The sequence below is a fragment of the Bacteroides sp. MSK.20.82 genome, assembly GCF_019052485.1.
GTDB classification, from domain to species: Bacteria; Bacteroidota; Bacteroidia; order Bacteroidales; family Bacteroidaceae; genus Bacteroides; species Bacteroides thetaiotaomicron.
In genome coordinates this window covers 287,572-345,242 of sequence record NZ_JAHQUN010000003.1, presented here as the reverse complement: position 1 = coordinate 345,242, position 57,671 = coordinate 287,572, and the positions used below count along the sequence as shown (strand labels likewise).

The 57,671-nt window shown below is 45.0% G+C and carries 37 protein-coding genes, 1 tRNA gene and 1 pseudogene (2 of these 39 only partly in view); 23 read left to right on the top strand and 16 right to left on the bottom strand.

All coding sequences use genetic code 11. The features are described 5' to 3' along the window. From KTR07_RS05445 to KTR07_RS05400, 10 genes are all read left to right on the top strand, one after another. On the top strand, positions 1-203 hold the 3' end of the coding sequence (locus KTR07_RS05445; RefSeq protein WP_055229229.1) for a tetratricopeptide repeat protein. The gene continues 2,809 nt to the left of window position 1, outside the view; 203 of the gene's 3,012 nt are visible here — the last part of the coding sequence; the start codon falls outside the window, past its left edge; it ends in the stop codon at positions 201-203. Between the two features lie 12 nt (positions 204-215). Next, a complete protein-coding gene (locus KTR07_RS05440; RefSeq protein WP_055229228.1) occupies positions 216-1,937 on the top strand; it encodes a hypothetical protein in 1,722 nt (573 codons plus the stop codon). A 387-nt stretch (positions 1,938-2,324) separates the two neighbouring features. Continuing rightward, the gene (locus KTR07_RS05435; RefSeq protein ID WP_048692643.1) at positions 2,325-5,498 is read left to right on the top strand and encodes a TonB-dependent receptor; all 3,174 of its coding nucleotides are present in this window, start codon (positions 2,325-2,327) and stop codon (positions 5,496-5,498) included. Between the two features lie 11 nt (positions 5,499-5,509). Next, complete coding sequence (locus KTR07_RS05430; protein WP_117981326.1) at positions 5,510-7,267, top strand: RagB/SusD family nutrient uptake outer membrane protein; 1,758 nt, start codon at positions 5,510-5,512, stop codon at positions 7,265-7,267. 29 nt (positions 7,268-7,296) lie between these two features. Further along, positions 7,297-10,077, top strand: coding sequence for a SusC/RagA family TonB-linked outer membrane protein (locus KTR07_RS05425; RefSeq protein ID WP_011108499.1), 2,781 nt, complete (start codon positions 7,297-7,299; stop codon positions 10,075-10,077). 22 nt (positions 10,078-10,099) lie between these two features. Further along, positions 10,100-11,821: a RagB/SusD family nutrient uptake outer membrane protein gene (locus tag KTR07_RS05420; RefSeq protein WP_008761942.1), complete on the top strand. Its 1,722-nt coding sequence runs from the start codon at positions 10,100-10,102 to the stop codon at positions 11,819-11,821. Between the two features lie 31 nt (positions 11,822-11,852). Further along, positions 11,853-13,331 (top strand): BACON domain-containing protein, encoded by a 1,479-nt coding sequence (locus KTR07_RS05415; RefSeq protein WP_011108500.1) that lies wholly within the window; start codon positions 11,853-11,855, stop codon positions 13,329-13,331. Positions 13,332-13,358: 27 nt separating this feature from the next. Beyond that, a complete protein-coding gene (locus tag KTR07_RS05410) occupies positions 13,359-14,834 on the top strand; it encodes a BACON domain-containing protein (RefSeq protein ID WP_008765315.1) in 1,476 nt (491 codons plus the stop codon). A 93-nt stretch (positions 14,835-14,927) separates the two neighbouring features. After that, the gene (locus tag KTR07_RS05405; RefSeq protein ID WP_225011825.1) at positions 14,928-16,049 is read left to right on the top strand and encodes a DUF4971 domain-containing protein; all 1,122 of its coding nucleotides are present in this window, start codon (positions 14,928-14,930) and stop codon (positions 16,047-16,049) included. A 125-nt stretch (positions 16,050-16,174) separates the two neighbouring features. Beyond that, positions 16,175-17,218, top strand: coding sequence for a glycosyl hydrolase family 18 protein (locus tag KTR07_RS05400; RefSeq protein WP_011108502.1), 1,044 nt, complete (start codon positions 16,175-16,177; stop codon positions 17,216-17,218). Between the two features lie 539 nt (positions 17,219-17,757). On the opposite strand, the gene KTR07_RS05395 is transcribed toward KTR07_RS05400, so the two are convergent. Further along, the gene (locus KTR07_RS05395) at positions 17,758-21,675 is read right to left on the bottom strand and encodes a two-component regulator propeller domain-containing protein (protein ID WP_117978025.1); all 3,918 of its coding nucleotides are present in this window, start codon (positions 21,673-21,675) and stop codon (positions 17,758-17,760) included. A 258-nt stretch (positions 21,676-21,933) separates the two neighbouring features. Here KTR07_RS05395 and topA point away from each other — a divergent pair, with 258 nt between their 5' ends. Together topA and KTR07_RS05385 are read left to right on the top strand one after the other, a co-directional pair. After that, positions 21,934-24,282, top strand: coding sequence for a type I DNA topoisomerase (gene topA, locus KTR07_RS05390; protein WP_008765309.1), 2,349 nt, complete (start codon positions 21,934-21,936; stop codon positions 24,280-24,282). A 175-nt stretch (positions 24,283-24,457) separates the two neighbouring features. After that, the gene (locus tag KTR07_RS05385) at positions 24,458-26,500 is read left to right on the top strand and encodes an LruC domain-containing protein (RefSeq protein ID WP_224200501.1); all 2,043 of its coding nucleotides are present in this window, start codon (positions 24,458-24,460) and stop codon (positions 26,498-26,500) included. A gap of 160 nt (positions 26,501-26,660) precedes the next feature. Here the strand turns inward: KTR07_RS05385 and argS are convergent, their stop codons facing one another. Next, on the bottom strand, positions 26,661-28,454 hold the full coding sequence (gene argS / locus KTR07_RS05380) for an arginine--tRNA ligase (RefSeq protein WP_008765307.1): 1,794 nt from the start codon (positions 28,452-28,454) through the stop codon (positions 26,661-26,663). Positions 28,455-28,536: 82 nt separating this feature from the next. Next, entirely contained in the window at positions 28,537-28,809 is a 273-nt protein-coding gene (locus tag KTR07_RS05375) for an HU family DNA-binding protein (protein WP_008761933.1), read from the bottom strand. 215 nt (positions 28,810-29,024) lie between these two features. On the opposite strand from KTR07_RS05375, the gene KTR07_RS05370 reads away from it, so the two are divergent. From KTR07_RS05370 to secDF, 5 genes are all read left to right on the top strand, one after another. Next, complete coding sequence (locus KTR07_RS05370; protein WP_008765306.1) at positions 29,025-29,699, top strand: rhomboid family intramembrane serine protease; 675 nt, start codon at positions 29,025-29,027, stop codon at positions 29,697-29,699. Next, the gene (locus tag KTR07_RS05365) at positions 29,680-30,582 is read left to right on the top strand and encodes a rhomboid family intramembrane serine protease (RefSeq protein WP_008761931.1); all 903 of its coding nucleotides are present in this window, start codon (positions 29,680-29,682) and stop codon (positions 30,580-30,582) included. The genes KTR07_RS05370 and KTR07_RS05365 overlap by 20 nt, the downstream gene beginning before the upstream one ends. A gap of 3 nt (positions 30,583-30,585) precedes the next feature. Further along, entirely contained in the window at positions 30,586-31,671 is a 1,086-nt protein-coding gene (locus KTR07_RS05360; RefSeq protein WP_008765305.1) for an endonuclease/exonuclease/phosphatase family protein, read from the top strand. Between the two features lie 24 nt (positions 31,672-31,695). Further along, the gene (locus KTR07_RS05355) at positions 31,696-33,783 is read left to right on the top strand and encodes a M3 family metallopeptidase (protein WP_032840809.1); all 2,088 of its coding nucleotides are present in this window, start codon (positions 31,696-31,698) and stop codon (positions 33,781-33,783) included. 165 nt (positions 33,784-33,948) lie between these two features. After that, positions 33,949-36,981, top strand: a complete 3,033-nt coding sequence (secDF, locus tag KTR07_RS05350) for a protein translocase subunit SecDF (protein ID WP_008765303.1) — start codon at positions 33,949-33,951, stop codon at positions 36,979-36,981. 173 nt (positions 36,982-37,154) lie between these two features. Here secDF and KTR07_RS05345 read toward each other — a convergent pair. Continuing rightward, positions 37,155-37,226: transfer RNA gene (locus KTR07_RS05345), tRNA-Arg, on the bottom strand. Between the two features lie 203 nt (positions 37,227-37,429). On the opposite strand from KTR07_RS05345, the gene KTR07_RS05340 reads away from it, so the two are divergent. Then, positions 37,430-39,280 carry a 2-oxoacid:acceptor oxidoreductase subunit alpha gene (locus tag KTR07_RS05340; RefSeq protein ID WP_032840807.1) on the top strand — a complete coding sequence of 617 codons (1,851 nt, stop codon included), beginning with the start codon at positions 37,430-37,432 and terminating at the stop codon, positions 39,278-39,280. A 3-nt stretch (positions 39,281-39,283) separates the two neighbouring features. Continuing rightward, positions 39,284-40,294 carry a 2-oxoacid:ferredoxin oxidoreductase subunit beta gene (locus KTR07_RS05335; RefSeq protein ID WP_011108506.1) on the top strand — a complete coding sequence of 337 codons (1,011 nt, stop codon included), beginning with the start codon at positions 39,284-39,286 and terminating at the stop codon, positions 40,292-40,294. 181 nt (positions 40,295-40,475) lie between these two features. On the opposite strand, the gene KTR07_RS05330 is transcribed toward KTR07_RS05335, so the two are convergent. The 5 genes from KTR07_RS05330 to aroQ are packed head-to-tail and all read right to left on the bottom strand — an operon-like array spanning position 40,476 to position 44,623. Then, the gene (locus tag KTR07_RS05330) at positions 40,476-41,702 is read right to left on the bottom strand and encodes an FtsX-like permease family protein (RefSeq protein ID WP_008765300.1); all 1,227 of its coding nucleotides are present in this window, start codon (positions 41,700-41,702) and stop codon (positions 40,476-40,478) included. Next, complete coding sequence (rbfA, locus tag KTR07_RS05325) at positions 41,699-42,031, bottom strand: 30S ribosome-binding factor RbfA (protein WP_008761924.1); 333 nt, start codon at positions 42,029-42,031, stop codon at positions 41,699-41,701. Before rbfA ends, KTR07_RS05330 begins: the two co-directional genes overlap by 4 nt. A 16-nt stretch (positions 42,032-42,047) precedes the next feature. Beyond that, on the bottom strand, positions 42,048-42,686 hold the full coding sequence (locus KTR07_RS05320; RefSeq protein ID WP_008765299.1) for an O-methyltransferase: 639 nt from the start codon (positions 42,684-42,686) through the stop codon (positions 42,048-42,050). Between the two features lie 25 nt (positions 42,687-42,711). Then, positions 42,712-44,169 (bottom strand): pyruvate kinase, encoded by a 1,458-nt coding sequence (pyk, locus tag KTR07_RS05315; protein ID WP_008761922.1) that lies wholly within the window; start codon positions 44,167-44,169, stop codon positions 42,712-42,714. 31 nt (positions 44,170-44,200) lie between these two features. Further along, the gene (gene aroQ / locus KTR07_RS05310; protein WP_008761921.1) at positions 44,201-44,623 is read right to left on the bottom strand and encodes a type II 3-dehydroquinate dehydratase; all 423 of its coding nucleotides are present in this window, start codon (positions 44,621-44,623) and stop codon (positions 44,201-44,203) included. A 74-nt stretch (positions 44,624-44,697) separates the two neighbouring features. On the opposite strand from aroQ, the gene xerD reads away from it, so the two are divergent. The 4 genes and pseudogenes from xerD to KTR07_RS05290 all read left to right on the top strand — a co-directional run. Continuing rightward, positions 44,698-45,657 carry a site-specific tyrosine recombinase XerD gene (gene xerD / locus KTR07_RS05305; RefSeq protein WP_008761920.1) on the top strand — a complete coding sequence of 320 codons (960 nt, stop codon included), beginning with the start codon at positions 44,698-44,700 and terminating at the stop codon, positions 45,655-45,657. A gap of 138 nt (positions 45,658-45,795) precedes the next feature. Then, positions 45,796-47,487, top strand: a complete 1,692-nt coding sequence (locus KTR07_RS05300; RefSeq protein WP_008761919.1) for a tetratricopeptide repeat protein — start codon at positions 45,796-45,798, stop codon at positions 47,485-47,487. A gap of 112 nt (positions 47,488-47,599) precedes the next feature. Next, a complete protein-coding gene (locus KTR07_RS05295; RefSeq protein WP_008765298.1) occupies positions 47,600-48,715 on the top strand; it encodes a TlpA disulfide reductase family protein in 1,116 nt (371 codons plus the stop codon). A gap of 13 nt (positions 48,716-48,728) precedes the next feature. Beyond that, positions 48,729-49,652, top strand: a pseudogene (locus KTR07_RS05290) (YifB family Mg chelatase-like AAA ATPase); the annotation flags it as partial. A gap of 399 nt (positions 49,653-50,051) precedes the next feature. On the opposite strand, the gene KTR07_RS28385 reads toward KTR07_RS05290, so the two are convergent. The 7 genes from KTR07_RS28385 to KTR07_RS05255 all read right to left on the bottom strand — a co-directional run. Further along, positions 50,052-50,360 (bottom strand): hypothetical protein, encoded by a 309-nt coding sequence (locus tag KTR07_RS28385; RefSeq protein WP_254306544.1) that lies wholly within the window; start codon positions 50,358-50,360, stop codon positions 50,052-50,054. A gap of 456 nt (positions 50,361-50,816) precedes the next feature. Then, positions 50,817-51,671, bottom strand: a complete 855-nt coding sequence (locus tag KTR07_RS05280) for a DNA adenine methylase (protein WP_005943904.1) — start codon at positions 51,669-51,671, stop codon at positions 50,817-50,819. 95 nt (positions 51,672-51,766) lie between these two features. Then, positions 51,767-52,411: a thymidylate synthase gene (locus KTR07_RS05275; protein ID WP_084824279.1), complete on the bottom strand. Its 645-nt coding sequence runs from the start codon at positions 52,409-52,411 to the stop codon at positions 51,767-51,769. Between the two features lie 72 nt (positions 52,412-52,483). Further along, complete coding sequence (locus KTR07_RS05270) at positions 52,484-52,726, bottom strand: hypothetical protein (RefSeq protein ID WP_004326021.1); 243 nt, start codon at positions 52,724-52,726, stop codon at positions 52,484-52,486. Between the two features lie 179 nt (positions 52,727-52,905). Further along, complete coding sequence (locus KTR07_RS05265) at positions 52,906-53,391, bottom strand: hypothetical protein (protein WP_005943907.1); 486 nt, start codon at positions 53,389-53,391, stop codon at positions 52,906-52,908. Then, the gene (locus KTR07_RS05260; RefSeq protein WP_005943911.1) at positions 53,388-54,692 is read right to left on the bottom strand and encodes a reverse transcriptase domain-containing protein; all 1,305 of its coding nucleotides are present in this window, start codon (positions 54,690-54,692) and stop codon (positions 53,388-53,390) included. The genes KTR07_RS05265 and KTR07_RS05260 overlap by 4 nt, the downstream gene beginning before the upstream one ends. Before the next feature lie 515 nt (positions 54,693-55,207). Beyond that, positions 55,208-57,671 carry the 3' end of a hypothetical protein gene (locus tag KTR07_RS05255; protein WP_217315222.1) on the bottom strand. Its footprint extends 4,256 nt past the window's final position, so only the last 2,464 of its 6,720 coding nucleotides appear in the window; its start codon lies beyond the right edge, outside the window — the gene reads right to left on this strand; it ends in the stop codon at positions 55,208-55,210.

The window sequence follows — 57,671 nt, the reverse complement described above, 5'->3', positions numbered from 1 at the left end:
AAGAACTGCTCAACTACATCGAACAGAGTACGCCACACGCTTATTGGCTGGCACGCAGCTTTGTCCTCCTGTCGGACGTATATGTCGCTATGGGTAAAGACCTCGACGCACGCCAGTATCTGCTGAGCCTGCAACAGAATTACCAAGGCAATGACGATATCGAGAGCATGATTGAAGACAGACTAAAGAAACTAAACAAGTAAAGATTGAAAAGTATGAAACGAACTCTTTATATAGCAGGAGGCTTTACACTGGCATTTCTGATGCCGTTCAACCTTCAGGCACAGAATACTCAGCCGAAAGATACGACCATGAACCGCACGGTCGTCGTAGAACAGGAATATAATCCCGACATTCTGGATGCTTCCAAAGTGAATGTGCTGCCCAAAGTGGAAGAACCTACCGTCAGCAAAAAGGAAGTGGAATATGCCACTACTTTCTTCCCGGCTACCTCTATTCCTGCCGACCTAATGCGTCCCTATGTAGGAACGGAAGTGCAGCCCGGCAGCAAGCCCGGATATATACGCGCCGGATATGGAAACTACGGTAATCTGGATCTCCTTGCCAATTACCTGTTCCGTCTGTCGGACAGGGACAAGTTGAACGTCCGCTTTCAGATGGACGGAATGGATGGCAAACTGACTATGCCGGAAGCAGACACGAAATGGAACGCTTATTATTACCGTACCCGTGCGAATATCGATTATATCCACCAGTTCAACAAGGTAGATTTCAACATCGCCGCTAATTTCGGACTCAGCAATTTCAACCTTTCTCCGGTTCAGCCCGGCAAGCAGAAGTTTACTTCAGGAGACTTCCATCTGGGAGTAAAATCGACAGATGAAAATTATCCCATACAGTTCGAAGCGGAAACCAATCTGATGATGTACAACCGTCAGAACAATAACACTTTCTTTTTCAATGACAAAGTCGGAGAAACACAAGTGCATACCAAAGGATTGATCAGCGGCGCTATCAGCGACGAACAGAGCATCAACATCGGATTGGACATGCGTAATCTCATCTACAATAAAGACCTGAAACTTGCTGACGACCTCCAGGTATATGAGAACCGTACCGCTCTGGCACTGAATCCGCATTATAAACTTAGCAGCGACAGCTGGAATCTGCGTGCAGGAGCCAATGTAGATCTCTCATTCGGCAGCGGTAAATCATTCCGCGTGTCTCCGGATGTAACAGCACAGTATATCTTCTCCGACAGCTACGTACTCTATGCGCAAGCTACCGGAGGCAAGCTGGTCAACGATTTCCGCAGACTGGAAACGATCTGTCCTTATGCCTTGCCGGCAGCCCCTATTCTTGATACATACGAACAGCTGAATGCAGCGATAGGATTTAAAGCGAGTCCTTATCCCGGATTATGGATCAATCTGTATGGCGGTTATCAGGATTTGAAAGACGATTTCTTTGAGGTACAGGAAGAAACATTTGTCAACTATGATCCCTCACTTGCCGGTGATGCTCAGGAAGGGAATTCCTCGTCTCCGGTCACAGCACATCAATATCTGAATCTGGAATTCAGCAATACCAACAACTTCTACGCCGGTATGAAGATCAGCTATGAATACAAAGACCTCATTGCATTGTCCGCTGCTGGAACTTACCGTAACTGGGATGCGAAAGAAAAATACAGCCTGTATATGAAACCCGCCTGCGAAATTAATTTCAGCGCAGACTTCCGCCCGATCACAGGACTGAATATCAATCTCGGTTACGATTATATCGGACGCACAAAGGTAGAAGGCATTAAAGCCGCAGCAGTCAGCGACCTGCATGCCGGAGCCAGCTATAATGTGTTCAAAGGAGTATCCGTGTATGCCCGGATTAATAATATCCTCAATAAGAAATACCAGTATTATCTGGGCTATCCTACAGAAGGTCTTAACTTCCTGGGAGGATTAAGCTTCAGCTTCTAGACAAGACATATTCTCCAAAGAGAAGAACCAATCAGATGCCCATCCTGTTATTGCCTATGTGCAACATAACAGGATGGGCTTTTTTATTGTTCCTTACAAAGCCTCCTTTTCCATCCCGTCTATAATTTTGTATCAAGGTCTACCCATTTGTTACAGATAGTGTTTCTAGCTATTTGTGCACCTAATTTGGTGAATATTGCACGTCCATTTTTCACATCACCCCTAATTTTGCATCATCATTAAAAGATAAATGAAGTTAACCTTATTGCACATAAGCAAAGGATATATTTAGAAACTGAAGAGAGAATAAAGAGAATAAAAGTCACCCCCAACCCGGTTGACCTAACTATAAACTAAATATATTATTAACCTATCAAATTAAACAGTATGAGAAACGCGCTCAATTTAAGATTCTGCTTTCTTGTTACGTTTCTTTTATTCATACCGTTGATGTATGCCTTGCCCCCAGAAGGTATCACAATTAAGGGTAGAGTAACGGATGAAACACTCAAAGAAGGCGTTCCCGGAGCTAATGTGACTGTGAAAGGCACGAGCATTGGGACAATCACAGACTTTGACGGTAACTTTACGATCGTCGCCCCAAGCAAAAAATCCGTATTGAACATTTCCTTTATCGGGTATGTAACTCAGGAAATCGTGGTCGGAGACAGAACAATCATCAATGTTTCCTTAAAAGAAGATGCACAGAACCTCGGTGAAGTGGAAGTTGTAGCTATCGCATACGGTAATCAGGACAAGCGCATGCTTACCAGTGCCGTCTCCTCCATTGACAACAAAGAGCTGATCAAATCTCCGGCAACAAGTATCACGAACCTCCTCGCAGGAGCACTGCCGGGTGTATCTTCCGTACAGACTACCGGACAGCCTGGTAAAGATGCTGCTGCCATCTACGTACGTGGTGTCGGTTCATTAAATGATTCACAATCCAAGCCCCTGGTTTTAGTAGACGGAATAGAACGTGAGTTTTCACAAATCGACCCGAACGAAATCGAAAGTATTTCAGTATTGAAAGACGCCTCTTCCACCGCTGTATTCGGAGTAAGAGGTGCTAATGGCGTTGTATTGATCACCACCCGAAGAGGTAAAGCAGGCAAAACGCAGATTTCCGCCAGCACCAAACTGGGTCTGCAACAACCCATCTCACTGGTAGAGCAGACCGGAAGTTACGAGTTCGCACGCTTCTGGAATATGAAGCAGGAGATGGACCACGTTACGAATCCTAAGTTATACTTCACTCCGGAACAGGTAGAAGCCTATCGCACCGGCTCAGACCCCATCATGTATCCCAGTATGGACTGGAAGAAGTATATTTTTAATAATATCTATCTTCAAAGCCAGAACAACCTAAATATCTCCGGCGGTAGCGATAATGTACGATACTTCATCTCAGTAGGTTATACTTATCAGAACGGACTTCTGAAAGAACTTCCCGGACAAATGTACGACAATAACTATCGTTACAACCGCTATAACTACCGCGCCAATATCGATGCCAATCTGACCAAGACCACTTCGATGAAACTCGGTGTCGGTGGTGTTTTAGGTAAGATACAGGAACCGCGCAGCGTCGTTTCGGGTACAGGAGAAGACCAAAACCCCTGGGTAATCGCACAGATCTGGTCACATCCGTTTGCCGGACCGGGATTTATCAACGGAGTACGTACACTGATTCCTAAAGATATGGTTCCGCTGGGAGAAGTGATGCGTGACGGTATGTTCGTATTCTACGGACAAGGTTACAATCAAACGTATGACACGACATTGAATCTGGATTTGGACATCACACAGAAACTGGACTTTATCACTCCGGGACTGAGCGTTTCCGTGAAAGGTGCTTACGACAATAAATTCAAACTGGAAAAAGTACGTACGGGAGGCGCCATCGAAGCGCAGACTGTGTACTACAAATCATACTTTGACACCAACGGTACGATGTCACAGACCGATCCCGACTACGATAAATCACTTATCTATGTACCCAGCGGCAGCGATACTCCGCTCACTTACTCGGAAAGCAGCGGACGCGGACAGAACTGGTATCTGGAAGGACGTATCAACTATGACCGTACATTCGGCGACCACAGAATATCCGGTCTGTTCCTTTACAATCAGTCGCGTAACTATTATCCGGACAGCTACACTTATCTGCCCCGTAACTACGTAGGATTGGTAGGACGTGCTACTTACGCCTATCAAAGTAAATATCTGCTCGACGTAAACGTCGGCTACAACGGTTCGGAGAACTTTGCTCCGGGCAGCACCCGTTTCGGTGTATTCCCTTCCTTCTCTGCCGGCTGGATCGCAACTGCCGAGAAGTTTATGGAAAACCAGAAAATCGTAGACTACCTGAAACTCAGAGCATCCTGGGGACGTGTAGGTAATGACAAGGGTGTAGACTCACGCTTTATGTACATGCCTGCCGTATGGGGATCATCGGGCAGTTACAGCTTCGGTGTGGACAATCCGATTTCCCAATCGGCAGCAGCCATCTCACGTATGGGTAACCCGGCAGTAACCTGGGAAACAGCCGACAAGCAGAACTACGGTATTGATCTTAAGTTCTTCAACAGCCGCCTGTCCGCTACCTTCGACTACTTTATCGAACACCGCACAGGCATTCTGATCTCTCCGGAATCGACCCCAAGCATCATCGCAACTGCACTGCCTAACCTGAACATTGGTAAGGTAGACAACCACGGTTACGAAGTTTCTCTCGGCTGGCGCGATAAGATCGGAAAGGATTTCACCTATAATGTGGATGCCAACGTCTCTTTCGCACGCAACAAAATCCTCTATATGGACGAAGTGCCCAAGCAATTCTCTTATATGAACCAGACCGGTGGCTCTACCGGACGCCAGACCGGAGTATACAACTACATCCGTCTCTATCAGTACAGCGACTTCATCACCGGAGCCGACGGCGAACTGACCTTAAAGCCGGAACTGCCTCAGCCTTATCAGAAGGTATATCCGGGTGACGCCATGTACGCCGACCTCAATGGAGACCACATCGTGGACGGTAATGACAAGAGCGTAGCAGGTTATGCTACCCGTCCGGAATACGTTTTCGGCATGAACATGGGATTCGACTGGAAAGGATTCAACTTCACCATGCAATGGGTAGGTTCCAAGAACGTTAACAGAATGTATGACATCGAATACCGTATCCCCTATACAAATGCCGGAAAGCGTGGTTTGCTGACCTACTTCTACGACGGTTGCTGGACTCCGGACAACCAACTGGGAGCTACTTATCCGCGCCCGTCGGAAGAATCGGAAAGCTGGAACTCCGAACCTTCTACCCTCTGGTTGGTAGATGCTTCCTATCTCCGCTTGAAGAGTCTGAGCTTCGGTTATACCATCACCGGAAAGAAATTCCTGAAGAAACTGGGCCTCAGCTCACTCGGATTAAACTTCAGCGGCTACAACCTGCTGACCTTCTCACCGCTTAAATATCTTGATCCGGAAAGTGATCCTAACCGATTCGGAGATTATCCGCTGATCAAAGTATATAGCTTCGGTTTAAATCTTAACTTCTAAAAAACGACTGTATGAATAGAATAATAAAAGGACTCGGAATAGCATTAGGTTGCGTACTGATAGCCTCCTCCTGTTCTGAAATCAGCTTCGGGGATAAATTTCTGGGCGACCAGCCTGAGAGTTCCGGAGCGACTACCGAAGAAATGTTCTCTTCGAAAATAAATGCCGAAAAGGTGCTGACCAAAGCATATACCGGATTACCTTATGGGCTACCGACCGGCTCTGACTACAAATTGGGTGTGAACATACTTGAATCAATCACAGACTTATGTTACAGTTTCCGTGACAATATCAGTGATGGGCCTGTCAAGCTCTATTACAACGGAGCACTCAGTGCCAACAACGTCCCAAAGAATTCTGCTTACCGTTATGGAAGCAAGTCTGACTGGACCACCATCCGTTACGCTTGGTTATATATCGAGAACGTAGAGAAAGTGCCCGACATGACAACCAGCGAGAAAAGTGAACGGATCGCGGAAGCCAAAGTTTTGATCTCCCTCTGCTATTTCGAAATGCTGAGATATGTAGGCGGTGTGACATGGCTGGACCACTATGTAGACGTAAACGAGACAATGAATTTCCCCCGTATCACTTTTGCCGAAACGGTAGAGAAGATCGTAGGATTGCTCAACGAAGCCATCAACTCCAATCTGGCCTGGAAAGCCGAGAAAGCAGATGACGGACGTATGACCCTGGCAGGAGCGATGGCATTAAAGTTCAAGGTATTGCAATGGGCAGCCAGTCCGACTTTCAACTCAAACACTAAATGGCATCCGGAAGCAGACGAATATACCTGTTACGGAAATTACAGCGACCAACGATGGAAAGATGCCGCCGAAGCAGGCGCAGCCTTTTTCACAGAATTACAAAAACGGCACGAATACGAACTGATTCAACCTACGGAAGAGACGCACCGGGCAAGACGTCTGGCCTATCGTCAGGCCTACTACAACCGCGGCGGAACAGAAATATTAATCTCTACCCGTCAAGGATATGGCTCCGATGTTCACAGCAGCTTTATCGGCCAACGTTATTACAGCGGCCCTACATTGAACTATGTAGATATGTTTCCGTGGGAAGACGGAACTGATTTTCCGGCAAATTTCGACTGGAAGTCACCCTCCAAGCAACCGTTCTTTACAAAAGGCGAAATGGTGCCCACCCGCGACCCACGTCTGTATGAAAATGTAGCTTGTCCCGGAGACACCTACTGCAACGGAACAACAGCTCCTGTTTATATCAACCATGCCGACTACAAAGACGGTAGCGGATTCCTGATCATGAAGTACATCTTACAGGAAAACAACGATCGCGAAGGTCCGGTACAATGGTCACACACCCGTCTGGCGGAAATCATGCTGGGATATGCGGAAGTACTCAACGAAGTCAACGGACGCCCTACCGACGAGGCTTACAAAATGGTAAACGATGTACGAAAGAGAGTAGGTCTGCCGGAACTTTCCAAGACGATGAATCACGATCAGTTCCTCGAAGCAGTACTGAGAGAAAGAGCACTCGAATTAGGATTTGAAGAAGTACGCTGGTTCGACCTCGTTCGCAGAGACCGTCAGAGCGACTTCAAGAAGAAGTTGTACGGACTCAGAAGCAGAGGTAACGACCTGAACAATCCGACTGAGTTCACCTTCGAGAAGATCGAACTGGGAGACCATTACTGGGCTACCAACTGGGATACCAAGTGGTATCTGGCTCCGATTCCTCAGGAGGAAATCAACAAGCAATATGGAATGACCCAAAACCCGGGCTGGTAAATGACACGTTAACTAATATCGTTTGAACAATGAATAAAATAAATTATATATTAATCACTCTGCTCCTGGGAGGTTCGGTATCCCTGAATGCACAGACATCGAAAGCTGCTTCGGAAATGCAGCTGGCAGATACACTGAGCATCGGCTACCAGATGAACGTATCTTCCCGGACCAGCAGTTACTCTATCAACGGAGTCAATGCTTCCGCATTCGAAAAATCCCCGTACATAGATATCAGCAAAGCTTTGTATGGAAAAGTGGCAGGTCTGAATGTATATCAGGGTACAGGCTCGTCAGCCGATAACGTATCCACCCTCTCTATACACGGAAATGCCCCGCTAGTATTAATTGATGGTTTCCCACGTGATATCAGTGACATCACTTCGATGGAAATCGAATCATGCTACGTTCTGAAAGATGCGGCAGCCGCTGCTCTCTACGGTATGCGTGGTGCGAATGGAGTAGTACTGATCACGACTAAACGCGGAATAAGCAATGGTCTGAAGGTAAATGTGGACTATAATTTCGGTGTCAATACCCAATTCCGTTCTCCGGACTTCGCAGATGCCTATACGTATGCGAACGCTCTTAACACCGCATTAAGCGGAGACGGTCTGCCTGCACGCTACAATGCGCAGGAACTGGATGCTTTCCGGACAGGAATCTATCCGTATGATTATCCGAATGTAGACTGGTGGAATGAAACGCTGAACAACACAGGATTGACCCACAACCTGAAAATGTCTTTCAGCGGAGGTAGTGACAAATTCCGTTTTTACACGGTAGTTGACTATTACCGGGATCGCTCCATGTTGAAGAAAAACACGGAAGATACACGTTTCGACACTACACCTACAGACACACGTCTGACCGTACGTACCAATCTGGACGTAAAAGTGACGGAAAGCACATTGCTGAAAGCCGGCATTGTAGGCAGACTGAAAGAATTCAGAGGTACCCGCTATGGACGCAGCGCTATTTTCAACAAAATCTATGGCATTCCATCCGCTGCATTCCCCATTCGTTATGAGAATGGCATTTATGGAGGTAGTTCTGTGTACGGAACCGGTAATCCGGTAGCTCTGTTGAAAGACTACGGACACATCCGTAACGTATACGGAACACTACTCGCCGACCTAAGCATCCGTCAGGATTTAAGTGCGTTGACCAAAGGGCTGGCAGCCGAAGCATCCGTCTCTTTCGATAATATCGGAGGAATGAATGAAACCACCAATAAAGAGTATCGTTACATGAACAGCAATGCAAGTATCACCAGCGATGGTACACTGGTGACAACTCCTGCCATTTATGGTACAGACTCCGAAACACTGGGACATACACAGCCTTTCGAAAGGCTGATGCTACGCAGCGATTTCCAGGCAAAGGTGGATTATAACCGCACTTTTGGCAAACATCAGGTGGGAGGAGCATTGATTTATGATATGCAGTCTGTTGTCAAAAACGGCAGAAACAACTCTCAGAAGAATCAGTCTGTGCTGGTGAACGCCACATATACTTACGACAACCGTTACAGCCTCAATGCCGTATTTAACCGTTCGGGATCAGCTTACCTGCCCGACGGAGACAAATACTCGAACTATCCTGCCGTTTCCGCTGCATGGATCGTTTCCAACGAAGCATTTATGGAAAAGGTGACACCGATCAATCTCTTTAAGATTCGCGCCTCTTACGGTCTGTCCGGATGGGACGGCAATCTGAGCCACGAACTATGGCGTCAGTCTTATGGCAGCGGCGGTGCCGGTTATAACTTCGGAGTGAATGCCGGAGGACAGTCCGGTGGCAGTGAAGGCGATCTGCCGGTTATCGGCCTGGTAGCGGAAAAATCACAGAAAGCGACTTTCGGATTTGATCTCGCTGCTTTTGATAATCGTTTGAATGCAACAGTAGAAGGTTTCTACGAAAAACGTTCGGATATACTTGTGTCAGGTGCCAATTCTACTTCCGGTATTATCGGTATCACAGTAGGTCAGGTGAACGAAGGAATCTATAAATACAAAGGAGTGGATGCTTCTTTGAGTTGGAATGATAAGATCGGTGATTTCCATTATGGTATTGGTGCTAGCATGTCATATCTGAATACAGAGGTAGTCAATGTAAACCAGGCATATCAGGAATACGACTACCTGTATACCAAGGGCAACCGTATCGGACAGATGTACGGCCTGGAAGCTATCGGCTTCTTCAACAGCCAGCAGGAAATCAACAACAGTCCGCAACAAACCTTCTCGGACGTAGCTCCCGGTGACGTGAAATACAAAGATCAGAACGGTGACAACCGCATCGACGAGAAAGACATTGTGAAAATGTTCGGTTCATCTGTTCCACGCTTCTATTTCGGATTCAATCTGAACTTCTCATACAAGAGACTGGAGCTTTCCGCTGATTTCCAGGGAATGACCGGAGTCACTGTTTCATTGCTCAACAGTCCGCTTTATAGTCCACTTGTAAGCAATGGCAACATTTCAAATACATTCCTGAATGAAGAAATAAGCTGGACACCGGAGAATAAGACCAATGCAACCATGCCGAGACTGACTACTCAAGAAAACTTGAATAACTATCGCGCCAGCTCACTGTGGTACCGTGACGGTTCATTCCTGAAACTGCGTAACCTATTGGTAGCTTATACTTTCCCGAAATCGCAGACTCGCTTTGCCGACCTGAAAGTATTCGTACAAGGCACCAATCTGTTCTCATTAGACAATATCCATTTTGCCGATCCGGAACAACTTGGCATCGCTTATCCGTCGACAAGAAGTTATTGGGCAGGTATCAAACTTAATTTTTAATGCAAAGTAACAAATGAACATTATGAGAACCAAATACATACTCTTAACCATTTTGTCTTCGTTGGTCTTTGCTTCGTGCAACTACCTTGACTTTGATGAAACGAACAACCTGAAGACAAAAGAAGACATGTACAAGTATTTCGGTACAAGCAAATCAATGCTTACCCACGTATACTCATACATGCCACAAGGCTACCAACTGTTTGCGACCTCCGGCGGAATTTTCACCGAAGACAGATATTCCATGCGCGACTGTGCCAGTGATGACGGCGAATTCGGAGCCTATGCAGATAATATCCAGAATACCAATAACGGTAACTGGTCGCCTATTAAAACTTATGACGATTCATGGACCCTGTATCGCGGTATACGTGCTGCCAACAGCTTTATAGCAGAGATTGCCCAAGTGGACTTCACACGCTACGAGCACGACGGACAATATACAAACTGGATGAAGCAGCTGAAATATTTCCCTTACGAAGCCAGAGTGCTGCGGGCACACTACTTCTTTGAACTGGCACGCCGCTACGGTGACATCGCCATGCCATTGGAAGTACTGACGGAAGAGGAAGCCAATACAATCGGCAAGACACCATTCAGCGAAGTTATCAGCTTCATTGTCAGTGAATGCGACGACGCTGCCAATAACTTGCCGGACAGCTATGTAAACGAACCGGGAGCAGAAATCGGCAGAGTGACCAAAGGCTTTGCAATGGCAGTAAAGTCAAAAGCACTGCTATATGCTGCCAGTAAGCTACATAATCCTTCTATGGATACCGAATTGTGGAAAAAGTCTGCCAAAGCAGCAATAGATATTATCAACACAGGGCTTTACTCTCTCGACCCCCAGGAGAGTGCCAACAACCTCGACTCAAAAGAAGTTGTACTGATGAGGATCAATGGTGATGATTCGGACTTCGAAATGTTTAATCTCCCGCTTCGCATGACTGCGGGAACACGCACTTCCAGTCTTATCCCATACAGCAATTACCCATCACAAAACCTTGTGGACGCATTCGAGACAGTCAACGGTTACAAAGTAACCCTAGAAAACACAGGATGGGTTTGCGAAGACCCTGCATTTGACCCGCAATCACCTTATGAGAATCGTGACAAACGTTTCTACCGCGCTATTCTTGCCAACGGAATGTCGTTTAAAGACTACACCATTGAAACCTTCAAAGGTGGCGCCGACGACGGAATCGTATCACAAGGCGGTTCACCGACAGGATACTTCCTGCGCAAGTACATTCAGGAAGCTACCAGCTTTGAACCGGGTAAAGAAGCTGTCAGCAAGCATCATTGGGTGATTTACCGCTATGCGGAAACATTACTAACGTATGCGGAATCTATGGTCAACGCTTTCAATGATGTCAATTACACAGATGAGACTTATAAGTATTCTGCTCTGTGGGCCATCAATGAAGTGAGAAAGAATGCCGATATGCCGTTGATTCCTTCCATGGGAAAAGATGAATTCATGGAACGCCTGTACAATGAATGGCGTGTAGAGTTTGCTTTCGAAGATCATCGTTTCTGGGATGTACGGAGATGGAAGATTGCCGATACTACCCAGCGGGAACTATACGGAGTAAAGATCGAGAAGCAGGCGGACGGTACGTTCAACTTCTACAAGAACCTTTACGAAACCCGTAACTGGAGAGATTGCATGTATCTGTATCCGATCCCTCAAAGCGAACTATACAAGAATACAAACTTAAATCCTCAAAACACAGGATGGTAATTAATTGTCTAATCTAATATTTAAAAGATATATGAAAAAGTTATATAGCAACACGTTAATGCAACTGATTCTTGCACTGTGCACATTCAGTTTTGTAGCATGCCAGGAGTTTGACATCGACTCACAGCCGGAAGGTCCTCTCAATATCCAGATAGATGCTTTGGAGTCTTATACTGCTTTGGCAACTTCTCCAAGCAATGTAGTGTTCAACATCAGCTCCAACACTCCCTGGACGATCGAAAGTGACCAGCAGTGGTGCAAGCCGACTCCTTCGATGAGTGCAGCCAGCTCACTTGTGTCGGAGATTGTGGTGACAATGGAAAACAATACAGGAAAGAAAGCACGTACAGCCAAACTGACTATCAAGGCAGAAGGCGTTGAAGGCACCAAGGTAGTTACTATCGAGCAGGCTTCGAAAGAAGATTTAGTAGTAATTCCTTACGACCAGATTGTGCCGACAGTAGGTGGAACCATCTCTTTCAATATTGTGTCAAACAAGCCATTCCAAATAATTCCTTCCACACAGTTTGTAGAACAAATCTCTCCGGCTTCGGGCGATGGTAATGAAGATGGCAACAAAATTCCCATAACCATCACAATACCAGAAAATACAGGAGGTGTAAGAACAGCTGAAATCACTGTCAAGACAGAGTTTCAGGAGAAATCATTCACCATTACACAAGACGGTATCATCATCGAGCCCAAGAATGAAGAAGAAAAAACCAACCAACTGAATGGCATGGGCGGAGAGAAAAACATCGAAATCAACTCCAGCGTAGAGTGGAAAGTAGAGGTTCCTGCCGAATTTAAGGAATGGCTAAGTGCCGAAGCTGATGGTAATAATCTGACGCTTAAAGCAGGATACAACAATTTGTTTATTACAAGAGTGGGACATGTGTTGCTTTATCCCAAGAGCAATGTTCCGGGATTTGAAGGTGTACCCGTTGAAGTGAGACAGCCTAGAAATATGTGGGCAGACGGAGCCGAAGATATTGACCCGGAAACAGGATATGCAACCATACGAAGCAATGCGCAAAATAGATATGTGCCCAACTTCTCTTATGGAAAGGGGAAAATCGTTTGGAACTTTGAAAGCGTCAATATGCCTGCCGGAACGGATGGATTCCTTTACCTGAATGGTGACACATGGCACTGGAATGGTGCAGCAAACGGTGCAGGTTGGATACAAATCAGAATTTATCCGCAAGATTCAACAACAAAATCCAGTTTTAAACTTCACTACGACTGGACAGCTGAAGAATTTACGCTGGAAGAAAGCATGAACGACATCAAAACCATTGAGTTAGATACCAAAGTTGATCCGGAAGACGCGACAAAAGTAAACGTAACATTCTCTATCAACGGAAAAGTATACTATTCCGGTAAGAAACACAATGCCTTTGACTTGGATGGACATAAAGGCGTAATATTCTATTCCGGATTCAGCGGTCCATTCTCACCGGAATGTACCATCGTCTTTAAGTCGTTAGACTATGAAGTTTATGAATAAATGTGTAAACAATAACTTGAAGTGTTTATGAAATCTGATAAATTACATAAAATAGCCTTCTTAGGACTTTTCACACTACTGGCAGCAGTTCCTGTGTTGCAAAGCTGTGATGACGATGAGAAGCAAAAGGCTGTCGACCTGCGCTACCGTGTAGAAGACTCATATCTACTACCCGCCGACGGCACAACCGATGAACTGAGCGTCACTTTCCAGGTGAAATCAACCGATCCATGGGAAATATTCGGAGAAAACAAAGGTGACTGGTATGCCATTTCACCAGCCACGGGTGATAACCCGGAAAAGACATACGATGTAACCATCAAATGTGAGGAAAATACCAGCTTGGACGATCGTACTGAGGTCATTAACATCAAGAGCGATTATTGGACCGGTAAAAAATTCACACTGACTCAAAAAGGTACTGCCTACTTAGAGTACGAAGGAGTGGATATGATTGAAAAAAACGGAAATGTGCCCGAAGTGTTCAGTGTGCTTAGCAATCAAAAGTGGACAGCCAAGGTGACTGATGGAGAAGAGTGGCTTTCCATCAGTCAAGGAGCTTCCGGAATGGAAAACGGTACAGTGGAACTGAAAGCAACCCCCAATACCGGTGCCATGCGTTACGGAGTGGTAACTTTATATGACCGCAATGGTGACAAACAACAGGAAGTGAACATCACCCAAGATGGTGTACAGATTGAACCCGCACAGCCCGAAAACGGCAAGTGGTATGAAGTGGAAGCTGTGGGCGGAAAGCTGACTATTCACGTAGTAGCCAATTCACGCTGGGGAGTTACGAAAGAGATTCCGTCAGACGAAACATGGTATGAATTTGAGCAAACCGAATTTAATGGAAGTGCCGATTTGGTTATCAATGTAGCAGAATACAGCACTAGCTCTTCGGTACGCAACGGAACCATCATTCTCTCTTCCCTCAGTGATGAAGAAGGAATAGAACCGGTGACTACTACCATACGAATCAAACAAGCCAGTTCAGAATCATCAAGAACTACCGTGAACGAAGAAAACAGAGAGGTGAGCGGAGATTATTACTTTGGCAGCCAACTGATGCCTGGACGATATAATATCTACATCGGACCGTTCAACGGCAACATGAATATGTTCTTCATGATTAATGCCACTCCGTGGACCGAATTCCGTTGGCACGTGGCAGGCGGAAAGAGTGACCTCAGCACTACTCCATGGAGCCAGAAAGTATTTAGCGGTGCAGCCGGAACGGTGAAAACACTGGATACGAATGCTGACAATAAGTTGGGATGGAATATCCTGCAAGAAGAAAATGAAACCGGTACATGGATTAGGGTAGAATGGTACCTCAACGATGAGTTTATCATTTCCACTATCTCCGATGGTACCCAGGACTGGAAAGTACCAGGAAATATTCTTGTTGAGAAAGGTGGACAGATCATGGTGCGCTGCAACGATGGCACACTGCCGCTACGCAAATGGGAATACATCGAACCGCTGAAGTGGGGCGAATAGCCAACGTAACATTGACAAAGAAAAAGTACCTGCCTGTACAAACTGGCAGGTACTTTACTACCAACGTAAAATAATGAACGAACCAAAAAAGTTATGATGAAAAGAAAAATATTACTTATACTGAACATGGCAATCATCGGATTTTCCACTGCTGCCTGTTCGGATGATGAGACCAATTACATCACTCCGGAAAAGAAATATCCGCTCACTGATTTTGCCGTAGCAGTAAATAATGTGTCAGCGAATACGACTTCCTATTATCATGGGAAGATAGACCAGACAACCCACAGAGTGGAAATCGGTACGATCGAGGATGCCAATACCATCACCGGCGTAGACTATACGCTAATGAGCGATGGAGCCACCATCTCACCGGACCCGGCAACATTTGTACACAACTGGAAAAAAGAGCAGACAGTGACCGTCACCACCGAAGACAATCAAACAACGACCTATACTATCGTACTGACCAAGTTTGACGACACCATGAAGGACGTTCTCTTCATGGACGAGTTCGATGTGGACGGCAATCCGGACCCGACCAAATGGGTACTCTGCCAGAAAGCAGGCTCCGACTGGAACGACGAAATGTCCGAAAGTTATGACCAGGCTTACGTAAAAGACGGCAGACTTATACTGAAAGCCGAAAAAATAGGTGATGAATACAAAGCCGGCGGTATCGAAACGCAAGGTAAGTTTGACTTCACCTTCGGACGGGTGGAAGTAAAAGCCAAAATCACCAGTTACCCCAATGGCGCATTCCCCGCTATCTGGATGATGCCGAAGAAATATATCTATGACGGATGGCCGAATTGCGGAGAAATCGATATCATGGAACATGTGAAACAGGAATCCGCGATCCATCATACGATACATACTCACTACACGTATGATTTGAACATCAAAGATCCGTCCAACACCGCACAAGTAACTTGCAATTATCAGGATTGGAACATCTACGCTTTAGAATGGAGCGAAGACAAACTGACTTTCTTCGTCAATGGACAGGAGACTTTCTCTTACTCAAACCTGAAACTGGAGAATGAAGCAGAAATGAAGCAATGGCCGTTCACAAAAGATTCTTCATTCTATCTCATCCTGAACATGGGATTAGGAGGAGACAGACCGGGCTCATGGGCAGGTCCTATCGATGATGCCAACTTACCTGCCATCATGGAAATTGACTGGGTAAAAATAACCAAGTTAGATAAATAGGTTTTAAGGTAGGAGCCAAGGTTTTTAGGAACTTCTAAAGAAGGAGGAATGGAAGTATAGAGACTATTCAAAACTTTCATTCCTCTATTTGTTTTCGGGTATTAAATCTTTTTTACTTATTAAACATGAAACATGTATTATACGCATTATTAACGGCTGTAAGCATTTTATTCACTAGTTGCGGACCCTCTTCTAATACCAACAACCCACAGGTGCCCAATGTGCCTCAACCGCAGCCTCAGCCCCAACCGGAAGTCACCCAGAAAGTAGTTATCGGCTACCTTGCGCTTGACGACTGGGAGTTTGAAAGTTTATTTCCTACGATAGAATGGAAATATCTGACGCATATCAATGCCAGCTTTGCAAGAGTAAAAGCAGACGGCACTCTAAACATTAATCCTGTCCGGAAGAGAATTGAAAGTGTACGTGAAACGGCTCACAAGCATAATGTCAAGATTCTGATATCTTTGGCTAAGAACAGTCCGGGAGAATTCACTACCGCCATCAATGATCCGAAAGCCAGAAAAGAACTGATACAGCAGATTATTGCATTCACTAAAGAATATAAACTGGACGGCTTCGACATCGATTATGAGGAATATGACAACTGGGATAAGAATTTCCCCTCATTATTGGTTTTTGCCAGAGGTTTATACCTGGCAAAAGAGAAAAATATGCTGATGACCTGTGCCGTCAACAGCCGCTGGCTTAATTACGGAACCGAATGGGAGCAATACTTCGACTATATCAACCTGATGAGTTATGACCGGGGAGCGTTTACCGATAAACCGGTCCAGCATGCTTCATACGATGACTTTGTGAAAGACCTCAAATACTGGAATGAACAATGTCGGGCATCCAAAAGTAAAATAGTGGGAGGACTTCCTTTTTATGGATATTCCTGGGAGGAAAGTCTGCAAGGCGCAGTGGATGACGTTCGTGGAATCCGCTATAGCGGCATACTCAAACATCTTGGAAATGAAGCAGCGGACAAGGATAATATAGGCAAGACTTATTATAACGGCCGCCCTACTATAGCCAACAAATGTAAGTTCATCAAAGAAAACGACTATGCCGGCGTGATGATCTGGCAATTATTCCAAGATGCCCACAATGATAACTATGACTTAAAGCTCATAAACGTTGTAGGCAGAGAAATGATGGAATAGACGAGATATACCGCTTTCTCTTATGCAGAAGACCCTATCCTGTTGTGCTTTTCACCTATTGTTATCAGATTTTTAATAGGAGATCTTCATCGTTCCACTCGAGTGATCTGATCTCATCACTAGAGTGAACAGATTTCTCCACTCTAGTGGCAAGATCGTTTCACCCGGGTGGAACGATGAAGATGTCGGTAAGAAAACATAAGTATATAGGCTTGATATGGCAAAGATATAAGGTATCCGAGCTACAAAGTACCTATTATTTGAAACTGATATATGAGATATTAACCCTCAAAAGGCAGACAGTTTTACCTACTTACGCAAGGAAAGGGAATGAGAGATGAGCAAAAAAGGAGGAGAGATAAGCTAAATTGAAGGCATTTTGCGTAGAAAACAATGAGAGATACCTTATAGAAGAAGTATCTCTCATTGTATATCACACTGATTATATGCTATTTACCTCATATAGAATGAGAGTATGAGACTAATATTTATTTTTTTATTTCTAGTATATGTTCCTAAGTCCAAGTTATCAATGCGATTTACTTATCCTGCTTCCTATAAGCGGAAGGAATCTCTCCTTTAATAGACTTGAAAACCTTACTGAAATAACGCAAAGAAGAGAAGCCGACCACTTCGGAGATTTCAGTAATGTTCATGGTAGTAGTAGTAAGTAACACGATTGACTGCTCAATGCGCTGCTTATTCACATAGTCTACAATCCCCATACCCGTGATGGCCTTCACTTTATTGAATAATAACGAACGACTGATACACATATTAGTAGCTATAAACGCAACATCCAGATCCGGATTACTCATATTATCCGCAATCAATGTATTCAATTTCAGCAGGAAAGTCTCATCCGCATTACTAAAGCTCACTTCCTTATGCGTCAAGAGCTTATCATCTTTATATCTTGCCCGTATCTGTTCGCGCTGCCTCAACTGATTATGAATCAATGCCAGCAAACCGTCTATTTCGAAAGGTTTCGGCAAAAAGGCGTCCGCTCCAGTCTTATAACCGGTATACATATTCTGAGAATTATGATAGGCGGTCAATAAGACAAAAGGAATATGGCTGATATCCAGATTAGTCTTCACTTCCCGGCAAAGTTCAAACCCATTCATCCGGGGCATCATGACATCACTGATGATAATATCCGGCAATCGGTCTTTGATCTGTTCCAATCCCTCTTTCCCATCCTTGGCAACATATACACGGGCAAAATAATTACTCAGCGTTTCTTTCAGATAACTTCGCAGTTCGGGAGTATCTTCGACCACCATCACTGAATATTTTTTCAGGAAGGTATAATCGATTCTATCCGGTTCATTCACTTCCACGCCTGTAGCTGCTTCCACAGAAGCCGGTTCCAGCTGTCCGCAAGTATCCGTGAATAAGGGTAGTTCAAAATAAAAGATGGCCCCTTTTCCCGCTGCATTCGAAGCGCCCACTCTTCCTTTATGGTGTGTGATGAGACTCTTCGCATAGGATAATCCGATGCCGCTTCCTCCTTTTTCATGTCCCCCCTGATAGAAACTGGAGAAAAGAGAGTCTGTGTCTACCATATTCAGTCCCATCCCTTCATCCCTGACAGAGATCCGAACCCAGTCTTTCTCTTGTGACAAGGTGGTAATCAGTGTAGTAGTGGTGCCCGATTCGCTAAACTTCAACGCATTCATCAGGAAGTTAGAAAGAACGAACTCGCACTTATTCTGATCGAAAGGTACCTCTTTTATCTGTTCGTCCAACTCATATTCGAGTCTGATACCTTTCACATGAAACTCATTGATGAACTTATCTCCGACAGAGCGCACCCACTCATTCAAAGGATGCGGCAATATATGCAGCATATCTTTTCCTTCTTCCAGTTTCCTTACATCAAGTACCATATCAATAATATTCTTCATCTGATATGCCTGCTTATAGATCGGGACCAACAACTTTTCCACATCCTGCTTGTCCGACTCCTGATTGATAATACGCTTCAATGGTGCACAAATCAGTGTAAGAGGAGTGCGAAGTTCATGACTGATGTTCGTCAGGAAATTAATCTTTTCTTCATACATCTTATTTTTCAGACGCATAATCTCCCGCTTCTGTTTGGCTTTCTTCTTGCGATAGAAGTAGTAGACAATGCTATAAGCCACTGCTCCCAACAATATATATAATCCCACATAGAACCAACCGGTCTTCCACCAAGGCGGAGTAACCACAACATGCAGAATGGGTTGTTTCATACTCCACCCTCCGTCACGGGTATAATAAGAAGCGGTAATCGTATACTCCCCTATCGGCAGATAATTGATAACCAAAGAGTTTGAATTGGAACTCGCCAATTCCTGATCGAGCCCCTCTATATTGAAACGAAAGAAATTCTTGCGGAACACATCGCTTTCATTCAGCAGAACTTTCAGTTGCAGGGAAGAAAAGTTCCAGGGAATCTGAATTGTTTCAGCCGCTTCCTGCGGCTCTTCGGATAACGAGACAGGCAGACCGTTTAATAATACATCCAGCAGTTCGACCGTATAATCCTCATCTGTATCAAAATGAACGGCAGAGTTTATCACCGTCATGCCTGTAGTTCCACCGACAAAAACATCTCCGTTTTTGGCCAGAAGAGTAGCATGAAAGATGTATTCGTTAGGCAAGACTCCATCTACCTCCTCCAAGGTAGTAAAATTATGGGTACGGGAAGAATAAACAAATAAATGACGTCTCGTTCCTATCCAGATTCGATATTGATTATCGGCAACAACAGAAGCTACATCCTGAAACAGGCTTGTATTTATCAGTTCACTCTTCCCTGTCCGTGGATCATAACGTACCAAACCTTCGGTAGAAGCCAGCCAAAAAATACCATCCTGATCCATAGAGGCGTCATTGATAGTGTATTGTCCTTGATAAATCGTCCGGAAAGTCCCTTCCGAAGAATCATACTCACAAATATTCTTCAGATCGGAAAGGTATGTCTTTGCACCTTTCGTAGCTATTATCAGTGGAGAATGACGCTCGTACTCTTCTCCCATAGTAGCCACTATATCAAACTTACGGGTGACCATATCATATATAAAAATATGCTGGGCACTGAAAAGAATTTTAGTCTTCGTTATCCGCTGGATATTGACAGAAAAACCATTGATACAGGTCTGATCATTCATTTCCTTGTCAATCAGCACAAAGGGACGTATCTGCCCCGTTTGCTTATGAAAGATAAAGAGTCCTTTATTAAAGGAGAAGAACAACAGTTCGTCAGGAGTATATTCCACAATGGAGACAACTTTCTCATATTTGGTGGCAGGATAATGTTTGAAGGTACCCGATACCGGATCAAACCGGTTGATACCTCCCCCATCAGTTCCCACCCAGACTATTCCGTCACTATCCTGAAAGAAACTATTAATAGTCTGGTTGCTTAATCCGTACAGATTGCCAAAAGGAACGTTCTGATAAGAACAGGCATACACATTCTTTATACCAATCAACCCTCTTCTGATACTGCCTGCCCACATATTATTGGCCGGGTCCAGATAGAGGCGGTATATAGTATTGGCTGGAAAGGAATGAACATCATCCTGTTTTTGTTGAATATTAGTAAATGAGAAATCATCTAAAGAGATTATATTGATTCCACCACCATCAGTGGCTACCCAAAGCTGATTATCTCTCTCCATGATATCATGAATGACATCATACGTCAAAGGAGAATTTGACGCCGTAAAGTGTTTTATCAACTGGTCTCCCTGATAGCAATACAGTCCGTTACCATAAACACTTACCCACAGACGCTTGTAGGAGTCCAGATAGATACTGGTATAGTTATTTTCTGTAAACGACTCTATTTTCTTCACTTCATACGTCTTCATATTGAAGGAATATATGCCGTGCCAACGTGAATTGAGCAGGATATTCTCTTCATCATAACGTATCATCTGCCAAAAGGGATTGTAATAAACAGGGTCTTGCGCATAATACAAAGGTTCCAGCTTATTAGTGGCATAGACATATTTGTATATAGCTCCTGATCCTCCCAGTAAGATTCCTCCTTCAACCAATAAATAGGAAGCAACATAGATCGGTTTACCATTATTCGATAAAGTTCTGAAACTATCACTCCCTCTGTCGTAAAGGCAAATGCCGTTCATCGTAGCTACCCATAGATTGCATAAAGAGTCCTCGGCGATAAAAGTGATATTGTTGGAAGGCAGTGTTCTTTCATCTCCCGGCCGATGCAGATATTGCTTCAGATGGTCACGGTCATAACAATTCAAACCGGATTCCGTACCAATCCAAAGATACCCCCGATGATCATTCAGAACACATTGTACTTTCGACTGTGAGAGTCCTTCCTTTATTCCGAGTTGTTTGTAATAATAATAAGGAGACTGGCTCAATATAGGTTGTGCAATACCTACAAAGAAAAACAATAGATATATTTTAAATAGAATCTTTCTCATAAATAGCCACATAATACTGTACAAAGGTGTAAATATAGGAAATTCTATTTAAATAAAACTGTTTTATATTAATTTCCCCTTAATTATAGAACATTTCTTTAATAATACTTGCACATACAAAAGAAATGCAGATTTACTCAAAACCTATTTTTTTCCAAAAAAATATTAGTTTCTCCTTATATTATAAGGTAGGGCGAATCTTTTTTTTTACTTTTGCCCCGAAATATTATGGTACAAGCCATTATAAAAGAAAGAATTATGCAAAAAAACCTTGTCATTGTCGAGTCTCCGGCAAAAGCAAAAACGATTGAAAAATTTCTCGGGAAAGATTTCAAAGTCCTTTCTAGTTACGGACATATACGTGATCTGAAGAAGAAAGAATTCAGTATCGACGTAGATAAGAATTTTAAACCCGATTATGAAATTCCGGCAGACAAAAAGGCTTTGGTCAGCACGCTGAAAGCAGAAGCTAAAGAGGCAGAAACCGTATGGCTCGCATCCGATGAGGACCGCGAGGGAGAAGCTATTGCCTGGCATCTGTATGAAGTATTAAAACTAAAACCGGAAAACACAAAGCGAATCGTATTTCACGAAATTACCAAAGGTGCTATTTTAAAAGCAATCGAGCAACCACGCAATATCGACCTCAACCTCGTAAATGCACAGCAGGCACGACGAATCCTGGATAGAATTGTAGGTTTTGAATTGTCTCCTGTACTTTGGAGAAAAGTTAAACCATCTCTGTCGGCAGGACGCGTACAGTCGGTAGCTGTCCGCCTGATTGTAGAACGTGAACGCGAAATTCATGCGTTCAAATCAGAAGCCGCTTACCGGGTTATTGCCATATTCCTGGTTCCCGATACAGACGGCAAGCTGGTAGAAATGAAAGCGGAACTATCACGCCGTATCAAAACGAAAGAAGAAGCAAAAGCATTCCTTGACGCATGTAAGGGAGCGACTTTTACGATTGAAGATATAACTACCCGTCCGGTAAAGAAAACACCGCCGGCTCCGTTCACAACTTCCACCCTGCAACAGGAAGCGGCACGCAAACTGGGATATACCGTAGCACAAACGATGATGATCGCACAACGTTTGTACGAATCCGGATTTATCACTTATATGCGTACGGACTCCGTCAACCTGTCGGAATATGCAACAGCCAGCAGCAAAGACGCTATCATACAGATGATGGGCGAACGCTATGTACATCCGCGCCACTTCGAAACAAAGACGAAGGGAGCACAGGAAGCGCACGAAGCCATTCGTCCGACTTACATGGAAAATCAATCCATAGAAGGCACAGCACAGGAAAAGAAACTGTATGATCTGATCTGGAAGCGCACCATCGCATCACAAATGGCGGATGCGGAACTGGAAAAGACTACTGCTACTATCTCTATAAGCAAAAGCGGTGATGCATTCACTGCCATCGGCGAAGTTATCAAGTTCGATGGTTTCCTACGTGTATACCGTGAGTCTTACGACGATGAGAATGAACAGGAAGATGAGAGCCGTCTGTTGCCTCCTTTAAAAAAAGGCCAGAAACTGGAATATGGACCTATCGTTGCCACTGAACGTTTCACTCAACGCCCGCCACGCTATACGGAAGCAAGCCTTGTACGTAAACTGGAAGAGCTGGGTATCGGTCGTCCGTCCACATACGCTCCTACGATTTCTACTATTCAGCAACGCGAATATGTGGAAAAAGGAAATAAAGACGGTGAAGAGCGTACATTTAATGTGCTGACACTGAAAGACAATCAGATTAAAGATGAAAGTCACAATGAAGTGACGGGAGCAGAAAAGTCGAAACTCTTTCCTACAGATACAGGAACTGTGGTGAATGACTTCCTTACCGAATACTTCCCGGATATTCTGGATTACAACTTTACCGCCAGTGTAGAAAAGGAATTTGACGAAATAGCGGAAGGAGAAGTAAAATGGACTTCGATCATGAAGACTTTCTATGATCAGTTCCATCCGGCAGTAGAGAAGACATTATCCATAAAGACAGAACATAAAGTCGGCGAACGTATGCTGGGAGAAGAACCGGAAACAGGCAAGCCTGTATCTGTGAAAATCGGTCGTTTCGGCCCTGTAGTACAGATCGGTGCCGCAGATGATGAAGAGAAGCCTCGCTTTGCCCAGATGAAGAAAGGGCAGTCCATGGAGACCATTACCCTAGAGGAAGCGCTGGAACTGTTCAAGCTACCGCGTACTTTAGGTGAGTATGAAGGAAAGACTGTCACTGTAGGTATAGGTCGCTTTGGTCCTTACATCCAGCATAACAAGGTATATGTATCACTGCCGAAAACACTTGATCCGATGAAAGTTACTCTGGAAGAAGCAGAGCAGCTGATTCTGGAAAAACGGACGAAAGAAGCAGAACGCCATATCAAAAAATTTGATGAAGAACCGGAACTGGAGATTCTGAATGGTCGGTACGGACCTTACATTGCATACAAAGGTAATAATTACAAGATCCCTAAAGACATTGTTCCTCAAGATCTGAGTTTGAAGAGTTGCTTCGATCTAATCAAAATACAAGATGAGAAAGGTCCTGGCACTTCTGCCAAAGGTAAACGAACCGCAAAAAAGAAATAATATTTGCATCCAATGAGACATCAAAGTCCGGTAACCTATATCAACTGGTTACCGGACTTTTGTTGTATTTACCATGCTATATATTTCTTTTTAAACGATTTATTTCCTAACTCTTTGTTTTGATATATTAAATGCATACATTTGCGGGTCACAATCAAATTATCAGAACACAGTTATGCAAACAAACAATTTCAAATCTCTCTCAATGGGGGTACTATGCGCACTCTCGTTAGCCAGTTGTATGGAAAAGGACTTATATCAGGCTCCAGAAGAAAAAACTGCAGATGAATACTTTGGCTTTACAACATCCTCCAGTTGCACAGTTGATTTAAACTATGGTTTAAATTATCAGGTTGTTTTTGAGTTATATGCCGAAAATCCGCTATCGGAAGATAAGGATGGAAACATTATCAAGACAAAAGAAGAGCCTGTCTATCGCGGGGCTACGGATAAAAAAGGAATCTTTAATGATTTCATATCTATTCCGTCTTATCTTACAGAACTTTACCTTTATTCAGACTATCTTGGAACTGTCAGCCCGATTCAGCTACAAATTACAAACGGAAAAGTATCTTTTGATCAGCAAGCTTTTATACAAAGTAAGAGAAATGCGAAGGGTACGAGTAGAGGGGTTACCAATAGCGGCTACAAATATCCGGAAGGTTTCCAGGTTTTAGGTGAATGGAATGAGATAGGATGTCCTACTTATCTTTCTTCTACTCCAACGGAAATAGATGGGCAGCTCATGTATAATATCCGTGAAGTTTTTATTAAGCCGGGTGGAAGTGCAGCGATGGAAGATTATTATCCTGAATATATAGGTGATAATGTAAATATAGAAATCAATGTTAAGAAACCAACAGAAATAGGACTGGTTATGCTCAGCAGTACAGGTACCAAACAAAACACAGTCGGTTATTTCACCTACCCTACCGATCAGAAGCCGACTGATATAAGTCAAGTTACACCGATCATTGCCTATCCGCGCATATCGACTGCCGTGTGTAATTCCAGCAGTACAGCAGGTAGTATGTATACCGGCGACAGAGTAGAACTGAAATATTGGGATGGCACAAAGTTCGTGAACGAGTTCCCTGCGGGAGTAAGCATAGCATGGTTTCTTATTGAGTCTTCCTACAACCAAGGCACAAAGGAGATTATGAATAATAAACGTACTTTCTATTCTATTCGTGATCTGAATAAGAGCAAAGAACACCGTACCATTGCCCTAAAGAACAAATCAGGAGAAGTCGTTGCATTTGGTATGGAGGATGCAACCAACTTTGAACCGACAGGAGATAATACCAGAAAAGGAAACTTTGGCGATGCCGTATTCTATCTTGATTTCTCAGATGGATCAGCCATTGAGACTGGTGGTGTAGAAGAACTCCCAGACAAATCCATTGACAACAAAGAGATTTATAACTCCTTTAAAGGTGTATTATCATTTGAAGATTTTTGGCCATCCAAAGGAGATTATGACATGAATGATATGATTGTCGAATATAAGCGCGAAATTTATAAGAGTGTTCTCACAAGTAAAGTCGTAAAAGTTATAGATACATTTGTGCCTAAACATGATGGCGCAAACTGGCAAAACGGTTTTGGTTACCAGCTCACAGGTATAGCAAATAGTGATATAAAGAAAATAACCGTAGAATCCGGCGGAATCGTCTCACAATTCATGGAAGGGCAAGACCGGGAACCTGGTCAAAATTATCCCACTATTATCCTTTTTGACAATCAAAAAGCAGCTATAAACAAAACGTTTACTGTAACGATAGACGTCGCCCAAGAAAGATTTACAGAAACAGCATTTACTCCTTTCTTTAATAACAAATTTTGGGAACAAACATACAGCAAATTTAATATGAACCCCTTTATCATCATTTCTGCCAATACAGGACGTGATAAAGAAGCACATATTGTGAAATTCCCTCCAACAAGTAAAATGAATTTCTCTTATTTCGGCACAGGTAGTGATGTATCCAGGCCTGATGAGGGATTATATTATGTAAATAATGAGAATATGCCAACGGGACTGCAGATTAGCGGTATCAGTGTAGGAACTAAACGTGGTACCGATTTCCTTGTACCAGTAGAAACGACAAGCATTTTGGAAGCGTATCCTAAATTTGGTGACTGGGCATCCAGCTTCGGCGCTTCCAATCCATATTGGTGGAAAGACCCTGATAATTCGAAAGTAATTACCCAATAATAAAAAAGACTGTCTGAAAAGTATGTAATCCCTATCATTAACTTTACCCAAAGTCTTTCTTAAAGATAGAGTACAATTCCTTTTCGGACAGTCTTTTTCTATTCAACAACATCCCAGTCCCGTTCCGGAACACATAAATATATTTTGTTCAGGGCAGGTATTACATTCTGGAAGGTACCTCAATGCCCAACAAGCCCATTCCTAAACGAACCACTTTTGCTACATTGGCAGACAGAGCAATACGGAATACTTTTACCGCCTCATTCTCTTCACGCAGAATGCTGAAATCATGGTAGAACTGATTATATTCTTTCACCAGATCATAGGTATAATTCGCGATAATAGACGGACTGTAGTCTTCTCCGGCCTGTTTTACAACTGCCGCAAAGTCAGCAACCAACTGAATCAATCCTTCTTCCTTCTCGCTCAGTTCGATACCAGCAGGAATCTGTTCAGGTATCACAATTCCAGACTCAGCCGCTTTACGAAGCACAGACTGAATACGGGCATACGTATATTGAATGAACGGTCCTGTATTACCATTGAAGTCGATAGACTCTTTCGGATTGAAAGTCATATTCTTACGGGCATCTACTTTGAGAATAAAGTACTTCAAAGCACCCAGACCGACAATACGGGCAATATCATCTGCTTCTTCCTGCGTCAGACCATCCAGTTTTCCGAGTTCCTGCGAAGTTTCTTTTGCAGTCGATACCATCTCTTCCATCAGGTCATCGGCATCAACGACTGTTCCTTCACGAGATTTCATCTTACCTTCCGGCAATTCTACCATACCATAAGAGAAATGTACAAGGCCTTTACCCCATTCAAAACCGAGTTTATCCAACAGAATAGAAAGTACCTGGAAGTGATAATTCTGTTCGTTACCAACGACATAAATCATTTTATCAATCGGATAATCAGCGAAACGAAGTTTGGCCGTGCCAATATCCTGCGTCATATAAACAGAGGTTCCATCGCCACGAAGAAGCAGCTTATGATCCAGCCCCTCGGCAGTCAGGTCAACCCAGACAGAGCCGTCTTCTTTTTTGAAGAAAAAGCCTTTTTCCAGTCCCTCCATTACTTTCTCTTTTCCTTCAAGATAAGTATTGGATTCATAATATATCTTATCGAAGCCGACCCCCATCTTCCGGTAAGTCTCATCAAATCCGGCATACACCCAGTTGTTCATCATCTCCCACAGGGCACGTACTTCCGGATCACCGGCTTCCCATTTCACCAACATTTCGCGGGCTTCCTGCATCAACGGAGAAGCAGCTTCCGCTTCCTCTTTCGTCATGCCTTTTTCCATCAGTTCGGCAAGTTCCGCTTTATAATGCTTGTCGAAAGACACATAGTAGTCGCCTACCAGATGATCACCTTTCTTGCCGGTGCTTTCAGGAGTTTCGCCGTTTCCGTATTTCTTCCATGCCAGCATGGATTTGCAGATATGGATACCACGGTCGTTTACTATATTCGTCTTTACTACTCTGTTTCCGTTTGCAGCCACAATGTTAGCCAGCGCATTTCCCAAAAGATTGTTGCGCACATGACCTAAGTGAAGCGGCTTGTTGGTATTCGGTGAAGAATACTCAATCATCACCAACGGAGAAGTTTCGGTAGCTTTCACCAGGCCGTACTCTTCATCCGACTGAATCTCATTCAGCAACTCAATCCAGGTAGCCGATGCAATAGTCAGATTCAAAAAGCCTTTTATTACATTGAAAGCAGCTACAGCCGGTTCGTTCGCCTTCAGATATTCGCCAATTTCCTGCGCTGTCTGTTCCGGTCCTTTTCTTGACATTTTCAGAAAAGGGAACACGACCAGTGTCAAATGTCCTTCAAATTCTTTCTTCGTTTTTTGCAACTGCACCATCTTCTCAGGGACTTCCTGACCGTAAAGTGCTTTTAGTCCGTTGATGACGGACGCTACAAGTTTATCTTCTATCTTCATAATCAAGTTGTTTCTTGCGCGCAAAGATACAAAAAAAGGAGACGCACGCGCCTCCCTCTTCTAATTTCTTTCAACTATATGTTTATTCAACAGCTGCAGACAATTCAGCACCAGCTTTAAATTTAGCTACTTTCTTAGCAGGAATAGTAATAGCTGCCTTTGTAGAAGGATTAATACCGGTTCTTGCTGCTCTTTCACTTACAGAGAACGTTCCAAAACCAACCAAAGCTACCTTATCACCAGCTTTCATAGCGTTAGTAACTGAAGAAATGAAAGCATCAAGAGCTTTCTTCGCATCGGCTTTACTCATTTGAGCTTCAGCAGCCATTGCACTAATAAGTTCAGACTTATTCATGATACGTAAAATGATTAATTAATATATATGTTACACAAAAGATTTCCCATTACGACTTTACAAATATAGATGAACAAAACAACATATCAAATAAAAACATAAAAAAAACGCAGCAAATTATTGAAAAAGAGCTAATAGGGAAGCTTTTCCATGCTTTAAAACAGAATTTATTCGTACTTTTGCGTTCATTACTTAAATATTCAGAATATAAAATTATGCCAACTGTAACTAAAAACCTGATAATTATCAATGTACTAGTCTTTTTCGGGACACTTGTCGCCCAACGATACGGTATCGATCTGACTAATTATCTGGGATTGCATTTTTTCCTCGCCAGTGACTTCAATCCGGCACAGCTTATCACTTATATGTTCATGCATGGCGGGTTCAGCCACATTTTTTTCAATATGTTTGCTGTTTTCATGTTTGGAACTGTTCTTGAACGGACCTGGGGACCGAAACGTTTCCTTTTTTATTATATCGCCTGTGGTATCGGTGCAGGACTTATCCAGGAAGGAGTGCAATACATCAAATATATAGTAGACTACAGCCACTATTCACAAGTGGATATAGGAACGGGAATTATTCCTATGGGAGAGTTTTTGAACATGCTGACCACCGTGGGCGCTTCGGGAGCTGTATATGCCATTTTGCTCGCATTCGGTATGTTGTTCCCCAACAACCAGCTATTCATCTTTCCGCTGCCCTTCCCTATCAAAGCTAAATTCTTTGTTATCGGTTATGCTTTGATTGAACTGTATGCCGGCTTTGCCAATAATCCCGGAGATAATGTCGCGCATTTCGCCCACTTGGGAGGTATGATATTCGGATTTATCCTGATTATGTATTGGAGAAAAAAAAGTAGAAACAATGGGACATATTATAACTGATTTAAAAGAAACGTTCAGAAGAGGAAACACTTTCATCCGACTGATTTACATTAACGTAGGCATCTTTGTTATCGGTACGTTAATCAGTGTCATATTGCAGCTGTTCAACCTGAGTGCAACGGGAATATTCGATTTATTCGCCCTTCCGGCTTCCCTTCACCGGTTTATTCTTCAGCCATGGTCATTGCTCAGCTACATGTTCATGCATGCAGGCTTCCTGCATATCCTGTTCAATATGCTCTGGCTGTACTGGTTCGGAAGTCTGTTTCTCTATTTCTTTTCGGGAAAGCATTTACGGGGATTGTATGTATTGGGAGGCATCTGCGGAGGATTGTTCTACATGATAGCGTATAACATCTTCCCTTATTTCAGCCAGACATTGCCGTTCTCCACACTGGTCGGGGCTTCCGCTTCCGTGCTGGCCATCGTAGCTGCCACCGCCTACAGAGAACCGAACTACCGGGTACAACTTTTCCTTTTCGGCGCCGTCCGTTTGAAATACCTCGCACTGATCGTTATCGGAACAGACCTGCTCTTTATTACATCCAACAATGCCGGAGGACACATCGCCCACTTAGGCGGCGCACTTGCCGGACTTTGGTTTGCAGCCAGTCTGAGCAAAGGCAAAGACGTGACTTACTGGATCAACTGGTTCCTTGACGGCTTCGCTTCCCTGTTTCAGAAAAAGACATGGAAACGCAAACCAAAAATGAAAGTACATTATGGAAGCGACACAAGTCGCGAGAAAGATTACGATTATAACGCCCGTAAGAAAGCACAATCGGATGAAGTAGACCGCATTTTGGAAAAGCTGAAAAAATCCGGTTATGAAAGCCTGACGACGGAAGAGAAAAAGAGCTTGTTCGACGCAAGCAAAAGATAAAGAATGGAACACATTGGCAAATTTGTCCTTTATTTGATATTGGCAGTCAACGCACTCTTTGTAGGGATGTTGATTTTGAGTGCCTATAGCCCGTATCTTCAACCGAAAATACACCCGATAGCTTCTTGCCTGGGGCTTGCCTTCCCCATCTTCCTTGCTGTCAACATCTGTTTCACCCTATTCTGGGTAATCATCAGCTACCGCTATGCCTTATTACCGGTCATCGGTTTTCTGGTATGTATTCCACAGATACGCACCTATATTCCCATCAATTCTACAGTAGAAACGATACCGGATGGCAGCATCAAATTCCTCTCTTACAATGTGATGGGATTTAACAATCTGGAGAAAAAGGAAGGAAAGAATCCGATATTATCCTATCTGGCTGACAGTGAAGCTGACATAATCTGTCTTCAGGAGTACAATTCAACCAAAAACAAGAAATATCTGACAGACGAAGACATCAGAAAAGCATTGAAAGCATATCCCTACCGTTCCATTCACAATCCGGAAAAAGGAGGCAGTCAGTTGGCCTGTTTCTCCAAATTCCCCATACTTTCGGCACGTCCCATCAAGTATGAAAGCACCTACAACGGTTCGATGCAGTACACCCTCAAAGTTAACGAGGACACTATCACCCTCATAAACAACCATCTGGAATCCAATAAACTGACGAAAGAAGACAAGGTGATTTATGAAGATATGATTAAAGACCCGAACGCAAAGAAGGTAAAAACGGGTCTCCGGCAATTAATAAAGAAACTGGCGGAAGCATCGGCCATCCGTTCTTCGCAAGCGGATTCGGTAGCCGTCGCCATCGCAAACAGCAAATACCCGACTATTATTGCCTGTGGCGATTTCAACGACGCTTCCATTTCATATACCCATCGCATCCTGACTCAACAGCTGGATGACGCCTTTACACAATCCGGCAGGGGACTGGGCATCTCCTATAATCTGAATAAATTCTATTTCCGGATAGACAATATTCTGATCAGCCCCAACCAGAAAGCCTACAACTGCACCGTAGACCGTTCGATCAAAGATTCGGACCATTACCCGATCTGGTGCTATATAGGCAAGCAATAAAGCAGAAAAACTTAAATAAATACCATGATGATTAGAAAAACTTTAACCATTTTAGCAGTAAGTTGTATGATGTACTCCTGTGGAACAAAAACAGAAAGCAACCCTTTCTTCACTGAATTTCAAACAGAGTATGGTGTTCCTTCCTTCGATAAAATCAAACTGGAACATTACGAACCCGCCTTTCTGAAAGGTATTGAAGAGCAGAATCAGAATATCCAAGCCATTATCGCAAGCCCGGAAGTGCCTACTTTCGACAATACGATTGTAGCTTTGGACAGCAGCGCACCCATTCTGGACCGTGTAAGCGCCATTTTCTTCAATATGACGGATGCGGAAACAACCGATGAACTGACCGAGCTCTCTATCAAAATGGCACCGGTCCTTTCCGAGCACGAAGATAACATCTCCCTGAATCAGGAGCTTTTCAAACGTGTAAACGTTGTATATCAACAGAAAGATTCCATGAATCTGACCACGGAACAGAAACGTCTGCTGGACAAAACTTACAAAGGATTTGTCCGTTCAGGTGCTAATCTGGATGCAGAGAAACAGGCACGTCTGCGTGAAATCAACAAAGAACTTTCCACTCTCGGCATCACATTCAGCAATAATATACTGAATGAAAACAATGCTTTCCAGCTTTTCGTAGACAAGAAAGAAGATTTAGCCGGATTGCCCGAATGGTTCTGCCAAAGCGCAGCCGAAGAAGCCAAAGCTGCCGGACAACCGGGGAAATGGCTGTTCACCCTGCACAACGCCAGCCGCCTTCCGTTCCTGCAATACGCTGAGAACCGCCCTCTCCGTGAGAAAATGTACAAAGCATACATCAACCGCGGCAATAACAATGACAAGAATGACAACAAAGAAACGATCCGCAAGATCGTCTCCCTCCGCCTGGAAAAAGCAAGGCTATTGGGCTTCAACAACTACGCCAACTTCGTACTGGATGAGACAATGTCAAAGAATGACAGCAACGTAATGAGTCTGCTGAACAACCTTTGGAGCTATGCCCTCCCGAAAGCGAAAGCCGAAGCCGCAGAACTTCAACAGTTAATGGACAAAGAAGGCAAAGGAGAGAAACTGGAAGCCTGGGACTGGTGGTACTACACAGAAAAACTCCGCAAAGAGAAATACAACCTCTCCGAAGAAGACACCAAACCTTACTTCAAACTGGAGAATGTACGTGAAGGAGCTTTCGCAGTCGCCAACAAACTATATGGTATCACTCTGAACAAACTGGAAGGTATCCCGACTTATCATCCGGATGTAGAAGTCTTCGAAGTGAAAGACGCTGACGGCTCCCAACTGGGCATATTCTATGTAGACTATTTCCCGCGTTCAGGAAAAAGCGGTGGCGCATGGATGAGCAATTACCGCGAACAGCAGGGAGCAACCCGCCCCTTGGTATGCAACGTATGCAGTTTCACCAAACCGGTCGGCGACACCCCTTCTCTGCTGACTATGGACGAAGTAGAAACTCTGTTCCACGAATTCGGGCACGCTCTGCATGGCTTACTGACAAAGTGCGAATACAAAGGGACTTCCGGCACCAATGTCGTACGCGATTTTGTTGAACTTCCTTCTCAGATCAACGAACATTGGGCTACCGAACCGGAAGTGCTGAAAATGTATGCCAAACACTATCAGACAGGAGAAGTAATCCCCGATGAAATCATCGAAAAGATTCTGAAACAGAAAACGTTCAACCAAGGATTCATGACCACCGAGTTACTGGCTGCCGCCATCCTCGACATGAACCTTCACATGATAACAGATGTAAAGAATCTGGATATGCTTGCTTTCGAAAAAGAAGCCATGGACAAGCTCGGCCTGATCCCCGAAATTGCCCCCCGCTACCGCGTCACTTACTTCAATCATATCATTGGCGGATACGCTGCCGGATACTACAGTTACCTTTGGGCGAATGTACTTGACAATGATGCCTTTGAAGCCTTCAAAGAACATGGAATCTTTGATAAAAACACTGCCGACCTCTTCCGCTACAACGTATTGGAAAAGGGAGACAGCGAAGATCCGATGATACTTTATAAGAATTTCCGCGGTGCAGAACCAAGCCTGGAGCCGTTACTGAAAAACAGAGGAATGAAATAAAACGGCAAAAAAGCCCTTAAACATCAAATATTTGAGGGCTTATTACATATGAATGTGAAAAAAAAACTATATTTGCAGCCTTGTATGCGGCAAAATGGACTTGTATACGACAGAATTTAACTGAAAATTAAATTAAAAAAGTAATCATCATAAATTAAAAGTAAAATGCAAAACAAAGGATTTGTAAAGGTTTTTGCGGTACTACTCACGCTGGTATGCGTGTTCTACCTCTCCTTCTCCTTCGTAACCCGCCATTACACTAATAAGGCGAAAGAGATTGCGAACGGCGACCCGAAAGTAGAACAAGACTACCTTGACTCTCTCTCCAATGAGAAAGTAATGCTGTGGAACTGGACGCTGAAAGATTGTCGTGAAATGGAGATCAGTTTAGGTTTGGACCTAAAAGGTGGTATGAATGTTATCCTTGAAGTTTCTGTGCCTGATGTTATCAGAGCATTGGCTGACAACAAGCCGGATGAAAACTTCAATAAAGCGCTGAATGAAGCTGCAAAACAAGCTGTCAACAGCCAGGACGATATCATTACCTTGTTCGTCAGAGAATACCAGAAGACTGCTCCGGGCGCAAAACTTTCCGAACTTTTCGCAACACAACAGTTGAAAGATAAAGTTAACCAGAAATCATCAGATGCCGAAGTAGAAAAAGTATTGAGAGCAGAAGTAAAGGCTGCCGTTGAAAACTCATACAACGTGCTTCGTACCCGTATCGACCGCTTCGGTGTTGTTCAGCCGAACATCCAAAGCCTCGAAGATAAGATGGGCCGTATCATGGTGGAACTTCCGGGTATCAAGGAGCCGGAACGTGTGAGAAAACTTCTTCAAGGTTCGGCCAACCTCGAATTCTGGGAAACATATACTGCAAAAGAGATTCTTCCGGCTATGCAGTCGGCTGACTCAAAATTGCGTGCTATCCTGTCACAGGAAACTGCCGCTGATTCTACAGCCACTAACGCAACTGCAGACACAATCCCCGCAGCCAAGCTGGCAGAAGCTACTCCGGCAAAGAAAGCCGTAAGCGTTGCCGACAGTCTCGCAGCTACTCTGAAAGGAGATGCCAAAGACGAAAAGGCGGGAGCAAACATGGAAGAAATCAAAAAGCAATATCCGTTGCTAGCTGTTCTTCAGTTGAATTCAAGCGGTCAGGGTCCGGTGATCGGCTATGCTAACTATAAGGATACAGCCGATATCAACAGATATCTGAGCATGCCTGAAATCCAGTCAGAACTTCCGAAAGACCTTCGTCTGAAATGGGGTGTTTCTCCTTCTGAATTCGATAAGAAAGGACAGACATTCGAATTGTATGCTATCAAATCTACCGAACGTAACGGCAAAGCTCCGTTGGAAGGTGACGTAGTAACAGATGCAAAAGACGAATTCGACCAATACAGCAAACCGGCTGTAAGCATGACCATGAACTCTGACGGTGCACGCCGCTGGGCACAGTTGACCAAGCAGAACATCGGTCGTTCTATCGCTATCGTTCTTGATAACTATGTATATTCTGCTCCGAACGTAAACTCTGAAATCACAGGCGGACGTTCACAGATTACAGGTCACTTCACCCCGGAACAGGCAAAGGACTTAGCTAACGTATTGAAATCAGGTAAGATGCCGGCTCCGGCCCACATCGTACAGGAAGATATCGTAGGTCCGTCTCTGGGTCAGGAATCTATTAACGCAGGTATTTTCTCATTCGTTGTAGCTTTGATCCTGTTGATGATCTACATGTGTTCCATGTATGGCTTCATCCCGGGTATGGTTGCCAACTGCGCATTGTTCCTGAACTTCTTCTTCACGCTGGGTATCCTTTCATCCTTCCAGGCGGCACTGACCATGTCCGGTATTGCCGGTATGGTGTTGTCACTCGGTATGGCGGTGGATGCGAACGTACTTATCTATGAACGTACAAAAGAAGAGCTTCGTGCCGGCAAGGGTGTGAAGAAAGCATTGGCTGACGGTTATTCAAATGCCTTCTCTGCTATTTTCGACTCCAACCTGACATCTATCATCACCGGTATCATCCTGTTCAACTTCGGTACAGGTCCTATCCGTGGTTTTGCCACTACATTGATTATCGGTATCCTTGTATCCTTCTTCACTGCTGTGTTCATGACTCGTCTGGTTTACGAACACTTCATGAATAAAGACAAGTGGCTGAACCTGACATTTACTTCCAAGATTTCCAGAAACTTGCTGGTAAATACCCGTTTCGACTTCATGGGAACCAATAAGAAATCACTGATCATCGTAAGCGCTATTATCCTTGTTTGTATCGGTTCGTTTGCATTGCGTGGTTTAAGTCAAAGTATTGACTTCACCGGTGGACGTAACTTCAAGGTACAATTCGAGAATCCGGTAGAACCGGAACAAGTTCGTGAACTGATCGCTGACAAGTTTGGTGAAGATGTAAATGTAAATGTGATCGCTATCGGTACAGACAAGAAGACAGTACGTATCAGTACCAACTACCGTATCGCAGACGAAGGTAACAATGTAGACTCTGAGATCGAATCATACTTATACGAAACACTGAAGCCGTTGCTGACACAGAACATCACACTGGCTACTTTCATCGACCGTGACAATCACACAGGCGGTAGTATCGTTAGTTCACAGAAAGTGGGTCCGAGTATCGCAGACGATATCAAGACAGGTGCCGTATGGTCAGTTGTTCTGGCTCTGATCGCTATCGGTCTGTATATCTTGATCCGTTTCCGCAACATCGCTTACAGTATCGGTTCTATCGTAGCTCTGACTTGTGATACGATCATGATTATCGGTGCTTACTCATTGTTGTGGGGTATCGTTCCGTTCTCACTGGAAATCGACCAGACATTCATCGGTGCTATCCTGACGGCTATCGGTTACTCTATTAATGATAAGGTGGTAATCTTCGACCGTGTACGTGAGTTCTTCGGCTTGTATCCGAAACGTGACAAGCGTCAGTTGTTCAACGACTCTCTGAACACTACACTGGCTCGTACCATCAATACTTCATTGAGTACGTTGATCGTATTGCTGTGTATCTTCATCCTCGGTGGTGATTCAATCCGCAGCTTCGCATTCGCAATGATCCTCGGTGTTGTTATCGGTACTTTATCTTCGTTGTTCATTGCATCTCCGATTGCATACAACATGATGAAGAACAAAAAAGTAGTGGTAGCAGCTACGGAAGAATAATAAATTCCAGAAATAGAAAAAGCCTCTTCCGAACATTCGGAAGAGGCTTTTTCTATTGATTATTAAAACAAATAGAAGCTATAAGACGTTAATCTTAAAAGAAGCCATTGTAATACTTAAAACTCAATACAGTATGAAGCAAAACAACACCGCCTCCCGCAGATTTCTCTTAGTAGCCCCGAGGGGAATCGAACCCCTATCTAAAGTTTAGGAAACTTCTATTCTATCCGTTGAACTACAAGGCCGCTTTTATTTTGGTTGCAAAGATAACGGTTTCTGTTGATTTAACAAGAATAAAAATGCAGGTTCCTTTCAGTAAATCCAATTATTTGGCGTCAATAGGACAATAAAGTTCGATTTATTTTGATAATTCGATTAACTTTCCGACCTTTGCGCTCACAAATTGAAAGTAAAATCAGTTTTTAAATTAAATATAGTAATTAAAGTTATGGCAGACGAAATGATGGTTAAAGAATTGGAGGAAGTCGTAGTACGTTTCTCCGGCGACTCCGGCGATGGTATGCAGCTGGCAGGCAACATCTTCTCGAACGTGTCGGCTACGGTAGGAAATGACATCTGTACATTCCCCGACTATCCGGCAGACATCCGTGCCCCGCAAGGTTCACTGACCGGTGTTTCCGGTTTTCAGATCCACGTAGGCGCAGGACAGGTGTACACTCCAGGAGACCGTTGCCACGTATTAGTAGCGATGAACCCCTCCGCACTGAAAACACAAATCAAATTCTGTAAACCGCAAGGACTTATCATTACCGACTCCGACTCGTTCGAAGCCAGAGACCTGGAAAAAGCACAATTTAAGACCAACAATCCTTTTGAAGAATTAGGCGTTAAACAAGAAGTGCTGGAAGTGCCCATCTCTTCTATGTGCAAAGAAAGTCTGAAAGATTCCGGACTGGACAATAAAACGATTCTCCGTTGCAAGAATATGTTTGCGCTCGGACTGGTTTGCTGGCTGTTCAACCGCAATCTGGCAGCAGCGGAAAAGATGCTGCGCGAGAAGTTCGCCAAGAAACCGGAAATCGCAGAAGCAAATATTAAGGTATTGAACGATGGCTACAACTACGGTGCCAACACACACGCTTCTACCTCTACTTATAAGATTGAAAGCAAAGCTCCGAAATCAAAAGGGCTTTATACAGATATTAATGGTAACAAGGCAACATCTTACGGATTGATTGCCGCAGCCGAAAAAGCCGGTTTGGAACTGTATCTGGGTTCGTACCCGATCACTCCGGCTACCGACATTCTGCATGAATTGGCCAAGCATAAATCACTGGGAGTAAAAACCGTACAGTGCGAAGACGAAATCGCCGGTTGTGCTTCTGCCGTTGGTGCAGCTTTTGCAGGTGCGCTGGCAGTAACGACAACTTCCGGTCCGGGCATCTGCCTGAAAAGTGAGGCGATGAACTTGGCCGTTATCGGCGAACTTCCGTTGGTGATTGTCAACGTACAGCGTGGTGGTCCGTCTACGGGTCTGCCTACCAAATCGGAACAGACCGACTTGCTGCAAGCACTCTACGGTCGTAACGGTGAAAGCCCAATGCCGGTTATCGCCGCCACTTCACCGACCAACTGTTTCGATGCCGCCTACATGGCAGCCAAAATTGCTTTGGAACACATGACTCCGGTCGTATTGCTGACAGATGCTTTCGTTGCCAACGGCTCTGCCGCATGGAAACTTCCCGATCTGAATGACTACCCTGCCATCAACCCTCCGTATGTAACTCCGGACATGGCGGGCAACTGGACCCCGTACCAACGTAACGAAGAAACAGGCGCACGCTACTGGGCGACTCCTGGAACAGAAGGTTTTATGCACCGCATCGGTGGGCTTGAAAAGAGTAACGAAACCGGAGCCATCTCTACCGAACCCGAAAACCACAACAAGATGGTTCACCTGCGTCAGGCAAAAGTGGACAAGATTGCAGACTACATCCCCGAACTTGAAGTGCTGGGCGACGAAGACGCAGACTTACTGATTGTAGGCTGGGGCGGTACCTACGGACATCTCCGTCTGGCTATGGACTTCATGCGCGAACATGGAAAGAAGGTTGCATTCGCACACTTCCAGTACATCAACCCGCTACCGAAGAATACAGCCGACGTATTACGTAAATATAAGAAGATCGTAGTAGCCGAACAGAATCTGGGACAATTTGCCGGTTACCTGCGTATGAAAGTACCCGGACTGAATATCAGCCAGTTCAACCAAGTGAAAGGACAGCCTTTCGTTACGAGAGAATTGATAGATGCATTTACTAAATTATTGGAGGAATAAGAGATGAGCGATAAAGTATATACCGTACAAGATTATAAATCAGGTCAGCCTCGCTGGTGTCCGGGATGCGGTGACCACGCTTTCCTGAACTCACTGCACAAGGCAATGGCCGAACTGGGAGTAGCTCCGCACAATATCGCCGTAATTTCCGGTATCGGTTGCTCTTCCCGTCTGCCTTATTATGTAAATACGTATGGCTTCCATACCATCCACGGACGTGCCGCTGCCGTTGCAACGGGTGCTAAAGTGGCTAATCCGGATTTGACTATCTGGCAGATTTCCGGTGACGGTGACGGTCTGGCTATCGGTGGTAACCACTTCATCCACGCTGTTCGTCGTAACATCGACCTGAACATGATTCTGTTGAACAACCGTATCTATGGACTGACCAAAGGACAGTATTCACCGACTTCCGAACGCGGATTCGTCAGCAAATCATCTCCTTACGGAACGGTAGAAGACCCTTTCCATCCGGCAGAACTGGCATTCGGTGCACGCGGACGTTTCTTTGCACGTTGTATCGCTGTAGACGGCGCCGCTTCTGTAGAGGTTCTGAAAGCAGCAGCCAACCATAAGGGTGCATCTGTTGTGGAAGTTCTGCAAAACTGTGTAATCTTTAATGACGGAACTCACGCTTCTGTTGCAACGAAGGAAGGACGCGCAAAGAATGCGATCTATCTGGAGCACGGCAAACCGATGTTGTTCGGTGAAAACAAAGAGTTCGGACTGATGCAGGAAGGTTTCGGACTGAAAGTGGTAAAACTTGGCGAGAATGGCATCACAGAAAAAGATATTCTGATTCACGATGCTCATTGCCAGGACAATACTCTTCAGTTGAAGCTGGCTTTGATGGAAGGCCCCGATTTCCCGATTGCACTCGGTGTGATTCGTGAAGTAGAGGCACCTACCTACAATGACGCTGTAGCAGAACAGATTGAAGAAGTCAAAGGCAAGAAGAAATATCATAATTTCCAGGAGTTGCTGATGACGAACGATACTTGGGAAGTGAAGTAATTCATTTTACTGAGAAAAAATAGAAAAGCGCAGGTAAAGGAGTTCGTCTCCTGCCTGCGCTTTTTGTTTATATAGTTTCTACATAAATACATGAAACACTCTGTTCCATTTTAGCAAACTCCTCTACAAAGCACCTACACTTCTGTATTCAAAGGTTATAGCCTTTTTCTTCTTCAGCCAATTACAGAAGCCGCTTGCTTAAGTAACGCACTGGATACCATACTGACAGGAATCCCACTGCTAAAACAGTAATAAAAATAAGCACTACATCCCATGCATGGACACTTACCGGATAAGCGTCCACCACAAAAGTTCCACCACCTCCGCCAAGGGTAATGATGCCAAACTTCTGCTGAATAAAACATAATATCAACCCCAGTATAATACCGGAGATAGCACCAAAGAGAGAGATGAGCCGTCCCTCAAATAAAAAGATACGGGATATCAGTTTATCACTGGCTCCCAAACTGCGCAAGGTTATGACATCGTCTTTCTTATCCAGAATCAACATAGAAAGAGAACCGATCACATTAAAACAGGCAATCATCAGAATAAAAGTAAGAAACAGATAAGAGATCAGCTTCTCTATTTCCATGATACGGAAAACATCTGCTTGCTGCTGATAACGGTTCTGTACCACAAAGTCATCACCCAGCATTTTTTCTATTTTAGACTGTACGGATGATATATTGGTATTCGGTTTCAGTTTCAACTCAATGCCAGAAACCTCTGTCGTATAGTCCAATAAGTTACGAAGGAAATCAAGGGAAGTGAGAATATAGCTTTCATCATACTTCTGTTGGTTGACCACGAACACAACACCCGGTGAATAAAGATAGTCGCGATTGAAAGAAGCCCCGGGATTCGCCATATTCACTTTGGCATTACGCTTGGGAAGATACACCTGCAAAGGATCTACGAACGCCAGTCCGGTACCCAAAGTCGAAACCAGTTCCACGCCCATCACCCCATAATTCACTATCGAATCATGAAGAATAAACTCGCCGGCTCCGTAAAGAATGTTATCTATTTCGGTTAAATCCTCAAAGTTATCTTCCACGCCTTTCAACACAACCATAGCCTGACGGTCTTTATATTGCACCATCGCATTCTCTTCCAGCGTCTCTGTAGATACCGAGACCTCCGGAAGCGCACAGACCGCACGAATCCTTTCATCCTGTCCGTCGAAGACTTTTCCCTCGCGGATGGTAATCTTCAACTGAGGATCAAAAGCTGTGAAAAAGCTGGCTACCATATCCTGAAATCCGTTGAATACGGAAAGCGTGCAGACCAGTGCCAACGTAGCAAGTGCCACCCCGCATACTGATATGCCGGAAATAATATTGATAGCATTATGCTTCTTTTTCGAGAAAAGATAACGCCGAGCTATGTAGAAGGGAAAATTCACTTCAGCAAAGAATCAATCTTCTCAATATAATCCAGTGAGTCGTCCACGAAGAACTTCAATTCGGGAATAATCCGTAATTGATGACGCACACGGGTTCCGAGCTCAAAGCGAATGGACTTCATGTTCTCATTGATATTCTTCACCATTTCTTCTGCTTTCTCTGACGGGAAAACGCTCAGGTACACGCGCGCAATACTCATATCAGGACTGATACGAACTGCGCTGACCGATATTAATATACCCGGCATTGCCTTTGTCTGAAGCAGGAATATCTCGCTCAGCTCCTTCTGTAACAGGCGGGATATCTTATTCTGTCTGGTTGTTTCCATAAATTTACTCCTTATCTTACTTTTTTCTTATTATAGTTAACCCATCACGCAAAGGCAGGATTACTTTCTCCACCCGGTCGTCCGTCACAAGGGCGTCATTGAATGCTTTGATGCCAATGGTCTGCGTATCCGCACTACGAGGTTGTTCCAACACATGACCATCCCACAATGTATTGTCGGCAATGATATACCCACCTGTGGAAAGATGCTTTAAAACCATCTCGTAATAATCGATATATTTACGTTTATCACCGTCAATGAAGGCCAGATCGAACGTAACGCCCAAATGAGGAACAAGCTCCAAGGCATCTCCTATATAAAAGCGAATCTTGTCCGCAAAAGGAGAATTCTCCAGCCAGGGACGGGTAAAGTCCTCTTGTTCATCATTAATTTCAAACGTATGCAACATTCCGCCCTCCGACAAGCCTTCCGCCAGACAAAGGGCAGAATAACCGCTATATGTTCCGATCTCCAGTATATGCCGGGGGCGAATCATCTCCACAAACATTTTCAGCATCCGCCCCTGTAAATGCCCGGAAGCCATACGGGGACGAAGCAGTTTCACATGCGTATCCCGGTAGAGTGCTTTCAGATAGTCACTTTCCGCATCGATATGCTGCAAAATATATTCATCAATAGATTCAGTCTCCTGCATAAAAACCTTATTTTAGATGTAACAGTTAGAGATAACGATTGTTGTTAGGCAATACAGTTTCTCCCGCATGTTTCAACGCATCTTCCACGACATTGATTTCGAGGAATGAAGTTTGTGTACCTGCCTTACCGCTACTCAGATATCCTACCATATCAGTCGGCTGCAAACGTCCTTCCTTCAACAGGCGGCGCAAAGCGGCAAAATAATATTCCTGTCCGTTGGCCAGCTCCGGCATATAGATTGCTTCCACTCCATAAGAAAGTGCCAGATGACGCATGGTCTTTTCTTTATAGCAGATAGCCAATACCGGGAACTTACCACGGAAAGCTGCCAGATTACGGGCGGTCCGTCCGCTATAGCTGTCTGTGATGATGGCACGTATCTTCAGTTTCGATGTAGCTTTCACTGCCTGTTTAGCAAGGAAGGCCGTTACATCGTTACTGTTTTCGTTCAACGGGATACGGATATCATTCTCTTCCAGTTTATCTTTTTCAGCCTGGGCCGCGATCTTGGTCATTGTCTTGACTGCATCTACCGGATATTTGCCATAAGCAGTCTCACCGCTCAACATCAGAGCATCCGTACGATAGTAGATTGCATTCGCGATATCGGTCACTTCCGCGCGGGTCGGACGAGGATTGTTGATCATGGTATGAAGCATCTGAGTCGCAACGATCACCGGTTTCTTTGCCAGGATACATTTGCGGATCAGCACACGCTGGATACCCGGAATACGTTCCTGCGGCACTTCGATACCCAGGTCACCACGGGCTACCATCACGCCGTCCGCCACTTCAAGAATCTCGTCGATGTTGTCCACCCCTTCCTGATTCTCAATCTTGGCAATAATCCGGATATCACTATTGTGAGCATCCAGAATTTCACGGATATCAAGTACGTCCTGACGGTTGCGCACGAAAGAGTGAGCGATGAAATCGATATCCTTTTCAATCGCGTAAAGTATATTGTTACGGTCTTTCTCTGTCAATGAAGGAAGATTGATACGAACACCCGGGACGTTCACGCTCTTGCGGCTTCCCAACGTTGCATCGTTTTTCACTTCGCAAAGCAGATAATCGGCTGTCTTATCGATTACTTCCAGTTCAAGATCACCATCGTCAATCAGAACCAGACCTCCGATATTCAAATCGTTCACAAAGTTAGGATACGAAACAGCGATACATTCACGAGTCGTCTCCTGATCAGGATTGCCGACAATCTTTACTTTATCACCTATCTGATATGGAATCGGTTCCGCATTGGCAGTTGTACGTACTTCCGGTCCTTTGGTATCCATGAGGATTGCAATCCGGTTGGATACGGAACGTACATTGGCAATCAACGCTTCAAAACCTTCACGGCTAGCGTGAGCCGTATTCATACGTACCACATTCATCCCAGCTTCAAACAGCTGTTTTATAAAGTCCACATCGCAACGTCTGTCCGAAATGGATGCGACGATTTTTGTCTGTTTCAGTAACATAGCCTTTTTACCTATTTAATATATTAATACCTTATTTATTACCTAACAAAGCCTCCAGAGCCAACCGATACGAGTTCAGCCCGAAGCCACAGATCACTCCTTTGCATGCGCAGGCGATCATAGATACATGCCGGAAAGACTCACGGCTATGTACATTAGAAATATGTACCTCGATCACCGGAGAAGTCACAGAACGAATGGCATCCTGCAGAGCGATGGAGGTATGTGTATAAGCGCCGGCATTCAGAATGATACCGTCTACCTCAAAACCTACCTGCTGAATGCAGTCAATCATTTCTCCCTCAATGTTCGATTGAAAATAGTCGATCTCCAAATCAGCATATCTTTTACGAAGCTCAGCCAGATAGTCTTCAAATGTAACACTTCCGTATATGGAAGGTTCACGTTTGCCCAACAGATTGATGTTCGGGCCATTAATAATTTGTATTCTCATCGCCGTAGTCCTGCTTTTTTAATACCTTTGTATCCAAAGAACAATATTTCAGGCTACAAAGGTAGAAAAAAGAAATGGAAATCAACGAAAAAAACAAGAAGAAGGAGCAACAAGCACTGATAATCAGAAAGTACCAGCAGTACCTCAAGCTGGAAAAGTCTTTATCCCCCAATACATTGGACGCTTATCTGACCGATCTGGATAAACTGATGAGTTTTCTGACTCTGGAAGGGATAGATGTTCTTGAAGTATGCCTGTCCGATCTCCAGCGTTTCGCTGCGGGATTGCATGACATCGGCATTCATCCTCGTTCTCAGGCACGCATTTTATCCGGCATCAAGTCCTTCTTCCGTTTCCTGATTATGGCGGATTATCTGGAGGCTGATCCCAGCGAACTGCTGGAAGGTCCCAAGATAGGATTAAAACTCCCCGAAGTGCTGACCGTAGAAGAGATCGACAACATCATCTCCTCCGTAGACCGCAGCAAAGCCGAAGGACAGCGCAACAGAGCTATTCTGGAAACATTATACAGCTGCGGACTCCGTGTATCCGAACTTGTCAGCCTCAAATTATCCGATCTCTATTTTGATGAAGGCTTCATCAAAGTAGAAGGCAAAGGAAGCAAGCAACGTCTTGTTCCCATTTCCCCCCGTGCCATTAACGAGATCAAACTTTATTTCTTGGACCGCAACCGGATAGAAGTTAAAAAAGACTATGAAGATTTTGTGTTTGTCAGCCAGCGGAGAGGCAAATCACTTTCCCGGATTATGATCTTTCATATGATAAAAGAATTAGCACAAAATGCGGGTATCACCAAAAACATCAGTCCGCACACTTTCCGACACTCCTTTGCCACTCATTTACTGGAAGGTGGCGCCAATTTACGGGCCATCCAGTGCATGCTCGGCCACGAATCGATTGCGACGACCGAAATTTATACCCATATCGACCGAAACATGCTTCGCAGCGAGATTATCGAGCATCATCCCCGAAATATCAAGTATCGGCGAGAAAAAGAGTCGGGTTTTCATTAAATTATGATAAAAACCTCCTGCTAACTACATAATTATATTAAGAATTAATATCTTTGCGATGTTTTTCCTTTATTAGGATTGAAAAGGGGTTATAAATATGACGATATTTCAATTACAAACATTTAATTTATACCTAAAATGACAAAGAAGTTGTACTTGCCTTTACTCATGGCAATTGTTGTTGCACTTTTCTCTTCGTGCAAGAAAATGGGTCCCCTGTCAGCGGACTACTTCACTGTTACTCCACAAGTGTTGGAAGCAGTAGGTGGTAAAGTTCCTGCTACCATTAATGGTAAATTCCCTGAAAAGTATTTCAAGAAAAAAGCTGTAGTAGAAGTTACTCCGGTTTTGAAATGGAATGGCGGTGAAGCTAAAGGACAAAGTGCTGTGTTCCAAGGAGAAAAAGTAGAAGGAAACGATCAGACTATCTCTTACAAAGTAGGTGGTAGCTATACGATGAAAACATCTTTCGACTATGTTCCTGAAATGGCAAAATCTGAACTGTGGCTTGAATTCAAAGCTAAAGTTGGTAAAAAGGAAGTCGTTATCCCCGCTGTGAAAGTAGCTGATGGTGTAATCTCTACTTCTGAATTGGTAAATAACACATTGGGCAGCGCTAACCCGGCTCTGGGCGAAGATGCTTTCCAACGTATCATCAAGGAAAAACACGATGCTAACATCATGTTCTTGATCCAACAGGCTAACATCCGTTCAAGCGAGTTGAAAACTGCTAAAGAATTCAACAAGGAAGTTGCTAACATAAACGAAGCTGCCAACAAGAAGATCAGCAACATCGAAGTTTCTGCTTATGCTTCTCCTGATGGTGGTGTAAGCCTGAATACAACTCTAGCAGAAAACCGCGAAAGCAACACTACCAAGATGCTGAACAAAGACTTGAAGAAAGCTAAGATCGACGCTCCGGTTGACGCTAAATATACTGCACAGGACTGGGAAGGTTTCCAGGAACTGGTTTCTAAATCTAACATCCAGGATAAAGAACTGATCCTTCGCGTATTGTCTATGTATCAGGATCCTGCACAGAGAGAACAAGAAATCAAGAACATCTCTTCTGTATACAAGAACCTGGCTGACGATATCCTTCCTCAACTGCGTCGTTCTCGTTTGACTTTGAACTACGAGATCATCGGTAAGTCTGACGAAGAAATCACTAAGCTTGCTTCTTCTAATCCTTCTGAACTGAACATCGAAGAATTGCTGTATGCTGCTACACTGACTAACGATCCTGCAAAACAGGAAGCTATCTATACTCAGGCAACAAAACAGTTCCCTAACGATTACCGCGCATACAACAACCTTGGTAAGCTTGCTTATCAAGCTGGTAACGTTGACAAAGCTGAATCTTACCTGAAGAAAGCTGCCAGCGTAAACGCTGCTCCTGAAGTAAACATGAACTTAGGTTTGATCTCTTTGATCAAGGGTGACAAAGCTGCTGCTGAAGCTTACTTCGGTAAAGCTGCAGGTACAAAAGAACTTGGCGAATCTATGGGTAACCTGTACATCGCTCAAGGCCAGTACGAAAGAGCAGTTAACTCATTCGGTGACGCTAAGACTAACAGTGCTGCTTTGGCTCAGATCCTTGCTAAGGACTACAACAAAGCTAAAAACACACTGGCAGGCGTAGAAAAACCAGATGCTTACACAGACTACCTGATGGCAGTTCTAGGTGCTAGAACTAACAATTCTTCTATGGTAACCAGCAGCTTGAAGAGCGCTGTTGCTAAAGAACCTGCGTTGGCTAAGAAAGCTGCAACAGACTTGGAATTCTCTAAGTTCTTCACAAATGCAGACTTCATGAGCATCATCAAATAAGAGAATTACCACTCTATTTTAGATATTGAGAATTGCTCGTCATTACAAATGACGGGCAATTCTTTTTTTTATCTGTAAAAAACCGTACTTTCGCAGAAAAGAAATCAAAGCAATGAAAAAGAGTAGTATTTTAATCCTCATCATTATCTGTCTGGTCGGATGCAAGAAGGGCTCCAATGAGACAACCATCACCGGAGAGATCAAAGGACTCGGAACAGATACACTTTATTTGTACGGCATGGACGAACTGTACGACCGGATAGACACCATTTATGTAGAAAACGATAAGTTCTCCTACACTACCAGCGTAGATACGATCACTTCTGCCTATCTGTTACTCAAGAACCGGATTGAATATCCTGTCTTTCTTGATAAGGGTAACAAGATCAAAATAAAAGGAGATACGATCAATCTGAATTTCCTGACTATCAGTGGAAATATATACAATGAGGAGTTTACAGACTTCCAAAAAGCACTGGAAGATCCGGCTGATCCTTCAGAAAAAGCCGGCGAAGAAACAGTGGATAAAAGAATAACTGTAGAGAAAGCAAACACTGCCGAAGAAATGGCGGAAGAGTTCATACTGCAACATCACTCCTCCTATGTAAGCCTTTACTTATTAGACAAATACTTCGTTCAGAAAGAAACGCCTGACTTCAGTAAAATTAAAAAGCTAGTTGAAGTAATGACAGGTGTATTACAGGACAAACCGTATATCGAACGTTTGAATGAAACAATCACTCAGGCAGAAAAATCGGAGATTGGCAAATATGCACCTTTCTTCAGCCTGCCCAATGCGAAAGGAGAAAAGATTACCCGTTCATCAGACGCCTTCAAGCAGAAAAGCCTGCTGATCAACTTTTGGGCTTCCTGGAACGACAGCATCTCTCAGAAGCAGAGCAACAGCGAGCTAAGAGAAATCTACAAAAAGTATAAGAAGAACAAATATATAGGAATGCTCGGCATCTCACTGGATGTAGACAAGCAGCAATGGAAAGACGCCATCAAACGCGATACGCTGGACTGGGAACAGGTATGCGATTTCGGCGGACTCAATTCTGAAGTAGCCAAGCAATATTCTATCTATAAAATACCTGCCAACATACTTCTCTCGTCGGACGGAAAGATTTTAGCTAAGAACCTTCGGGGAGAAGAGCTGAAAAAGAAAATAGAAAACATCGTTGAGGAAGCGACAGAAAAAGAAAAGAAAAACAAACAGAAGAAATAAACGGTAATCAAACGTGCTAATTAAAGTTTTCGGAGCGGCTGTTCAAGGGATTGATGCAACACTCATCACAATCGAAGTCAACAGCTCACGTGGCTGTATGTTCTATCTCGTCGGTCTTCCGGATTCCGCAGTGAAGGAAAGTCACCAACGTATTATCTCCGCACTGCAAGTCAATGGCTATAAAATGCCGACCAGTAACCTGGTTGTAAATATGGCACCGGCCGATATCCGCAAAGAAGGCTCGGCTTATGATTTGCCTCTTGCCATCGGCTTGCTGGGTGCCAGCGAAACCATATCTTCCGAAAAGTTATCCCGCTATCTGATGATGGGAGAACTTAGTCTTGACGGGAGCATTCAGCCTATCAAAGGAGCACTGCCTATTGCTATCAAAGCCCGTGAAGAAAACTTTGAGGGACTCATTATTCCTCAACAGAATGCGCGGGAAGCAGCAGTTGTCAATCAACTGAAGGTATATGGCGTCAGTAATATCAAAGAAGTTATCCAGTTCTTCAATGGTGAGCGGGAGCTGGAACAGACCGTTGTCAACACGCGGGAAGAGTTTTATCAACAGCAAACAGCCTTTGACCTGGACTTTGCAGACGTAAAAGGACAGGAGAATGTGAAAAGGGCGTTGGAAGTTGCTGCCGCCGGAGGACATAATCTCATCATGATCGGCGCTCCCGGCAGTGGTAAATCAATGATGGCTAAACGGTTACCTTCCATCCTTCCTCCCCTCTCCCTGGGTGAAAGCCTGGAAACGACCAAAATACATTCCGTTGCAGGAAAACTAAACCGGGGCTCTTCACTGATTTCCCAACGGCCATTCCGTGATCCCCATCATACGATATCGCAAGTTGCAATGGTGGGAGGCGGAAGTTTTCCCCAACCGGGAGAAATAAGCCTGGCGCATAACGGAGTTTTATTTTTGGACGAACTATTCTCAAAGCTATTTAACCATTGTATATTGTTATATATCAACTATTTAATCAGACAGAGCAACCATTCAATCCAGTAAAATTCAGTTTCCGCACCGATGCAAGCCCAACAAAGCCTCACAATCGGTCAGCCTCTCATCTCAATTCCTGCCGTCTCCTTTGAAGAAGAAAAGTAAATTCCGACCTAGAGCACCCTCTCAACTCCAATATTCACAATTTCAACCTAGTATTAGTTTACTCTCAATTACTATAGAGTTCTTTACAATACCAATTTCACAGATAGAGTTTCTATGAGAAGTAGCTGTTTCCAAATCAATAGCAACGAAATCTAAGTTCCCCATATATGTCTTATATTATGTGAGATAATATAGCAAGATTATGTTTGATTCTGATTATGTATGCTATACTTCTTTATAATTGGGTAGCTCTAATAAAGTGCGAAGAAGTTCATCTTTATTCCTATCCTCATCTTTAATATGTTCTTCTAATCCTTTAATACGGGATTCTACAAGTTCATTACATATATCCTTCTGCATTTCCTTTAGCATATCTAAGCTGATTAAGGTTCTCATCTCAAATATATTAACATCCTCTAGTGGACTGCCTAGTATAATGAATTTATCAAAAACGAATATGCTGTTATCGGGATATTTGTCATTCTGTGCTATTGTTCCTACACTGAAACGCGCTTCATGCTCGAAGAATTTCATTATAACATCTAGTTTATTGCCATGTTTACGTTTAAGAATCCTATCTCTATATCTATCAAAGAAATGTGGTATATATGCAGCGCTCTTAGCAGTTTTAGTAATAGTACTATGACAGGTCACTACATATATGCCTTCCGGTTGGCGGTAACATCTTGCAATTAATGGTACAAACTTATGCTTCCAGTATGCACTGAAGCTATATCTGATAATATATATATGACCTGTGTTGGTGGTAATCTTTATATAAATCCGGAAAAACCAGACGTGCCGCTTAACAAAAACGATGCGTTTCAAAAAGTACAAAAACGACACGTACAAGAAAAAAGGTGAGCGCGGTCCTATTCAGCATGATCAAAGCCCACCGTTTTTCTTTCACTTGAACCCTCTTTAAATGGCTTTAAAATATCATTTAAAAGCCATTGCAGATTCAAAATAATTCACTATCTTTATGCAATGTTAGGCTGCTATACCTGACACCTCATCCGGCTTCGTGTACAGCATCATGTCTGTATATTTAGCTTGATAGTTTACGCTTGCACTAAACTCCACTTTCCTGCATTCCTTGAATGGGCTGCCGACAAATGGGTTTCGGTCCATCCAGTCGCACAGTTCTAAAATGGAAGACTTGTTCGAAGTGAAATACACGAACGAATGCCCTTTCAGAACGGTTAGTACATCCAGATAGTCAGCCAGACGCCAGAACATCTTGTAAGTACCCACCTCGGTGGAGAGGTACGGCGGATCAACCAGGAACACCACACCCGGAACATCTTTGTAACGTTTGAATACTTCCTTGTAGTCTTCGCTGGTTATAGTCAGTCCTTCCAGATAATCCTTTGCTTCGGGATAGTCTGTCTGCCGAATCCTATTGTAAATGGCTTCTTTCTTCATTCCTTCCAAACTGGTCACATATTTCATGGCGAACAACAAGGATGCGGAAACCGTGATATAATCCACGTAGCCGTGCTCTTTTTCTTCCCTCTCAATACGGGCAAACATTTTATCGCGAATCTCCCCGGTTATACGTTTGTTTCTGGGTTCCCCTTCAGCTATCCGACGCAAATCGGATAACAGCACATTAGTGGCCGGGATATTTACAAGTCGGCAGCGGTAGTTGTCGAAGTCATTATACACAACGGTGGCATCAGACCTGACACATTTGGTAATATGTGACAGCAGGCCCGAGCCACCAAACAGGTCCACAAACACGGTGCTGTCCGGGAACTGTCCCAGCACCTTGATAAATTCCCTCGCAAACATGCGTTTCTGCCCCACGAAAGGAAGCGGGGCGGACAAATACATCTTTTTCATTTCATTCTGTTTTAAAACGGCCGCAAAGGTCCCCAGAATAAACGAAAAACAGCGGGAAACATGAACTGTTCCCGCTGCAAGACATATACAGCAAACTACACGTTCAACCCGAAGCGGACCGTCTCGTCACCGGCGATCAGCGCACGGGTGCCCGGGATATTATTCTCGTAGATATGTACATTGCCCAGGTAGAGGGTGATCGACTTCAAGGGAAGTTCTATCTGCCGCGCCATCAGGTACAGGTGATAAATATCGGAAGGCAGCCCGAGGTTCGCGTCACTGCTACGCTGGTAGGCGGATAGAACCAGTTCACCGCCATCTAACTGGAACTGTACCAGACTCAAACAGGGTGCCTGGTTGCTCTCGGCACCGGTTTCGCCCAGGAAAAGCACGTAGTTCTTGCTGTTGCGCCTCTCCCGGTTAATTTTCGCTATCAACGGGGGCAGCTTCTCGAAATAGGTCGGGTAACTGTTCACCAGGATGGAGCCGCAATAGTCCCACCAGTTGATGCCGGCCTCCCGGTACTTCTCCACGTTGCGCTCACCCTGCATAAATAACTGCAACTCGCTGCGGAGCTTCTTACGGGCGATATGATGCCCCTCGAATATGTCGAGCAGGTCCGCCGGTGTCAGCGAGAGCTGCTCGTTCAGAAGGTACTGTATGTTTCCCTTCTTGTTGGTCTGTGTCTTTCCCGTGGCAAGAATCTTGTCCAGGATACGGTAATACTTGTTCATAGCCATTTCCTCCTTCTAAATTTGAAACACCCTAAAGATAAGGGGAAACGGCACTCCCTACGGCATAAAACAACCCGTTCACACTGCAAGCGTCTTGCAGTCGCTCTGGAATCGTTTCACCAAGGCATAAACCTTGCGTTCGCTCACCGAATACTTTTCGGACAATACGGCCACAGCATACGAGACTTTTTCACCTTGATCGAGTAGGCGGGTATAGTCCGCGTACAGGTCGATATACCGGGCATCTTCCAGACGAATGCCGGCCGCCTGAAGCCTTTTCAACAGCTCCCGGTTAAAGTTTAATATCTCAATCACTTTCATACAACAAAAAAATTATATCTTTGCATCGCCAATCATTTTTTAGACAACAAAAAAAACGTCAAACCGTGACAGAGGGTATTTGCCCCCGGTCGCGCGGTTTGGCGTTTCATGTTTATAAAAGTGATTGGCGTTACTTTTTAACAGGCCGGGGGCTTTTTTCTTATCCTCCCCCGAAGGATTTATTCCACCCGGTACTTCTCCGGATCAAAAGCGTCTTTCTTCCTCCAGCCGTCAGACAGCGTGTCCTGAACATGCTTCATGGCTTTCGTGTAGAAATCGGTCAGTTCCTCCAGTGTGACGAACTCCCGATATTGGGGAACCTCATCCGTACCGAACTTGAATGTCACGGGAAGCGTAGCACCACCAGTCTGTACGGCCAGATCATACGCTGCCTTATAATTGAACTGGTTTTCACTTGACAGCCATACCGGCATACCTTCATAGAGAAAACCGGAAAGTATCTCACGGTCAATTTGCTCATTATACCAGTCTGTAATGACGGACTTTATAGTATCCATGTGAGGTCTGCCGACAAAGCTTTCCTCCATATAGGAAGCGGATCCGTCTTCACGTTCCTGCACATCCCAGCGGATGCGCCATCTGTTGCGTGCCGGGCTCACGCACTCGATCAGTCTTATCCCGGATGTTCCTTCTACCCGTTTCATGTAAATATGTATTTAGTTCGACCTTTGCCGAAGGTTTCCGTCTTGATGGTGGTTTCGAACGGGAAGCCGTCCGGCATTTCCTTCACTTGCAAGAGGATGTTCTTCATCTCCTCGCTGTTGGTAAAGAACTTTTTCGGTTCGCCGTTCATCTCAATGGCCACGATACAGCGGTCCTCGCCCTGTTCGGTCTTGATGCCCGTCTCAAAGTCCTTCACAATAATCGGTAAGTTTACCAGTTCCCGGATGCTTACCACCACCCCGGGAAAACGTTTCTTGCCGTCCTCCGGCTTGTAGGAAACGTTCAAGTCTTTAAATGATCTCATGTCTTTGCCTGTTAATTTTTTAAACAACGTATGACAGTCGGCGTGCTTGGCCATCCCGTAGAACGACGCTATCAGCTCACGCCTCCTCCTTCTCGATTTTACCTCGTGCATTTTTCGGGCGAACTTCTGCTTGATGCGCTTGCGAATGCGGACATGGTCCGCACCGAAAGTCACATACCCCAGAAAGTCGATGCCCTCGCCCGGCGGGAACACGCGCTCGTTCCCCTTCACCAGGAGACCGGCACACTCCATGCGCCCGTGGACGGCATCACGAATCTTCCACAGTTCCGCTTTCGTTTTACCCAGTACGACGCCGTCATCACAATAGCGGTAGAAATGACGCACAGCATACCTGTCCTTCAGATAATGGTCCAGATACACAGACAAAAGCAAATTGCCCAGCCCCTGCGAGCTGCGCAGGCCGATACTCAGACCTTCAGGCATCAGGCGGACAAAGCTCTCCAGCATGGTCACGAGCTTTGCGTCCTTGAACACCCGGCTGACGCAATACATCACAAAATCCTGCTTCACGCTCTCGTAGAATTTGGTGATGTCAAACTTGTAACAGTAACGCGTACCATCAGGGTCCTCGGCCATGTCACGGCGGACATACGCCAGGAGGTCGTGCATACCCCGTCTCTTGATACTGGCGGAGGTGGTACGGATGAAACGTTTCCGCAGATGGCGGTCCACCACCGCCATGATGGCATGCACGGCGATGCGGTCCTTCATCGGGATCACCTGGATGCGGCGCAGCTTGCCGCCCTCGATGATCTCGCGTTCACGGTAGTCCTTCACGCGGAAAGTACCGGATGCGATCTGCGCGGCCAGCTCCTCCAACACCTCGGGCTTATGCGCGAGCAGATAGCCCCCCTGGCGGCTGCGTTTACGCTTGCTGCCGCGAAGGACCTGCCGGAAGGAAGCCTCCATGTTGGAAGGCTCCACGATCTCCTCGATAATATACCCAACCCTGCGCATAAATTACTGTTTATTGCTTTTAATACGGGGCCTTCAATCCCCCGGGCCCGGCTTCTTCGAACCGTTTCCGGCCTACCAAACCCTACCCGACACTTTATTTTTCAGTTTTCCGGCCCTTGCGGACCGCTGTTACTGCGGCTTGCCCCCCTCGGCACCACGGTGGGGACAAGTCCCCGGTGTTGTACGCCGATTAAAATTTCCTTTCGATTGTTGTTCAGACGAGAACCGATGTTCGTGTTCGTATTCGAGGAATCGTTGTTCGCATTCGACATCGAAACACCGCCATTCGGGTTCGCGTTGTTGTTGCCACGATAGACCACACGGCCTATGGGGAGGCGCCACCTTTCAAATGCAAAAGTACTATTTTCAAATTATTATTTAACAAACAGATACAAAACCTGACGTCAAAAAATATTTTTCGACGGGCTGACGCCCGTAATGAACGGCGTTCCCCTGCTCGGGGAACACCGGACGTTTTGTCGCTTCGCTCCCGCTTTGACGCTTTACGCTGCCGGTCATGCCACCTCGCTTAACGACTTGAACGCAGCGACGCTTGACGCCCTGACGAGCCGGCCGCGGAAGGCCAGACGCGAGCCGACATACGCATTCGTATTCGAAGCATCGTTATTCGCATTCGCATTCGACACACCGCCATTCGCATTCGCATTGTTGTACCCGCGATAGACCACACGGACGGAGGCAGTGGATATGTAGTAGATGTCGCAGTAATTTGTCGAGGAGGAACCCGAAACGGAACCCACCGGAATCACGTCCATATATTTGCCATGCGCCACGGCGGTAATCCAGATACCGGAGCTCACGGAACCCTTAACCAGGCGGGTACTGCCGTCAGGCATCCAGATGCGCCACTTCCCGGAATTGCCCGTGTCATTAGGGAGGTCCACGCCGTCCATCATGTCATATTTATGACCATAGATGTCCTCGTAGCCAAGGCAGCAAATATTATTCACCTGCGTAACCGTGGCCCCGCCGTAGTCATCCTTCTCACGGTACCACGCATACTGGTGGACGGAGTTTTCTATCAGGCTGTTCGTCACATTAGGGTTGATTGAGGAGGCTTCCTCGTAGCCGATCGTGTCCGTCATCCCGCGGCTCGCCGTACCACCCGTAGTACGGTTGTTCGTGTGAGAGCCCGCGCCGCATTGTTCCTGGCTGTCACGACGACCGTACTTCGCGTAGAAAAGATTCGCGATGCGCGAGTGCATAAGGGCATCAATCTGCTGCATACCACGCTGGACACTGTAATAGTGAAAATCAGCCCAGGTCATGCTCGCCGTAGTGCTCCCGCCGGTAATGCAGGCGCGAAGTTTGGAACCGACAACACTGCTGCCCACAACGGCACACAAGTGCTCGTCATTAGGCACCCATTCGGGTTCCATATCCTCGATCCTGTCACTGTTAGAAAGGACAACCTTATCGAACTCTGCCGTGTTCAGAATGGAGAAGTGAAGAGCAGTGGCACCCTCCGGAACATCGGCAATCAGGTACATACCGGCCTCGAACTTGTTGCTCAAGGTAGGGACGACGATTGAACTGATGACCGTGCCGGAATCGTCTGTGAAAATGCTTCCGACAAGGCTTGTACCGGGAACGCTCGGGAAACGCACACGCTTGTAACCGTCCACGTTCACCTTGCATACCGAATACGTACTGTCAGTACTGTAGCTGTTCGAAAGCGTATCCTTTCCGCTCATGATCTTACGACCGGAAAGATAACCGCCACTCGTGCCCTTAATGTCGTCAAGCGTAAGGACGTCAGCATCCGGAACGGAAGGCATGTTATCCGAACCGTTACTGCTGTAACAGGAGTAATGCTTGCCGTTCAGGTAATCATTGATACCCTTGCTCCAGAAGAAGGGCTCGTACATCATCCAGTCACCTTCAGTGCCGTCCAGTCTGGCAGCCGTGCCGTCGGCGTACTTGTTGCTGTCCGTGTCGTCCAGCGGGTAGTAGGTCATCTCACCGTCCAGGTTGTTCACCGTGGTATCAACGTTCGCCATGTTCACACCCCGCGTCGTCGCTTTTTTAGTCACTTTAGCAAGTACACGGTGACGCTGCTTCAGGATGGCGGAAATATGACCGCTCACCTCATACGCGTTGTCATACTTGTAGCCGGTACCGTTGTCAAGGTTGCTCACGTTCGCGTCATCCGATACCTCGTCGTCGAACTCGATCATCGTGTATTCCGGCTGCCGGATATTCAGTTCCGGGAAGTGCGCCTTCAGAGCGCTGTACGTATCGTCATCAATGTAGCGCGTGAGCTGTACCGTACCCACCAAAGCGCACGTGTCCGTAGTATTGCCATCGGAATCCACACCGCCCATCCCGACAAACTTATTCAGCCACGTACCGTCATCCTCGCGGTCAATACCGGTTACTCTGATACGTTCCACACTCGTGCAACGGCCCAGCAGGGTTTCCCAGTCAATACCTGGACAACTGTCAAAGATGAAGGTCTTCACCTTGCTGTAGCTTTCCAATGTCAGCCCGCCGGTGGTCAGTCTGCCCAGATATTCCAGACGGAGGCTGGTCAGTGTACCGGGAAGGTGGAGCAGCGTCACGGGAGAACCCTTGGCTAGCACCACGCTCTGCACCTGCGTACCGCGGGCCTCAAGTTCTTCCAGCTTGGTCTGCGCACTCAAATCCAGCTCGGTACTGGTACTTCCCCCGGTTTTCGCCTGTGCCTGGTTACGAAGGTTGAGTTTACGTAGCTGCTTGCAGTTGCCGATGTTCAACCACCAGCCGGTACTGCCGTTGCCGGAACTTTGAAGGTTCAGTTCGCGCAGCACGGTACATTTGCCCAGGTCGAAAGCGTTTTTCAGGTGGTCGGCGGCCCCGCTCATATCCAGCACCTTCATACGGCTCGCGCCATAAACCCTCAAGGGATCGTTCACCGTATAGGCACCGGTGATGGAAAGGCTCGCAGCCGCATCTTTCTTGATGATGCCGGTATTCCCT

Bases quoted from the DNA above. Each gene is read 5' to 3' on its own strand.
- KTR07_RS05260 (WP_005943911.1), bottom strand. From the start codon at position 54,692: ATGCGCAGGGTTGGGTATATTATCGAGGAGATCGTGGAGCCTTCCAAC.
- KTR07_RS05385 (WP_224200501.1), top strand. From the start codon at position 24,458: ATGCAAACAAACAATTTCAAATCTCTCTCAATGGGGGTACTATGCGCA.
- KTR07_RS05400 (WP_011108502.1), top strand. From the start codon at position 16,175: ATGAAACATGTATTATACGCATTATTAACGGCTGTAAGCATTTTATTC.
- KTR07_RS05360 (WP_008765305.1), top strand. From the start codon at position 30,586: ATGGAACACATTGGCAAATTTGTCCTTTATTTGATATTGGCAGTCAAC.
- KTR07_RS05420 (WP_008761942.1), top strand. From the start codon at position 10,100: ATGAGAACCAAATACATACTCTTAACCATTTTGTCTTCGTTGGTCTTT.
- KTR07_RS05430 (WP_117981326.1), top strand. From the start codon at position 5,510: ATGAATAGAATAATAAAAGGACTCGGAATAGCATTAGGTTGCGTACTG.
- KTR07_RS05300 (WP_008761919.1), top strand. From the start codon at position 45,796: ATGACAAAGAAGTTGTACTTGCCTTTACTCATGGCAATTGTTGTTGCA.
- KTR07_RS05340 (WP_032840807.1), top strand. From the start codon at position 37,430: ATGGCAGACGAAATGATGGTTAAAGAATTGGAGGAAGTCGTAGTACGT.
- KTR07_RS05370 (WP_008765306.1), top strand. From the start codon at position 29,025: ATGCCAACTGTAACTAAAAACCTGATAATTATCAATGTACTAGTCTTT.
- KTR07_RS05440 (WP_055229228.1), top strand. From the start codon at position 216: ATGAAACGAACTCTTTATATAGCAGGAGGCTTTACACTGGCATTTCTG.
- KTR07_RS05435 (WP_048692643.1), top strand. From the start codon at position 2,325: ATGAGAAACGCGCTCAATTTAAGATTCTGCTTTCTTGTTACGTTTCTT.
- KTR07_RS05415 (WP_011108500.1), top strand. From the start codon at position 11,853: ATGAAAAAGTTATATAGCAACACGTTAATGCAACTGATTCTTGCACTG.
- KTR07_RS05275 (WP_084824279.1), bottom strand. From the start codon at position 52,411: ATGGCTATGAACAAGTATTACCGTATCCTGGACAAGATTCTTGCCACG.
- KTR07_RS05335 (WP_011108506.1), top strand. From the start codon at position 39,284: ATGAGCGATAAAGTATATACCGTACAAGATTATAAATCAGGTCAGCCT.
- KTR07_RS05425 (WP_011108499.1), top strand. From the start codon at position 7,297: ATGAATAAAATAAATTATATATTAATCACTCTGCTCCTGGGAGGTTCG.
- topA (WP_008765309.1), top strand. From the start codon at position 21,934: ATGCAAAAAAACCTTGTCATTGTCGAGTCTCCGGCAAAAGCAAAAACG.
- pyk (WP_008761922.1), bottom strand. From the start codon at position 44,169: ATGTTACTGAAACAGACAAAAATCGTCGCATCCATTTCGGACAGACGT.
- KTR07_RS05395 (WP_117978025.1), bottom strand. From the start codon at position 21,675: ATGAGAAAGATTCTATTTAAAATATATCTATTGTTTTTCTTTGTAGGT.
- KTR07_RS05265 (WP_005943907.1), bottom strand. From the start codon at position 53,391: ATGAAACGGGTAGAAGGAACATCCGGGATAAGACTGATCGAGTGCGTG.
- KTR07_RS05320 (WP_008765299.1), bottom strand. From the start codon at position 42,686: ATGCAGGAGACTGAATCTATTGATGAATATATTTTGCAGCATATCGAT.
- KTR07_RS05405 (WP_225011825.1), top strand. From the start codon at position 14,928: ATGATGAAAAGAAAAATATTACTTATACTGAACATGGCAATCATCGGA.
- KTR07_RS05295 (WP_008765298.1), top strand. From the start codon at position 47,600: ATGAAAAAGAGTAGTATTTTAATCCTCATCATTATCTGTCTGGTCGGA.
- xerD (WP_008761920.1), top strand. From the start codon at position 44,698: ATGGAAATCAACGAAAAAAACAAGAAGAAGGAGCAACAAGCACTGATA.
- argS (WP_008765307.1), bottom strand. From the start codon at position 28,454: ATGAAGATAGAAGATAAACTTGTAGCGTCCGTCATCAACGGACTAAAA.
- KTR07_RS05280 (WP_005943904.1), bottom strand. From the start codon at position 51,671: ATGAAAAAGATGTATTTGTCCGCCCCGCTTCCTTTCGTGGGGCAGAAA.
- rbfA (WP_008761924.1), bottom strand. From the start codon at position 42,031: ATGGAAACAACCAGACAGAATAAGATATCCCGCCTGTTACAGAAGGAG.
- KTR07_RS05365 (WP_008761931.1), top strand. From the start codon at position 29,680: ATGGGACATATTATAACTGATTTAAAAGAAACGTTCAGAAGAGGAAAC.
- KTR07_RS28385 (WP_254306544.1), bottom strand. From the start codon at position 50,360: ATGAAATTCTTCGAGCATGAAGCGCGTTTCAGTGTAGGAACAATAGCA.
- KTR07_RS05375 (WP_008761933.1), bottom strand. From the start codon at position 28,809: ATGAATAAGTCTGAACTTATTAGTGCAATGGCTGCTGAAGCTCAAATG.
- KTR07_RS05410 (WP_008765315.1), top strand. From the start codon at position 13,359: ATGAAATCTGATAAATTACATAAAATAGCCTTCTTAGGACTTTTCACA.
- secDF (WP_008765303.1), top strand. From the start codon at position 33,949: ATGCAAAACAAAGGATTTGTAAAGGTTTTTGCGGTACTACTCACGCTG.
- aroQ (WP_008761921.1), bottom strand. From the start codon at position 44,623: ATGAGAATACAAATTATTAATGGCCCGAACATCAATCTGTTGGGCAAA.
- KTR07_RS05270 (WP_004326021.1), bottom strand. From the start codon at position 52,726: ATGAAAGTGATTGAGATATTAAACTTTAACCGGGAGCTGTTGAAAAGG.
- KTR07_RS05355 (WP_032840809.1), top strand. From the start codon at position 31,696: ATGATGATTAGAAAAACTTTAACCATTTTAGCAGTAAGTTGTATGATG.